This is a genomic window from Streptomyces sp. NPDC000983, from assembly GCF_040299205.1.
In the GTDB taxonomy this organism is placed as follows: domain Bacteria; phylum Actinomycetota; class Actinomycetes; order Streptomycetales; family Streptomycetaceae; genus Streptomyces.
In genome coordinates this window covers 110,692-165,632 of the sequence record NZ_JBEPBM010000016.1, presented here as the reverse complement: position 1 = coordinate 165,632, position 54,941 = coordinate 110,692, and the positions used below count along the sequence as shown (strand labels likewise).

Genomic DNA, 54,941 nt, shown 5'->3' with positions numbered 1-54,941 from the left:
GACAACGCGGCACGAGCGCGTGGAGGGCGACTCATCCATCGCTCGAGGACCTAGGACTACCGTCACGACACCGGTACCGGGGCCGACTGCCCGGCGGGCGGCTCTGCCGCGGCGGTGACGTGTCGTGTCCCCGGTGCCACGAGACGCACCCGCTGACGCAAGGGCGCCGGTCCCGGCGCGGTCGTACCAGCGTGAAGGGCACAGCGGATGGAAGACGCCGGCTTATTCCATGACGTCGCGTTCAGGGGGGATCAGCTCGGGTGGCACTGATACAGCGGGAGACCCAGCTCGATCGGCTCCGCACGGCCTTCGACCACTGCGACGACCAGCACGGCGGACAGGTCTGTCTGATCACGGGCGGGGTCGGCAGCGGCAAGACCGCGCTGCTGGAGGCCTTCGCCCGGGAGGTGACCGAGCGCTCCTCGCACCTGCTGCGCGCCGTCTGCTCACGCGCCGAACGTGACCTCCAGTTCGCGGTGATGGACCAGCTCATCGACAGCTCCGGCCTGGGGCGCGCCTCGATGCGCCAGGTCGCCACCGCCGTACGTCATCTCGCCCGCACCCCGCCGCCGGTGACGCCGCCCGCGGAGGCGGCGCGGTCCGGCGCCGCGGTGAGTGCCCCGCTGCCGGGGGCCGCCCGGACGGAGCGGCCCCTGCCGTCCGGTGTGCACGGCACCCTGGCATCCCTGCTCGACCTGGCAGGCCCGGCGCCCCTGGTGATCGCGATCGACGATGTGCACCACGCGGACCAGGCCTCGCTGCAGTGCCTGCTGTACGCGGTGCGCAGGCTGCGGCACAAGCGGATCATGGTGGTGCTCACCGAGTCCCCGGCGCTGCGCGCCTCCCATCCGCATTTCCGGGCCGAGTTGATGAGCCAGCCGTCCTTCGCCCGGATCGACCTGGGTCCGCTCACCGACGAGGCACTGGGCCGGCTCGCCGAGACCCATCCGGTCGCCGCGGCCCGTGGCCGGATCGCCCGCCGGGCGCCCGCGCTGACCGGCGGCAGCCCGCTGCTGATGGGGGCGCTGCTGGAGGACCCCGCGGCGGCCGGCACCGCGGAGCTGCCCCCAACTCCCTTACGGGGAACGGCTGGAGTCGATCCGACGGTGACCGGCAGTGACGGGCCCCTCGCCCAGGCCGTGCTCCGCTCCCTGTACCGGCACGAGCCCGAAGTCCGGGCCGCCGCACAGACCTTGGCGGTGCTCGGCCGCCCCACCCCGCCGCCGGTGCTGGCCCGCCTGCTGGCGCTCACTCCCGATCTGACCGCGCAGGCGGTGCAGTTGCTGGCGCAGTCCGGGCTGGTGGACGGCGACCGGATCCGGCGGCCCCTCGTCACCGCGGTGCTCGCGGACCTGTCGGCGGAGGAGCGGCGGCGGCTGCACCGGCGGGCGGCGGAGGTGCTGCACGAGTTCGGTGCCGAGCCCGAGGCCGTCGCCCGTCATCTGATCGGCGCCGAGTGGGCCGAGCCGGAGTGGGCGCAGCCCGCCCTGCACCGGGCGGCCGAGCAGGCCCTGGCGGCGGGTCGGCCCGACATCACCTGCGCCTGTCTGCTGCTGGCCCGGCGCGGGACCCCGGGCAACCCCGGTACGGCCGGATGGACGTCCGCCGACGGTCTGCTGCTGCGCTCGCGCTGGCAGCTGAACCCGCTCTCCGTCACCACCGACCTCGAAGCGCTCGTCGCGGTGGGCGAGGCGGGCGGGCACACACCGGCCTCGCTCACCGGCGTGCCGGCCCTGCTGTGGCAGGGCCGCAGCGACGCGGCCCGCTCCGTCCTCGCGGCCGTCGCCGAACTGACCGACCCCTCGCCGAAGGCTCGGGCGCGGCTGGCCGGGACCCGGCTGCTGCTGTCACTGGTCCGCCCCGACCACTGCCGGCAGGCCAGGACCGAGGCCCGCGCGGTCACGGAATCCGGTACCGCGACCTCGGTCAGCGGCCGTTATCTGGACGCGCTGCTGCTGCTCGCCGACACGCTGGCGCCGGAGGGGGAGGTAGGGGACGCGGCGGCGGGCGCCGAGTTGATGATCCCGCGCCATCTCGCCGACGACGGGGCGCTCGGGCTGCTGGCGGTCCTGCTGCTGGTGCTGGTGTACGCGGGCCGGCCGGGGCCGGCCCGGGAGTGGACGCGGATGCTGCTGGCCCGGCCGACGGTGGGGTACGCGCCGGGCTGGAAGGCGGTCCTGCACGCGATCCGTGCCGAGGCGGCGCTGCGGCTGGGTTCGCCGGAGGAGGCGCAGGAGCAGGCGCGTGCGGCGCTGACCGTGATCACTCCGCAGGCTTGGGGGGTGGCGGTGGCCGGGCCGCTGGGCACCCTGGTGGCGGCGGCGACCGAGGCGGGCCGGTTCGAGGACGCCGAGCGCTGGCTGGCCAGGCCGGTGCCCGCGGAGTCGTTCCGCACTCCGCTCGGACTGCACTACCTGGCCGCGCGCGCCCGCTACCAGCTGGCCATCGGATGGCGCCGGGCGGCGGCCGACGATCTGCGGTGGGTGCGCCGGGAGATGGCGGCCTGGCGGATGGACACCGCGGCCCTCGTGCCGTGGCGGCTCGACCTGGCGCGGGTGCAGATCGACCTCGGGCACCGGCAGGAGGCCGTACGGCTGCTGGAGGACCAGCTCGATCCCGCGCGCTCGGTGGACGACCGCACCCGGGGCGCGGCGCTGCGCCTGCTGGCCGGTCTGCTGCCGGAGCAGGGCCGTCAGCTGCTGGGGCGGGCGGTGAAGGTGCTGGAGTCCAGCGGGGACCGCGGTGAGCTGGCCCGTGCGTTGTCCGACCGGGCGCGGCTGCTGCGGCAGGGGCCGGCCGGTGACGAGGCGCCGCGCATCCTCTCCCGGCGCAGCCACTCCCGGGCGCCCGCCGAGGCACTCCTGTGCCCGGCCGAGTCCCGTCCAGCCCACCCGGAACGCGGCGAGCGCGGCGAACGCGCGGAGCGCTCCGAACAACCTTTACGCGCCCAGCACTTGGCGGACCCGGAAAGCACCGGCAGCGCTGAGGCAACCGCACGCGCGGAACGCCCGGACCGTGCCGAGCCGCTCCCCGGTGGTCTGAGCGAGGCCGAGAGCAGGGTCGCCGCGCTGGCCGCGCAGGGGCACACCAACCGGGAGATCTCCGGCAAGCTGTTCATCACGGTGAGCACCGTGGAGCAGCATCTGACGCGGATCTACCGGAAGTTGGACGTCAAGCAGCGCGCCGATCTGGCGACCCGGCTGGCGTCGGCGGGCGCGCCCGGCAAGTGACCGGGCCGTGGGTGTCAGGGTGAGGTGGACGCGGCGGTGGAGCGGAAGGCGTCGACGCTCTCCTTGACCGCCGCGGTCACCTCGGCGGGCCGTCCGTTGAGGTAGAAGTGGCCGCCGGGGAAGGACCGGAAGCGGAAGGTGCCGCTCGTCAGTTCCTGCCAGGCGCGGGCGTCGTCGAGGCTGACCCGGGAGTCGCTCTCGCCGGTCAGGACGGTGACGGGCGCGGACAGCGGGGCGGGGTCGGGGCTCTCCCGGTAGGTCTCCACGGCCCGGTAGTCGGCGCGCAGCGCGGGCAGCACCATCCGCAGCAGGTCCTCGTCGTCCAGGACGCCCGGTTCGGTGCCGCTCAGCGCGCGGATCTCGGCGATGATGCCGTCGTCGTCGCGCAGGTGGACGGTCTCCTCGCGGAACCGGTGCGGGGCGCGTCGTCCGGAGGCGATGACGCCGAGGAGTTCGCCGCCGCCCGACGCCTCCAGCCGGCGGGCGATCTCGTAGGCGAGGACGGCGCCCATGCTGTGCCCGAACAGCACGACGGGCCCGGCCGGCGCCGAGACGAGCGCCCGGTACACCTGTTCGGCGAGGTCGCGCAGTTCGGTCACCGGGGTCTCCCGGTGCCGGTCCAGGCGTCCCGGGTACTGCACGCACAGCACGTCCAGTTCCGGCGCCAGTGCGCGGGCCAGGGGCATGAAGTAGGGGGCGGAGCCGCCGGCGTGCGGGAGGGCGAGGAGCTTGACGGCGCCGGGCGCGGACGGCTTGTACCGGCGGAACCAGGTGTCGTACGGACCGGATGCCGACATGACGGGCGGTACCTCCAGCGATCGGGGTGAAGGGCCACACGGGCGGACGGTCCGCCGACGGCCACCTTACGAGCCGCCGCCCGCACGGCAGAAGCCCTTACCACCCCTACTCGGCGCCCCGGCGGATCACCGGGGCGCCGGGGCGCACGGGATCAGTCGAGCGCGTTCAGGACGTCCGCGAGGTCGACGAACTTGAAGCCGGTGGCGGTGCGGTCCTCGGAGCCGGGGGTGTCGTCGCCGTCCTGGACGACGAGCAGGCCGTTGGGGTAGCGGCGGCCCAGGGGCGCGTTGAGGGCGGCTGCCCCGTCGCACTCCTCGGAGCCGTCGAGGGTGGCGGAGGCGGCCGTGATCCGGAAGCCGCCCTCGTACTCGTTGTCGTCCTCGACCTCGCGGTCGTAGGCGGCGAAGGTGTTGTCGCCCTGGCTGGAGGCGAGGAGGTAGCCGTCGCCGCCGTCCTCGGGGACCAGGGTCAGGCCCTCGACGTCGGCGGAGATCCGGGTGCCGCCGTAGCCGGGGTCGGTGCCGGGGGTGCACTCCTCGGTGGCCTCGTCGTAGGTGCCGGGGACGCCGTACTCCCGGACCTTGTCGATGAGTCGGGGCTCGCCCTTGAGGTCGGCGGGGATGCGCCAGATGCCGATGTCCTCCTGGCCGGCGTAGAGGACTCCGTTGGCGGGGTCGACGACCATGCCCTCCACCTGGGGGAGTTCGCCGGGCTCCAGGCAGGGGGTCCAGGAGGTGCCGTCGGGCAGGGCGAAGGAGGAGGGCAGGTCGAGGGTGCGGATCTTGCGGTAGCCGACGGTGCCGGACCTGGTGGGCAGGATTTCCAGGAGGGCGACGCGGGTGGTCTCGCGCCGGCTGACCAGCGCGTACGAGCGGCCGGTCCTGCGGTCGGTCCAGGTGGCGAGGCCGTAGGCGGTGCGCTGGTCGTTGATCTCCTCCTGGCCGGTGGAGAAGACGGGTGCCACGGAGGGGTCGGTGACGTCGGTGAGGGGGCCGCCGGCGCGGTCGCGGTCGATGCGGTAGAAGCGCAGCCGGTCGTTGCCCCGGTCGCTGGTGACGGCGAGGTCGGCGCGGCCGGTGGACAGCTTCAGGCCGTGCACCAGGTCGACGTTGTTGAAGCGGCCCGGGGCGTCCTCGGAGGTCGGTCCGGCCGGTGCGGCGACGGACTGGACGAGCCGGGCGTCGAGGTCGTAGACGCGCAGGCCGCCCTCCTTGGCCGTGGCGACGACCAGGCTGCGGCCGGGGGCGGCGGCGTTGCGCCAGATCGCGGGGTCGTCGGCGTCGGAGTTGCCGCCGGCCTCGTCGTCGTACAGGGGGGCCGTCTCGGCGCGGGGGGTGAGCGTGGGCAGGTCGGACGACGCCTGCGCCGGGGCGGGCAGGGTCGCCGCGAGGGCCACCAGCGTGGCCGTCGCCACGAGGACGTGCGAACGGCGGGTACGGGGCTCGGACACGCTGACGCTCCTTGAGGTCATGATCGGATGCGTTCCGAAGCCTCTCGGGGGCGCGTGTCCACGAGGTGTCCGTAGCCCGCCGCCGGGTGGCCCTGGCATGAACGCTACATTTTTATGCGGCGAACTGCCCTGTCCCGCGCATCAGTTGACGGTCGCGCCCGAAACCTCTTCGGTGACACCGTTCAGCTCGGAGGCCGGGTCGGAGCCGTAGGGGCGGGTGAACGCCTCCATCCCGTGCCCGGACGGGTCGGGGAAGTACACGCCCCGGCCGCCGTCGTTGCGGTTGATCCGGCCCGGGTACCTGCCCTGCGGGTCGGCCTGGATGGGGACCCCCGCCGCGACGAGGCGGGCGAGGATCCCGTCGAACTCCTCCTCCGAGACGAGGAACGCGTAGTGCTGGACAGGGATGTCGGTGCCGACGGTCGCGAAGTCCAGGGTGACTCCGTTGGCGGTGACGACGGGCAGGAAGGGCCCGGCCGGCGTCCCGACCTCCAGGCCGAGGACGTCGGCGAGGAAACGGGCGGACCTCTCCCGGTCGCGGGAGAGAACGATGGTGTGGTTGAACTCGACTGACACGGTCAATGCCTCCACGGGCATCTCGCGGAACCTCCATGCCTCACCCGGCCGGTGACCGACACGCGATGCCGCGAGGGTCACTCTAGGGCCTGTCGTCGCGTCGGGCGGTCCCGTGCGGGGAGGCTGGCCTCCAGGTCGGCGAGGGCCTTTCTGGCCGCCACTATCCGGGCGAGGAGTTCCTTGTCGGCGGGCGGAGTGTCGTCCAGGCGTTCCCGCTCCAGTTCCCGGGCCTCCTCCAGCGAGCTGATCACCACCCCGATCAACACGTTGACCAGTACGAACGAGGCGATCAGCACATAGGAGCCGTAGTAGACGACGCTCCAGCGGGTCACCTCCAGGCCGGCGTGGACCGCGTCGCCGAGTCCGTCGAGGGTCATCAGCAGGAACAGGGTGAGGATGGCGCGCCCGATCGAGCCGTACTGCTGCGGGTCGTGTTGGCCGAAGAGGAGCCAGCCGATCATGGCGTAGACGTAGAGCAGGAGCGCGCCCACCAGCAGGAAGCTCACCGTGCCGGGCAGGCTGCGGCCCACCGCGACCATCACGATGCGCAGTTGGGGCAGGAAGCGGGCGGTGCGCAGCACCCGGGCCAGACGCAACAGCCGCAGCACGGTGGCGTTCTCGCGGACGACGGGCAGGAACGCGCAGGCCACGACGGCCAGATCGAACAGGTTCCACGGATCGCGGAAGAAGTCGCGGGGCCGGTCGGCGTGGGCGCAGACGCGCAGGGCGATCTCGACGGTGAAGGCGGCCAGGCAGACGTGCTCGGCGAGCCGCAGCATGTGGGCCTGGTCCGCCGCGAGTCCGCGGTAGGTCTCCAGGCCCAGCAGGGCGGCGTTGGCGAGGATCAGGGCGAGGACGGTGAGGGCGAACCAGCGGGCTTCTGTGATGTCGCGGGCCCACCGGGCGAGCGCCCGCCGGGCGGAGTTCTGCGGGTGGAGCGGGTGGTCGGTCATCGTGCTGAATCTGCTCCGCCGGGCGGGGCGGTATGCCGAGGGCACGCATGTGCGAGAGGGGGTGGGGAAGGCAGCCCGCGGAAGGGGTGGGGACGGGGAGGTCGGCCCCTGCGGGGGCGCGGCGCCGCGTCAGCGGGCGGCGGGGTGGAGCCGGTTCGCGAGCGCGTCGAGGGCGTCCAGGGCCGAGCCCAGCGCGCCCCGCTCCCCCTCGGTGAGGGACAGCAGCGCTTCCCGGACGTACCCGGCCTCCAGCTCGCGCACCTCGGCCAGCCGCCCGCGGGAGGCGGCCGTGAGGTGGAGGTGGGCGACCCGCTTGTCGGTGCCGTCCTGCCTGCGCTCCAGAAGTCCGCGCTCGGTCATCTGCGAGACCAGGGTGCTGACGTTGTTGGGCTTCATCAGCAGGGCCTCGGCCGCCTCGCGCACCGTGGCGCCCTCGCGCCGGGCGACGTACCGCAGCAGGGCGAGCTGTCCCTCGGGCAGCTTGGGGTGCGGATGGTCCGCGGCGACCCGGCGGTCCAGGGCACGGTGCAGCGCGAGCACCCGCTCAGCGAGCCCGGCGGCTACGCGGTCGAGGTCCCGGCCGGGGGCGCTGGAGGGGGTCATCCGTGCAATATAGGTATGTCATCATAGGTATGTCAAAAGACCTGTTCCCGAGTCTCCGGAGCCCGCTCGATGACACCGCCGCCCCGCGTCTCCTCCCGCCCCCGCACTCCGCGCCCGCCGGTCCCCCAGACCGCGCTCGGGGTCGGCGCGATCCTGTACGGGCCCCGCGGCCTGCTGCTGGGGCGGCACCGGCACGGCACCTGGGAGCTGCCGGGCGGCATGGTGGAGCCCGGGGAGTCGCTCCAGGAGACGGTGGTCCGCGAACTCGCGGAGGAGACCGGCCTGACGGCCCGCCCCGAGGACGTACGGCTCCTCGGCACCCTGATCGACCGGGTCGAGGACGTCGTACGGGTCACCGTCGCCGCCCGGGTCACCGCCTGGCACGGCGAGCCGGGCGACCGGCCCGGCGAGAAGGTCGGCGACTGGCGCTGGTACGCCCTGGACGCGCTGCCGCAGGGACTGTTCGTGTGCAGCGCCCAGGCCCTCACCGCCTGGCGCCCCGGCCTGCCGATCGACCACACCCCGGCCGCCTTCACGCCGTACGCGACGGACTGACCCGGGGGGCTCCCGCGGACCGCTCCGACCGGCTCCGCAACTCCGCGAGGCCCTGACCCGCGCGGTACGCGGCCCCCGCGGGCCGCTCCGACCGGCCCTGCAACCCTCTCGCAACCTCTCCCGTGGTGCCCTGGTCGATCCGGCCGGCGACGGTCCGGCGACCTCGATCCGGCTCCCCTGGGGATGGTTGGCATGTACGAGGAGATCCCACGCGTCGAACTGACGCCCGCTGCCGCGGATCTGGTGCGGCAACTGCACGCGGTGCACGGTCCGCTGATGTTCCATCAGTCCGGCGGCTGCTGCGACGGCAGCGCCCCCATGTGCTACCCGGCGGGCGAGTTCCGCACCGGCGGGTCGGACGTGCTGCTCGCGGAGCTGTACGTGGACGGGGTCGAGGCGCCGGTCTCCTTCTGGATGTCCCGCGGCCAGTTCGAGGCGTGGAGCCACACCCGGCTGATCGTCGACGTGGTCGAGGGCCGGGGCAGCGGCTTCTCGCTGGAGGCACCCGAGGGGGTGCGTTTTCTCATCCGTTCTCGCGTAGTGGGCGCATAGCAACCCCTGGGCCCGCCTCGTTCTGCTGCACTTCCTCCAGATCCCGGGACAGTTGACGAGCCAACAGGGGGAGCTGTGACAGATCGCCGGAAACGGTTCGCGGCAGGCAGAACGGCCCTGACGTTACTCACCGCGCTCGGCGCGCTGGCCGGTACCGCCCTGGTGGGGGCGGCGCCGGCCAGCGGCGTTCCCGACCCGGGCCGGATCGCGCCGGGTGTCGTCTACGAGGAGTTCGACATCCCCGTCGCCCGCGGCACCGCGCACGGTCATCTGCTCCGGGTGGACCTGCGCGATCCTCGGGTCACGCTGGATCTGCTGTACCCGGGGCGGGTGGCCGCGCGGGCGCCCGTGTCCCGGCTGGCCGACACGCAGGGTGCCGTCGCCGGGGTGAACGGCGACTTCTTCAACATCACCGAGACCCAGCATCCGGGCGTGGCGGCGACCGGCGCGAGTGTGGGACCGGCGGTCGCCGGCGGCCGCACGCTCAAGGCGGCGGTGCCCGAAGGACAGCGGTTCGGGCCCGCGCTGCCGCCCGGCACCGGCACCGAGGACGTCCTCGGGATGGGAGTGGACCGCAGGGCCCGGCTGGACGGCATGACGCTGGCCGGGTCCGTGCGCACGGCCACCGGGAAGCTGGAACTGGGCGGGCTCAACCAGTACGCGCTGCCGGAGAACTCCGTCGGGGCGTTCACCTCGGACTGGGGTTCCGTCTCCCGGGGCCGCGCGGTCTGCGGCACGGACACCGACCGGGGCGCGCCGTGCAGCACCGACACCCATGAGGTGACGATCCGGGACGGCCGGGTGGTGGCGTCCGCCGACACCCCCGGCAGCGGCGCCATCACGTCCGGGACCACCGTGCTGGTGGGCCGGGAGGCGGGCGCCCAGCAGCTGCGCAAGCTCGACCCCGGCCGGCAGGTGCAGGTGCGGCACCGGCTGGTGGCGGCCACCTCGAAGGTCGCCTACCGGTTCGCGGTCGGCGGGTACCCGGTGCTGGACGGCGGCCTGCCGCTGCCGGGACTGGACGACCGCACGGCGGCGGTACGGACCGCCGTGGGCGTCGGGGCGAACGGGAAACGGGTGCTGCTGTTCTCCCTGGACGGCGGACCGGCCTACCAGGGCATGACGATCGCCGAAGTCGCCGCCACCATGCGGACGTTGGGCGCCTCGCACGCCTTCAGTCTGGACGGCGGCGGTTCCTCGACCCTGGTCGCCCGCGCCCCGGGGGCCTCGGCGGTGACCGTGCGCAACCATCCCTCGGGCGGTGCGGAACGGGCCGTGCCGAACGGCATCGGGGTGTTCGTCAGACGCTGACGCGGCGCCTCGGCGGCCTCACGGCTTCAACCCGCTGACCAGGTCGGCGGTGGCCGTGAGGCCGCTGTGGATGGTGGGCGCGATGCTGGAACTGGCCATGTAGAAGCCGAGCAGCGCGCACACCAGGGCGTGGGAGACCTTCAGTCCCCCGCTGCGCAGGAAGATCACCGCAAGGATCAGGAGCAGCAGCACCACAGAGATGGAAATCGCCATCGTCAACCTCCTCCGCCACGCCGTCACGTCCGGTTCACGGCGTTCGGCCGCAAGTGTGGCGTAGCTGAGGGTTCGTCCGTGCGGCTGAGCCGTACTCCGAACGAGTGGTGTCACCCGCGGTCGTGGGCCTCCAGGAAGGCGCGCAGGCCGGGCAGGTCGTCGGTGTTGAGGTGGTCGACGTCGGCGGCGAGGAGTTCGGCCCACAGCGCGTCGCGTTCGATGCCGGGCAGGTCCGGGGTGGCCCAGAAGCGGACCCGCTGCCCGCGGGAGTGCGCCGCCTCCACGATCGTCCGCAGCTTCCGCCGTTCGGCGTCGGGGAAGGCTCCGGCGCCCCGCCAGGCGAAGTTGTTGGCCCAGTTGTCGCTGATGAGGGGGATGAAGGAGGCGGGCGCCGGGCCGCCGAGGTCGGCGAGCCGGCCGTCGTAGAAGGCGCGTCGCACGCGCTGGGCCTCCATCGGGGCGCGCGCGGCGCGGTCGCCGGAGATCACGGCGGTGACCGGGCCGGGGTGGACGCGGCCGTGGGCGTAGGTGGTGAACAGGCGCTTGTGGCGCCGGAGATGGCGGTCGAGTTCGGTGTACGTCGAGGCGCCCTCGGTCTTGATGTCGATGAGCAGTTGGAGGGGCCTGCGGTGGCCGCGGTACACGGAGCCGTGGTTGGCCCTGACCCGGGCGGCGAGCGGGTCGAGGTAGAGGGACTCCAGGGTGCGCGCGGGGTCGAGGTCCTCGGGGTCGTGGGCGACGAGGAGTTGGTCGCCGACGAGGTAGATGTCCGCCTCCAGGCTGCCGAAGCGGTGGTCGAGGGCGTCCAGCAGGGGGCGGGGGTGCTCGTAGTCGTTGTGGGCGTGGGCGCGCCACAGCGGGCGGGGGCGGTGTCTGTGTCCGGTGGCGTACGCGCCGCCGACCGGCGGGGCAAGTACGCCCGCGAGTGCGGCGCCGACGGCGGTGAGGGCTCCGCGACGAGTGACGAGCGCCATGTGCTGCCTCCCTGTGGGTCGTTTGCGAACCACAGGGAGTATGGGACGAGTTGGCCTTCGATGACCCTGTACATGCCAGGAGTTGGCCGGACTGCCTCCGCTCGTTCACTCCGTTCGCCCCGGCGCGCGCTCGCGCGCCCTGCCCTGGCACTCGTTCAAGCCGCCCGCGCACGCCGCTCGTTCTCGCCGCTCGTTCCCGGCGCGCGCAAGAGCCCGCCCCGGTCGGGGCGGGCTCTGACGGGTGAACTCCCGGGCGGGTCAGGGCGCCTGGAGGTCCACCAGTCCGGCCAGGGCCGCGCGGTGCGCGCCCGCGGTGCCGTAGGCGAGGGAGTCCGCCTTGGCGCGCTTCAGGTAGAGGTGGACCGGGTGCTCCCAGGTCATCCCGATGCCCGCGTGCAGTTGCAGCGCCTCCTCGGCGGCGTGCACGGCGACGGGCGCCGCGTACGCCTGGGCGACCGCGACCGCCACCTCGGCGTCCGCGTCGGCGGCCAGCGCGCCCGCCGCGTTGCGGGCGGCGGCCCGCAGGTTGACGACCTCCAGCCACAGCTGGGCCAGCCGGTGCTTGAGCGACTGGAAGCCGCCGACGGGCCGGTTGAACTGCTTGCGCTCCTTCAGGTAGCGCACGGTCTCGGTCAACGTCCATTCGGCGAGACCGAGTTGTTCCGAGGCGAGCAGTCCGGCCCCGGCCCGCAGGGCCCGCCGTACGGCGGGTGCGGCCTCGCCGAGCGGGCGGCCCGCCGCGCCGTCCAGCGTGACGGTGGCCACCGGCCGGGTGAGGTCCAGGGAGACCTGCGGGGTGACCGTCACGGCCTCCGCCTGCACGGCGTACAGCACACCGTCGTCCGCGGGCACCAGCAGGACGTCGGCGACGACCGCGTCGGCGATCCCGGTCAACTCCCCGTACAGCAGGTCGCCTTCCTGCCGTACGGCCTTGTGGGCGGCGCCGGGGGCGATGTTCAGGGCGACGGCGAGGGCGCCCACCCGGCGGCCCGAGGCCAGCTCGGCCAGCAGGTCGGCGCTGCCGCAGGCGAGCAGTGCCTCGGTGGCGACGACGGCACTGGTGAGGAACGGCACGGGGGCGACCGCGCGGCCCAACTCCTCCAGTACCACGGCGGCTTCGCGGTGCGTGGCGCCCTGACCGCCGTGCTCCTCGGGGACCAGCAGGCCGGCCAGGCCCATGCCGTCGGCCAGCGCCTTCCAGGCCGCCAGGTCGTGCGGGGCGTCGGACTCGGTGCGCGCGATGACGCCGGGGGCGTCGCAGTGGTCGGTGAGCAGGTCCCGGACGGCCGCGCGCAGCGCCTCTTCCTCCTCCGAGTACAGCAGATCGGGCTGTGTGGTCACCGGGCCAGGTCCTTCCATGCGACGTCCTTGTCGGTGCGCGGCTCCGCGGGCAGGCCCAGCACGCGCTCGGCGACGATGTTCAGCAGGACCTCGCTGGTCCCGCCCTCGATGCTGTTGCCCTTGGACCGCAGGTAGCGGTACCCGGCGTCCCGGCCGGTGAAGTCCACCAGCTCGGGGCGGCGCATGGTCCAGTCCCCGTACAGCAGGCCCTCCTCGCCGAGGAGTTCGACCTCCAGGCCGCTGATCTCCTGGTTGAGGCGGGCGAAGCCGAGTTTCATTCCGGCGCCCTCGGGGCCGGGCTGCCCGGCGACGAGCTGCTGGCGCAGGCGCTCCCCGGTGAGCCGGGCCACCTCGGCGTCCACCCACAACTTCAGGAGCCGCTGGTGGAGTTCATGGGTGCGCAGGTCGGGGCGTTCGCGCCAGGTACGGGCGACCGGTCCGATCATGCCGCCCTCGCGGGGCAGCCGCATGCCGCCGATGGCGACGCGCTCGTTGTTGAGGGTGGTCTGGGCGACCTTCCAGCCCGCGCCGACCGGGCCGAGACGGCGGCTGTCCGGGATCCGGACGTCGGTGAGGAACACCTCGTTGAACTCGGCCTCGCCGGTGATCTGGCGCAGCGGCCGCACCTCGACGCCGGGGTCGGTCATGTCGCAGAGGAAGTAGGTGATGCCCGCGTGCTTGGGCACGTCCGGGTCGGTGCGGGCGATGAGGATCGCCCAGCGGGCCACATGGGCGCTGGACGTCCACACCTTCTGGCCGTTGACGACCCAGTCGTCGCCGGCGCGTACGGCACGGGTGCCGAGCGCGGCCAGGTCGGACCCGGCGCCGGGCTCGCTGAAGAGCTGGCACCAGACCTCCTCGCCGGTCCACAGGGGCCGCAGGAAGCGCCGCTTCTGCTCGTCGGTGCCGAAGGCGAGGATCGTCGGGGCGGCCATGCCGAGGCCGATGCCGATCTTGCGGGGGTCGTTGTCCGGGGCGCCCGCCGCCTCCAACTCGGCGTCCACGACGACCTGGAGGGAGCGCGGGGCACCGAGGCCCCCGAGGCCCTGGGGGTAGTGGACCCAGGCGAGGCCCGCGTCGAAACGGGCCCGCAGGAAGTCGAGGCGGTCGGTCGTGGCGGGAGGGTGCGCGGCCAGGAACTCCTGGGTGAGTCGGCGCAGTTCGGTGGCGTCGGTCATGCCGCTCCCTCCGGGACGACCGCGACACGGCCGGTGGTGACGCCGTCGCCGACGCGCTGCACGGCCGCGGCGGCCTCGCCGAGCGGTACGCGCTCACTGATCAGCGGCTTGATCGCGCCGCGTGCGGCGAGTTCGGTGAGCTGCTCGTGGCAGTGCTGGACCAGCTTGGGGTTCTTGGTGTTGTACAGGCCCCAGTGCAGGCCGAGGATCGAGTAGTTCTTCACCAGCGCGTGGTTGAGCCCGGGGCTGGGGATGGTGCCGCTGGCGAAGCCGACGACCACGATGCGGCCCTCGAAGGCGACGGTCTTGGCGGACTGGGTGTAGGCGTCACCGCCCACGGGGTCGTAGATCACGTCGGCGCCCCGGCCGCCGGTGGCCTCCTTGACGGCGGCGACGACGTCCTCGGCGCGCCGGTCGATCACCACGTCGCAGCCCAGTTCGCGGGCGGTGGCGACCTTGTCGGCGCCGCCGACGACCCCGATGACGGTGGCCCCGGCCGCCTTGCCGAGCTGTACGGCGGCGCTGCCGACCCCGCCGGCGGCGGCGTGCACCAGCAGCGTCTCGCCGGCTTCGAGTCCGGCCCGCCGGTGCAGTCCGAACCAGCCGGTCTGGTAGCCGATGTGCAGGGCGGCGGCCTCGGCGTCGTCCAGGGAGTCGGGCGCGGGCAGCAGGGCGGCGGCGTCGGCCACGGCGTACTCGGCGAAGCCGCCGTGGGGCAGCGCGGGGTTGGCGATGACGCGGCGGCCGTCCTCGGTCTCGCCGCAGATCTCCACCCCGGGCGTGAACGGCAGCGGCGGCCTGACCTGGTAGTGGCCGCGGCACATCAGCACGTCGGGGAAGTTGATGTTGGCGGCACGCACCCTCAGCAGGACCTGGCCGGGGCCGGGCGTGGGCCGCTCGATCTCGGCCGGCCGCATCACCTCGCCCGGCTCGCCGTTCTCGTGCACTTGCCATGCCTGCATGCGGGGCCTCCAGGGACTGCGTCGTCTGACCGGGATCGCTTCGCATACTAAGCGGTCGCTTGCCGATCAGGGAACAGTCGCGCCGGTCACGGGTCCCGTTCGCACCCCCGGGGACGGGTCACACCTCCAGGTCGGGCCCGCCGCTCACGCCTCCCGATCCCGCCCCTTGGGGCGGGCCCGTACGTGCATCCGCTCCCCCTGCGGCCCGAACAGGCTCAGGAACTCGGCGGGGCCCTCCCCCGTGGACCCGAACCAGTGCGGCACCCGGGTGTCGAACTCGGCCGCCTCCCCGGCCGCCATCACCACGTCGTGCTCGCCCAGCACCACCCGCAGCCGCCCGGACAGCACGTACAGCCACTCGTAGCCCTCATGGGTACGCGGCTCCGGCTGCTCCCTGGACTGCGGCACCAGCACCTTGAACGCCTGGAGACCGCCGGGCTGCCGGGTCAGCGGCCAGAACGTACGGCCGTGGCGGGTCAGGGGTTCGGCCCGCACCCGGGGGTCGCCGACCGGGGGCGCCCCGACCAGCTCGTCCAGCGGCACCTGGTGGGCCTGCGCGATCGGCAGCAGCAGCTCAAGGCTCGGCTTGCGCAGACCGGACTCCAGCCGCGACAGGGTACTGACGGAGATGCCGGTCGTCTCGGACAGCGCCGCCAGGGTCACCTCGCGCTCCTTGCGGAGCCGTCGCAGCCGGGCGCCGACCTCGGCGAGAACGTCTTCGGTACTCATGGGGACATTGCAGAATCGGCAAAGACATTTGTCAATCCCGCGCCTGCGGGGCGACCGTGGCGACATGACCGATATCTATGAAGTGATCGTGATCGGCGGCGGCGCCGCCGGCCTGTCCGCCGCGCTCGTCCTGGGCCGCGCCCGCCGCCACACCCTGGTGGTCGACGCCGGTGAACCCCGCAACGCGCCCTCCGCCCATATGCAGGGCTATCTGTCCCGGGACGGCATGGCACCGGCGGAGTTCCTGGCGATCGGGCGCGAGGAGATCGCCCGGTACGGCGTCGACCTGGTCCGGGACCGGGCGGTGGACGTCACGAACGACTCCGGCTTCACCGTCCTACTGGACAGCGGCAGAGGCGTACGGGCCCGGCGCCTGGTGATCGCCACCGGCCTGAAGGACGAGCTGCCAAACGTGCCCGGACTCGCCGAGCGGTTCGGGCGGGACGTGCTGCACTGCCCCTACTGCCATGGCTGGGAGGTCCGCGACCAGGCGTTCGGCGTCCTCGCGACGAGCCCGCTGAGCGTGCACCAGGCGCTGATGGTGTCCCAGTGGTCCAAGGACGTCACCCTCTTCCTGCACGAGGTCGACGAGGCGGAGCTGTCCGACGACGACCTGCGCAGGCTCTCCCGCGCAGGCGTGCGGGTCGTGCCCGGCGCGGTCGCCGAGGTCCTGGTGGCGGACGACCGACTCACGGGCCTGCGCCTCGCGGACGGCACGGAGCACGCCCGTCAGACGATCTTCACGGCGCCCCGCGCCGTACCGCAGACGGACCTGCTCCAACGACTGGGCGCGGAACTGACGGAAACCCCCTTCGGCGCCTACCCGGTGGTCGACCCCACAGGCCTGACGACGGTGCCCGGAGTATGGACGGCAGGCAACGCGATGGGCTTCGCCGAACAGGTGATAAACGCCGCAGCCGCCGGCTACCGAGCCGCAGCCACGATCAACGCCGACCTCCTGATGACCGACCTGGACACCACCCTTTAAAACCGCGGGCAACCCCAACCGACCTCACCACAACCCCCCAGGGGTGCGGGCCCCTGACGACCGACCTCACCCACAACCCCCCAGGGGCGCGGGGAACTGCGCGACCAACCCCCACCCACCCGCACCCAAAGACCGACCCGAACGCACCCCCCAAGGGCACGGCCCCCCTGACAACCAACCTCACCACACCCCCCAGGGGCGCGGGGAACTGCGCGACCAACCCCCACCCACCCGCACCCGAAGAACGCCCCAGCCCTCCACATGAACATCAGCGAAGCGCGTTGCACCATGGGTGCATGCTGCTGACCCAGCTCGCCCAGGTCTCCCAGGAGGTCACCGCGACCTCCTCACGGTCCCGCAAGGTCACCCTGCTCGCGGAGCTGTTCCGCGACGCCTCGGCGTCGGACGTACCGATCGTCATCCCGTACCTGGCGGGCCGGTTGCCGCAGGGCCGCCTCGGCGTCGGCTGGAAGGTGCTGGGCCGCCCCGTCACCCCGGCCACCGACCCCACACTCACCGTGGGCGAGGTGGACGCCCGCCTCTCCGCGCTCGCGAAGGTGTCCGGCGCCGGCTCCCAGGCCGAACGAGCACGCCTGGTAAGCGAGTTGATGGGCACCGCCACCGCGGACGAACAACGGTTCCTGTTCGGCCTGATCACCGGCGAGGTACGGCAGGGCGCCCTGGACGCGGTGGCGGTGGAGGGCCTCGCGCAGGCGACCGGCGCCCCGGCGGCGGACGTACGGCGCGCGGTGATGCTGGCCGGCTCGCTGGGGACGGTGGCCGAGGCGCTCCTCGCCGACGGCCCCGCGGCACTGGAGCGGTTCCGGCTCACCGTGGGCCGACCGGTCCTGCCGATGCTGGCCCACAGCGCCTCCTCGGTGTCCGAGGCGGTCGACAAGCTCGGCACCTGCGCGGTGGAGGAGAAGCTCGACGGCATCCGCGTCCAGCTCCACCGCAACGGCGACACGGTACGGATCTACACCCGCACCCTCGACGACATCACCGACCGGCTCCCCGAACTCACCTCCACTGCAATGAAGTTGAGGGGAGAGCGCTTCATCCTGGACGGCGAGGTCATCGCCTTCGACGAGGAGGGACGCCCCCGCTCCTTCCAGGAGACCGCCGGCCGCGTCGGCAAGCGGGTGGACGTGGCGACGGCGGCGCGCACCGTACCGGTCTCCCCCGTCTTCTTCGACGTGCTCTCCGTCGACGACCGCGACCTCCTCGACCTGCCCCTCGCCGACCGGCACACGGAGCTGGCCCGTCTGGTCCCGGAGCCGATGCGGGTCCGGCGCACCCTGGTGACGGGACCCCAGGACGCCGGGAGTGCCGAGGAGTTCCTCGCCCGGACCCTGGACCGCGGCCACGAGGGCGTGGTGGTGAAGGCGCTGGACGCGCCCTACAGTGCCGGCCGGCGCGGCGCGGCCTGGCTGAAGGTCAAGCCGGTGCACACCCTCGACCTGGTCGTCCTGGCCGCCGAGTGGGGCCACGGGCGGCGCGCCGGGAAGCTCTCCAACCTCCACCTCGGCGCCCGCACCGCCGACGGCTCGTTCGCGATGCTGGGCAAGACCTTCAAGGGCCTCACGGACGCGACGCTGGCCTGGCAGACTCGGCGCCTGCGGGAGCTGGCGGTCGAGGAGGACGGCCACATGGTGACCGTACGGCCCGAACTCGTCGTCGAGATCGCCTACGACGGCCTGCAGCGGTCCACTCGCTATCCGGCCGGCGTCACCCTGCGGTTCGCGCGGGTGGTCCGCTACCGGGAGGACAAGCGCCCCGAGGAGGCGGACACCGTGGAGACCCTGCTCGCGGCCCATCCCGGGGTGCGGCCGTGAAGTACAGCGCGGGCCTGCTGCTGTTCCGGCGTGCGCCGGAAGGCGTGGAGGTGCTGCTGGGCCATATGGGTGGCCCCTTCTGGGCCGGGCGCGAGACGGGCGCGTGGGGCGTGCCGAAGGGCGAGTACGAACCGGAGTCGGAGACGGCCTGGGACGCGGCCCGGCGCGAGTTCCAGGAGGAGCTGGGCCTGCCGCCGCCCGACGGCGAGGCCGTGCCGCTCGGCGAGGTCCGCCAGTCGAACGGCAAGCTGGTCACCGTGTGGGCGATCGAGGCGGACCTGGACCCGGGCACGGTCACCCCGGGCACCTTCCGGATGGAGTGGCCGCCGAAGTCGGGGCGGACGGAGGAGTTCCCCGAGCTGGACCGGGTGGCCTGGTTCGGCCTGGACCGGGCGCACGAGGTGATCGTGTCGGCGCAGGGGGCGTTTCTGGACCGGCTGGCGGAGCACTCGGGCTGAGCCCCGCGTTGCGGGCGCGGTCGCCGCGCGGGAAGGTCGAAGCACATCTGCTCCCCGGGAGGACGGTCATGCCCATCGCAACGGTGAACCCGGCGAACGGCGAGACACTCAAGACGTACGAGGCCATGGGCGCCGAGGAGATCGAGCGCCGCCTCCAGCTCGCCGAGGCCACGTTCCGGACGTACCGGACCACGGCGTTCGCCGAGCGGGCCCGGCTGCTGAACCGGGCCGCCGACCTCCTGGACGAGGACCGGGAGGACATCGCCCGGGTGATGACCACCGAGATGGGCAAGCCGGTCCGGCAGGCCCGCGCCGAGGCCGCCAAGTGCGCCAAGGCGATGCGCTGGTACGCCGAGCACGCCGAGGAGCTGCTCGCGGACGAGGAGCCCGCCGCCGACGACGTGCGGGACTCCGGCGCCTCGCGGGTGCTGGTGCGCTACCGGCCGCTCGGCCCGGTGCTCGCGGTGATGCCGTGGAACTTCCCGCTGTGGCAGGTGGTGCGGTTCATGGCACCCGCCCTGATGGCCGGCAACGTGGGCCTGCTCAAGCACGCCTCCAACGTGCCGCAGACCGCGCTGTACCTGGAGGACCTGTGCCACAGGGCCGGCTTCCCCGAGGGCGCCTTCCAGACGCTGCTGATCGGTTCAGGACCGGTCGCGGACATCCTGCGCGACGAACGCGTCCGCGCGGCGACGCTCACGGGCAGTGAGCCGGCGGGCCGGGCCGTCGCCTCGATCTGCGGCGACATGGTGAAGAAGACGGTGCTGGAGCTGGGCGGCAGCGACCCGTACGTGGTCATGCCCTCCGCCGACGTCGACCGGGCCGCCGAGATCGCGGTCACCGCCCGGGTGCAGAACAACGGGCAGTCCTGCATCGCCGCCAAGCGGTTCATCGTGCACACGGACGTCTACGACGCCTTCGCCGAGCGGTTCGTGGCGGGCATGAAGGCGCTGAAGGTCGGCGACCCGATGGAGGAGGAGACCGAGGTGGGTCCGCTCGCCACCGAGCAGGGGCGGACCGACGTGGAGGAGCTGGTCGACGACGCGGTGCGCGGCGGCGCGGCCGTGCTGTGCGGCGGTCACCGGCTGCGCCGGCCGGAGCTGCCCGGCTGGTACTTCCCGCCGACCGTGCTCGCCGACGTCACCCGGGAGATGCGCATCCACCGCGAGGAGGCGTTCGGGCCGGTCGCCACGCTGTACCGGGCGGGTGACCTGGACGAGGCGGTGCTGATCGCCAACGACTCACCGTTCGGGCTCAGTTCGAACGTGTGGACGCGGGACGAGGCCGAGGCCGACCGGTTCGTTCGCGATCTGGACGCGGGCGGTGTGTTCGTGAACGGGATGACGGCGTCCCATCCGGCGTTCCCGTTCGGCGGGGCCAAGCGCTCGGGGTACGGGCGTGAGCTGTCCGGGCACGGAATCCGCGAGTTCTGCAACATCACCACGGTTTGGCACGGGGCGTGACCGTCACGCGGCTACCATCCCGTTTGTGAACCGCGAAGTGACTCTGCCTCTGATCGTCGACGACCGCGGGACCCTGCAGGTGGCTGCCGCCGATGTGAGCAAGTTGTTGCGCACCGTGGGCGCGCGGTGGCTGCACCTCGTCGAGGCCGGGGAACAGGGGCTCGACGAGGACACGGTGGCCGCGCTGACGATCGAACTCGCCAAGCTGGCCGACCGCATCGACGTCGCGTGCATCGCGCACAGCAGCGGCGGCACCTCGTAGCCGTCCCCTCCTCGCCGGACCTTCCCCGGGGCAGGTCCCGGCCCGTCGCCTCCCGTACGGAGTAGCTCCGCGCGAGATCACCGCCGCCCGGGGCGAGGGTGGACTAAACCACTCGTCGAGGCGGCGGGCACCGTGTTCGCCGTGGTGCCGGCCCGCCGGCCCCGACATCGGTTGACTGCTGGCGGCGCGAGGACGATGAGGCGGCATGACCGAAGAGACACTGACCGAGATCCTCCCCCCGGTCCGGCACTGGCCGATGCTCCGTCTGACCGGCGTCGCCTTCGACCCGTTGCTGACCGAGCTGATGCGGGAGGGCCCCGTCACCCGCGTCCAACTGCCCGACGGTGAGGGCTGGGCGTGGCTGGTCACCCGGTACGAGGACGTACGGATGGTGGCCGACGACCCCCGGTTCAGCCGGGCGGCGGTCAGGGACCGCCCGGTCACCCGGCTCGCCGCGCACTCCGTACCGGCCCGCGGCGCGGTCGGCTTCCTCGATCCGCCGGACCACACCCGGCTGCGCCGGTCGGTGGCGCCCGCGTTCACCTCCGAGGGCGTGGAGCGCCTCCGCGACCGGGCCCGCGGCATGCTGGAGGAACTGGTCGACGAACTCCTCCAGGACGGCCCGCCGGCGGACCTGACGGCGACGGTGCTCACCCCGTTCCCCACCGCGGTGATCTGCGAGCTGATGGGGGCACCGGCGGCCGACCACCACGTCCTGCACACCTGGAGCCGGCTGATCCTGTCCTCCGCGCACGGCGCCGACGTCGGCGCGAAGGCCCGCGCCGAGATGGGCGCCTACTTCGCCGCGCTCATTCGCCGCCGGGACGGCTCCGGCGGCGAGGACGTGTGCTCTCTGCTGGGCGCCGCCGTGGGCCGCGGCGAGGTGACGGTGGAGGAGGCCGTGGGCCTCGCGGTGCTGCTCCAGACCGGCGGCGAGGCGGTCACCCACAACAGCGGCCAGCTCTTCTACATCCTGCTGACCCGCCCGGACCTGGCGGGCCGGCTGCGGGCCGAGCCGGAGATCCGCCCGCAGGCCGTCGACGAGCTGCTCCGCTACATCCCGCACCGCAACGCGGTCGGCCTGTCCCGGATCGCGACGCAGGACGTGGGAGTGCGCGGAGTACGTATCCGCGCCGGGGACGCCGTCTACGTGTCCTACCTCGCCGCCAACCGGGACCCGGACGTCTTCCCGTACCCGGAGACGATCGACTTCTCCCGCACTCCCAACCCGCATGTCTCCTTCGGCTCCGGCCCACACCGCTGCCCCGCCGAGATGCTGACGCGACTGGTGTCCCAACTGCTGGTGGACACCCTTCTGGAGCGACTCCCCGGCCTCCGCCTCGCCGTGGACGCGGAAAAGGTCCCGTTCAGAAGGGGCACACCGACCCGCGGCCCCGAAACCCTGCCGGTGACGTGGTGAGCACCGGCAACCGTTCCCACCCAGGGGCGCGGGGAGCTGCGCGACCAGCCCCCACGCACCCGCGGCCCGCGTACTACCGAATGGACATCCCCGACAGCGTCCGAGCGATGACGAGCCGCTGGATCTCGCTCGTCCCCTCGAAGATCGTGTAGATCGCCGCGTCCCGATGCATCCGCTCCACCGGATACTCCCGCGTGTACCCGTTCCCGCCGAGGATCTGGATCGCCTGCCCGGTGACCTTCTTCGCGGTCTCGCTGGCGAACAGCTTCGACATCGAGCCCTCGGCCGCCGTGAACGGCTTGCCGTTGATGGCCATCCAGGACGCCCGCCACACCAGCAGCCGCGCCGCGTCGATGGACGTACGCATGTCGGCGAGCTGGAAGGCGACACCCTGGTTGTCAATGATGGGCCGGCCGAACTGCTCACGCGTCGTGGCGTACTCCAGCGCCACCTCGTACGCGGCCCGGGCGGTGCCCACGGCCATCGCGCCGACCGCCGGGCGGGACGCCTCGAACGTGGCCATGGCCGCGTTCTTCACCCGCTCGCCGCCGCCGGCCCTCGCCCGCTCGCGGGCCCGGGCCAGGCGCTCGTCCAGCTTCTCCTTGCCGCCGAGGAGACAGGAGCCGGGCACCCGTACGTTCTCCAGGACGACCTCGGCGGTGTGCGAGGCGCGGATGCCGTGCTTCTTGAACTTCTGGCCCTGGGACAGGCCTGGTGTGTTCGGCGGCACGATGAAGGAGGCGTGGCCCTTGGAGCCGAGTTCGGCGTCGACGACCGCGACGACGACGTGGACGTTGGCGATGCCGCCGTTGGTCGCCCAGGTCTTGGTGCCGTTGAGGACCCACTCGTCCTTGGCCTCGTCGTACACGGCGCGGGTGCGCATGGAGGCCACGTCGGAGCCGGCGTCGGGCTCGGAGGAGCAGAACGCGGCGACCTTGACATCGTTGGCGTCGCCGTACATCTGGGGGATCCAGGTGCCGATCTGCTCCTCGGTGCCGTTGGCGAGGACGCCCACGGCGGCGAGGCCGGTGCCGACGATGGACAGCGCGATGCCCGCGTCGCCCCAGAACAGTTCCTCCATGGCCATGGGGATGCCGAGACCGGTTGCGTCGAAGTACTGCTGGGCGTAGAAGTCCAGGGAGTAGATACCGACCTTCGCGGCCTCCTGGATGACCGGCCAGGGAGTCTCCTCACGCTCGTCCCATTCGGCGGCCGCGGGGCGGATGACGTCGGCGGCGAAACCGTGCAGCCAGTCGCGGACCTCCTTCTGTTCGTCGTTGAGCTCCATGGTGAACTCGGCCATGACTCCTCCAGCGGCGGCACACGTGCATGTTACTTGCGGTAACCAAAGTCTGTTACCGGTCGGTAGGGAATGTCAACTCCTGATGACCGGTCGGCAGCCCGTTCGATGTCGGCGTGGCGTTGAGTGTTAGTTTGCGCAGGCGTCACCGAAACAGCACGGGTGGGGAGAGCACATGGACACCACACAGCGGACCGAGCAGCAGAGGTCCGCGGACCGCCGCCGACGCGAGCTGCTGGAGGCCGCCGACCGGGTGGTGCTGCGCGACGGCCCGCAGGCCTCGATGAACGCGATCGCGGCGGAGGCCGGGATCACCAAGCCCATCCTCTACCGGCACTTCGGGGACAAGGGCGGGCTCTACGCGGCCCTCGCCACGCGCCACACGGACGCACTGCTGGACTCCCTGCGGGCCGCGCTCGACGCCCCGGCGGAGCGGCGCGAGCGGGTCGAGGCCACGCTCGACACCTACCTCACGGCGATCGAGCTGCGGCCGCAGGTGTACCGGTTCCTGATGCACCCCGCGGAGGGCGGCCAGAGCGGTGACCAGGGCTTCGACGTCGGCAAGCACTCCGCTCCCCTGCTGCGGCGGATGGGCGAGGAGCTGGCCCAGGTCATCGAGGAGCGGCTGGACCTGGGACCGGGCAGCCAGCAACTGGCCCGGGTCTGGGGCCACGGGATCGTCGGGATGATGCACGCGGCCGGAGACTGGTGGCTGGGCGAACGGCCCTGTTCCCGGGCGGAGTTGGTCCGCAGCCTCGCGGATCTGCTGTGGGGCCGGCTCGCCGCCGCGGGCGACAAGGTCGGCGGCCCGGGGTTCTGAGCGCCGACGTCACCCCGGCCGGTGCCAGGACGCCCTGCCCACCTGGCGCATCAGCCGCCGGTGGCGCCAACCCTCCACCCGGTCCGCGTACACCGTCCCCTCCACATGGTCACACTCATGCTGCAAGCACCTCGCGAAGAAGCCCGTCCCGTGCACCGTCACCGGCTCCCCCGTCACCGTGAACCCCTCGACCACGGCGTGGTCGTAACGTTCCGTCCCGGCCTCCAGACCGGGCAGGGACAGACAGCCCTCGGGGCCGCGCACCACCACCCCGTCGGCCGTCACCAGACGCGGGTTCACCACATGCCCCAGATGCCGTACGTCCTCGTCGTCCGGACAGTCGAAGACGAACACCCTGAGCGGCTCGCCGACTTGGGTGGCGGCCAGACCCACCCCCTGCGCCGCGTACATCGTCGCGAACATGTCCTCGACGAGCGTCGCCAGTTCGGGCCCGAAGTCGGTGACGTCCCGCGCGGGGGTGTGCAGCACGGGGTCCCCGAACAGGGTGAGAGGCCGGACTCGCCCACGGGTGCCCGGAATGGAGCCATGTCGCATGGCGCCAAGGTTACGGCGGGTTCGGGAGTGCGAATGTATCTCGATAGGCTGACCACCTACTACGTTCGGAGGATCGAGGACTGATGGCAGGCAACTCGGACCCGCTCACTCCGCGGGCCAAGATCGCCGTGACCGCGGGCAAGGCGGTCGCGGCGGCATCGCGCGCGGCGGGGCGCGGCAGCGGATCGGTGATCGGCGGCCGGGTGGCGCTGAAGCTCGACCCCGACCTCCTCGCACGGCTGGCGCAGAACCTGGACGTCGTCCTGGTGTCGGCGACCAACGGCAAGACCACGACGACCCGGCTGATCGCCGAGGCGCTGCGCGCCGCCGGACCGGTCGTCTCCAACGCGCTCGGCGCCAACATGCCCGCCGGGATCACCTCGGCGCTGGCCGGTGGCTCCGAGGCGCGGTACGGCGTGATCGAGGTCGACGAGAAGTACCTCGCCGGCGTCGCCCGGGACACCGACCCCAAGTGCATCGCGCTGCTCAACCTCTCCCGCGACCAGCTCGACCGCGCCGCGGAGACCCGCATGCTCGCCGAGAACTGGCGCGAGGGGCTCGCGGGGTCCAAGGCCGTGATCGTGGCCAACGCCGACGATCCCCTGGTGGTGTGGGCCGCGTCCTCCTCCGCCAACGTGATCTGGGTCGCCGCCGGGCAGATGTGGAAGGACGACGCCTGGTCCTGCCCGTCCTGCGGCGGTGTGATGCAGCGGCCGGGCGACGACTGGTTCTGCGGCGAGTGCGGCTTCCGCCGGCCGACGCCGAGCTGGGCCCTGTCCGGCGACCACGTGCTCGACCCGCACGGCTCCGCCTGGCCCATCCACCTCCAGCTGCCGGGCCGCGCCAACAAGGCCAACGCCGCCTCCTCGGCCGCCGTCGCCGCCGTGTTCGGGGTGCCGCCGCAGGTGGCCCTGGAGCGCATGTACCAGGTGCAGGCCGTGGCCGGCCGCTACGACGTCGTCCAGTTCCAGGAGCGCGACCTCAGGCTGCTGCTCGCGAAGAACCCGGCGGGCTGGCTCGAGACGTTCTCCCTGATCGACCCGCCGCCCACCCCGGTGATCCTCTCGGTGAACGCGCGCGGCGCCGACGGCACCGACACCTCCTGGCTGTGGGACGTCGACTACACGCGTCTGACCGGGCACCCGATCTGCGTCATCGGTGACCGCAAGCTGGACCTCGCGGTGCGTCTGGAGGTCGCGAACCAGCAGTTCCAGGTCTGCGAGAACCTCGACCAGGCGGTGCAGCTGTGCCCGCCCGGCCGGATCGAGGTCATCGCCAACTACACCGCCTTCCAGGACCTGCGCCGCCGCGTCGGCAACTGACGTACCCGTAAGGACAGTGACTTCATGAGCGACAACCAACTGCGGATCGTCTGGATCTACCCGGACCTGCTGAGCACCTACGGCGACCAGGGCAACGTCCTCGTCGTGGAGCGCCGGGCCCGGCAGCGCGGCCTGGACGTGGCGCGGCTCGACGTACGCAGCGACCAGCCGATCCCCACCTCCGGCGACATCTACCTGATCGGCGGCGGCGAGGACCGCCCGCAGCGGCTCGCGGCGGAGCGGCTGCGCCGGGACGGCGGTCTGCACCGGGCCGTGGGCAACGGCGCGATCGTCTTCTCGGTCTGCGCCGGCTACCAGATCCTCGGCCACGAGTTCATCAACGACCTCGGCCAGCGCGAGCCCGGCCTCGGCCTGCTGGACGTGGTCTCGGTGCGCGGCGAGGGCGAGCGGTGCGTCGGTGACGTGCTCGCCGACATCGACGCGCGGCTCGGTCTGCCCCCGCTGACCGGCTTCGAGAACCACCAGGGCGTCACCCACCTCGGCCCCACCGCCCGCCCCTTCGCCCAGGTCCGCCTCGGCAACGGCAACGGAACCGGCGACGGCACCGAGGGCGCGTACAACGACACCGTGTTCGGTACGTACATGCACGGGCCGGTGCTCGCCCGCAACCCGCTCATCGCCGACCTGCTGCTGAAGCTGGCGCTGGACGTGAACGCCCTGCCGCCGACCGACGACCGCTGGTACGAGGCGCTGCGCAACGAGCGGATCGCTTCGGCCCAGCAGCCCGCCTGACCTGCGGTTCCAGGGGTAATGAAGCGGCCTTCCAGCGCGCGGTGCGACCGTGTTCACCGGGCCCGCCTGACAGCACGTCCGCTCACATGTGCGGGCGCGTCCAGCAGGCGGACGCCCGGTACGGTACGACCCCCTCGCGCCGGTAGGGTGGCCGGGATCAAGCCGGACAGCGCGGTCCGGTCCCCGGCCCACGTTGAGAAGGTATTTCGGGCTATGCGCATTGGTGTCCTCACGTCCGGCGGCGACTGCCCCGGCCTGAACGCCGTCATCCGGTCCGTCGTGCACCGTGCCGTCGTCGACCACGGCGACGAGGTCATCGGTTTCCGGGACGGCTGGAAAGGCCTCCTGGAGTGCGACTACCTCAAGCTCGACCTCGACGCGGTGGGCGGCATCCTCGCCCGCGGCGGCACCATCCTCGGCTCCTCCCGGGTCCAGCCCTCGCATCTGCGGGACGGCGTGGCACGGGCCAAGGGGCATGTGGAGGAACTCGGGCTCGACGCGATCATCCCGATCGGCGGCGAGGGCACGCTGAAGGCGGCCCGGCTGCTGTCGGACGGCGGCCTGCCGATCGTCGGCGTGCCGAAGACCATCGACAACGACATCGCCGTCACCGACGTCACCTTCGGCTTCGACACGGCCGTCGGGGTCGCCACCGAGGCGCTCGACCGGCTCAAGACGACCGCCGAGTCCCACCAGCGGGTGCTGGTCGTGGAGGTCATGGGCCGGCACACCGGCTGGATCGCGCTGCACTCCGGCATGGCGGCCGGCGCGCACGCCATCGTGGTCCCCGAGCGCCCCTTCGACATCGAGGAGCTGGCCCGCAAGGTCGGCGAGCGGTTCGAGGCGGGCAAGCGGTTCGCGATCGTGGTGGCCGCCGAGGGCGCCAAGCCCGCGCCGGGCTCCATGGAGTTCGACGAGGGCGGCAAGGACGTCTACGGCCACGAGCGCTTCGCGGGCATCGCGCGCCAGCTCTCCATCGAGCTGGAGCACCGGCTCGGCAAGGAGGCCCGGCCGGTGATCCTCGGGCATGTGCAGCGCGGCGGCACGCCGACCGCGTACGACCGGGTCCTCGCCACGCGCTTCGGGTGGCACGCGGTGGAGGCCGTGCACCGCGGCGAGTTCGGCATGATGACGGCGCTGCGTGGCACGGACATCGTCATGGTGTCGCTGGCCGAGGCCGTCGAGACGCTGAAGACGGTCCCGGAGGACCGGTACGCCGAAGCGGAGTGCGTCCTGTAGCTCCACCCGGCCGCCGTCGCCGGCCGAGCTCGATCCCGCCCCCGGTCACGAGGCTGACCGGGGGCCGTTCTAATGTGGGGCCGGACAGACTTGCACAACCCCCACGAAACAGGAGCCGGCGGATGGATCACAGCGGGCACGGGACGATGGTGGATCTGCCGCCGTTCACGCTGGGCCGGGGGCTCCAGTGGTCGCCCGACCCCTTCTTCCTGGTCGCCTGTCTCCTCGGGCTCGGCCTGTACGTGTGGGGCGTGGTGCGGCTGCGGCGGCGCGGGGACTCCTGGCCGGTGGCGCGCACGGTCTCCTTCGTCGCCGGTGTGCTGACCATCGCGCTGATGATGTGCACCGGGCTGAACGACTACGGCATGGTCATGTTCAGCGTGCACATGGTGCAGCACATGGTGATCAGCATGCTGTCGCCGATCCTGCTCCTGCTCGGCGCGCCGATGACGCTGGCGCTGCGGGCGCTGCCGGTGGCGGGCCGGGGCCGCAAGGGGCCGCGCGAGCTGCTGCTGGCGCTGCTGCACAGCCGCTACATGCGGATCGTCACGCATCCGGCCTTCACGATCCCGCTGTTCATCGCGAGCCTGTACGCGCTGTACTTCACCCCGCTGTTCGACTTCCTGATGGGCTCGAGCGTCGGGCATGTGGCGATGATGGTGCACTTCCTCGCCGTGGGCGTGGTGTTCTTCTGGCCGATCATCGGCGTGGACCCGGGGCCGCACCGGCCCGGGTACCTGATGCGGATGCTGGAGCTGTTCGCGGGCATGCCGTTCCACGCGTTCTTCGGGATCGCGCTGATGATGGCGTCGGCCCCGATGGTGAAGTCGTTCGAGAACCCGCCGGCCTCGCTGGGCATCGACGCGCTCGCCGACCAGAACGCGGCCGGCGGTATCGCCTGGGCGTTCAGCGAGATCCCGTCCGTGCTGGTGCTGATCGCGCTGCTGTTCCAGTGGTACGGCTCCGAGCAGCGGCAGGCCAAGCGCAAGGACCGGGCCGCAGACCGGGACGGCGACAAGGAGCTGGAGGCGTACAACGCCTATCTGGCGTCCCTGAACGCCAACGGCGGCCGCTCGGTCTGAGCGGGCTCGCACTCCGCACGCCTGAACGTTTGTTCGACTTTTGGGGCCCTTCCCCTGCCCTGCGGGGCCCGCGGACCGGCCGGAGCCCGCGAAATCGGGCCCACGTTTCGCCGTCGGCACCGTACGGAGGCAGAACCGGGGCACCATGGAGGGAGACGGACCATGAGGAGGGTGTTGCGATGCCCGGTTCTACGGACGGATCCACTCGGACGATGGGGGTGCTCACCGTCGGCGGACTCGTCGCGGTGACCGCCTACACGGTGGCGCTCGGCAGTAACGGCTGGCTGTGGTTCGGCTGGGTCGTGCTCGGACTGATCACCTTCGCCATGGTGGTCACCCGGGGCTCGTGACGCTCAGGCGCCGGTGAGCCGGCGCGCGGAGTGGACGCCCGGCTGGTACTTCGGCAGCCGGGCGGTCACCTTCATCCCCGCTCCCACGGCGGTCTCGATGACGAGGCCGTGGTCGTCCCCGTAGACCTGCCGGAGCCGGTCGTCGACGTTGGACAGGCCGATGCCGCCGGACGGGCTGACCTCACCGGCGAGGATGCGGCGCAGCAGGACGGGGTCCATTCCGGCGCCGTCGTCCTCGATGACGACGAGGGCCTCGGCGCCGGCGTCCTGCGCCGTGATGCTGATCCGGCAGGTGCCGGTGGACGCGGCCCTGCCCTCCAGGCCGTGCTTGACCGCGTTCTCGACGAGCGGTTGCAGGCAGAGGAAGGGCAGCGCGACCGGGAGCACCTCGGGGGCTATCTGCAGGGTGACGGCGAGGCGGTCCCCGAAGCGGGCCCGGACCAGCGCCAGGTACTGGTCGATGGCGTGCAGTTCGTCGGCGAGGGTGGTGAAGTCGCCGTGCCTGCGGAACGAGTAGCGGGTGAAGTCGGCGAACTCCAGGAGCAGCTCGCGGGCGCGCTCGGGGTCGGTGCGGACGAACGAGGCGATCACGGCGAGCGAGTTGAAGATGAAATGCGGCGATATCTGCGCCCGCAGCGCCTTGATCTCGGCCTCGATCAACCGGGTGCGGGACTGGTCGAGGTCGGCCAGCTCCAGCTGGACGGAGACCCAGCGGGCGACCTCGCCGGCGGCCCGGACCAGCACCGCGGACTCGCGCGGGGCGCAGGCGACGAGCGTGCCGTGGACGCGGTCGTCGACGGTCAGCGGGGCGACGACCGCCCAGCGCAGCGGGCACTCGGGGGTGTCGCAGGTCAGCGGGAACGCCTCGCCGCGGCCGGAGTCCAGCGGTCCCGGCAGGCGTTCCATGATCTCGGCGCGGTGGTGGGCGCCCACTCCGTCCCAGGCCAGCACCCCCTTGCGGTCGGTCAGGCACAGGGCGTCGGTGCCGAGCAGGGAGCGCAGCCGGCGGGCCGAGCGGCGGGCGGTCTCCTCCGTCAGCCCGGCCCGCAGCGGGGGCGCGGCGAGGGCCGCGGTGTGCAGGGTCTCGAAGGTGGCGTGTTCGACGGGGGTGCCGAGTCCGCCCTGGCTCTCGGGGCGCGCGGTGCGGCGCCCCAGCCAGAAGCCCGCCGCCAGCAGCGGCAGCACGGCCACGCACAGTCCGGCGATGAATCCGCTCACGCCCTCACCTCTCCCCCGCCTTCACGCCTTCACCTGCGCCAGTTCCTCCGGGAGGTGGAACCGTGCCAGGATCGCCGCCGTCCCGGCCGGCACCCGGCCCGGGGTGGCCAGCGACACCAGGATCATCGTCAGGAAGCCCAGCGGCACCGACCAGAGCGCCGGCCAGGCCAGCAGGGCGTGCAGCGCGCCCGCGCCGGGGTAGCCGGCCATGGTCGCGGCGACCGCGAGCAGCGCGGAGCCGCCGCCCACCAGCATCCCCGCCGCGGCCCCCTGCGGGGTGAGCCGGCGCCACCAGATCCCCAGCACCAGCAGCGGGCAGAACGAGGACGCGGACACCGCGAAGGCGAGCCCCACCGCGTCGGCGACCGGCAGTCCGCCCACCAGGACGCTGGCCGCGAGCGGCACGGCCATCGCGATCAGCGTGCCGAGCCGGAAGTGCCGTACGCCCCGGGAGGGCAGGACGTCCTGGGTGAGGACGCCGGCTACGGCCATGGTCAGTCCGGAGGCGGTGGACAGGAACGCGGCGAAGGCTCCCCCGGCCACCAGCGCGCCCAGCAGGTCGCCGCCCAGGCCGCCGATCATGCGTTCGGGCAGCAGCAGGACGGCGGCGTCGGCGTGCCCGGTGAGGGTGAGTTCGGGCGCGTACAGGCGGCCGAGGGCGCCGTAGACCGGGGGGAGCAGGTAGAAGACGCCGATCAGGCCGAGGACGGCGACGGTGGTGCGGCGGGCGGCGACGCCGTGCGGGCTGGTGTAGAAGCGGACGACGACATGGGGCAGGCCCATGGTGCCGAGGAAGGTGGCGAGGATCAGCCCGTACGTGGCGTACAGCGGGCGTTCGCCGCGGCTCTCGGCCTGGGACGGGGACAGGCCGCCGTCGCCGAGGCGGGCGGGGTCGGGCACGGCGGCGCCCGGGGTGAAGGTCAGCCGGGTGCCGGCCTCGATGCGGTGGGTGCCGGCGGGGAGGCTCAGGCGTTCCTCCTCGTGGTCGCGGCCGTCGACGGTGCCGGTGACGGTGACCGTCAGGGGGTGCTCCAGTCGCAGGTCGAGGCGGTCGTCGACGCGGACGGCACGCTGCTCGCGGAAGGTGGCGGGCTCGTCGAAGGCGTGGTGCGGGGCGCCGTCGCGCTGCCAGGCGAGGACCAGGAACAGGGCCGGCACCAGCAGCGCGGTCAGCTTCAGCCAGTACTGGAACGCCTGGACGAAGGTGATGCTGCGCATGCCGCCCGCGGCGACGATGGCGACCACCACGACCGCCACGATCACCGCGCCGAGCGAGTCGGGCGCCCCGGTGAGCACGGTCAGCGTCAGTCCGGCGCCCTGGAGCTGGGGCAGCAGATAGAGCCAGCCGACGCCGACGACGAAGGCCCCGGCCAAGCGTCGAACCGCCTGGGAGGCGAGCCGGGCCTCGGCGAAGTCGGGGAGCGTGTAGGCGCCGGAGCGGCGCAGCGGGGCGGCCACGAAGAGGAGCAGGACGAGGTATCCGGCGGTGTAGCCGACCGGGTACCAGAGCATGTCGGGGCCCTGGACGAGGACGAGGCCGGCGATGCCGAGGAAGGAGGCGGCGGAGAGGTACTCGCCGCTGATGGCGGCGGCGTTCAGCCGCGGGCCGACGGTGCGGGAGGCGACGTAGAAGTCGGAGGTGGTGCGGGAGATGCGCAGGCCGAAGGCGCCGACGAAGACGGTGGCCAGGACGACGAGGGCGACGGCGGGGACGGCGTAGTTCTCGTTCACGGCCCCTCAGCGGTCCTGGTCCTCGACGAGGCGGACGAAGTCGCGCTCGTTGCGCTCGGCGCGCCGCACGTACCAGCGGGCGAGCACCACGAGCGGGGCGTACAGGCAGAAGCCGAGGACGGTCCACTCCAGGCGGTCGGAGTCGGGGATGGTGGCGAACAGCAGGGGCAGCGGCAGGATCAGCAGGCCGAGCACGGCCGCCACGGCGAGCGCGGCGCGCAGTTGGGAGCGCATCAGGGAGCGGACGTAGGTGTGGCCGAGGGTGGTCTGCTCGTCGATCTCGGTGCGCGGACGGTAGTAGCCGGAGGCGGGCCGGGTGCGGCGGGGCGGGCCGGTGACGACGACGCGGCGCTCGGCGGGGTCCTGGTGGGGCACCGTCAGGTTCTCCTCATCAGCAGGTCCCGCAGTTCGCGTGCGTGGCGCCTGCTGACCTGGAGCTCCTCGGCGCCGACGACGACGCTCACCGTGCCCGCGTCCAGGCGGAGTTCGCCGATGTGGCGCAGGGCGACGAGGTGGCGGCGGTGGATGCGGACGAAGCCGCGGGTGCGCCAGCGCTCCTCCAGGGTGGACAGGGGTATGCGGACGAGATGGCTGCCCCGGTCGGTGTGCAGCCGGGCGTAGTCGCCCTGCGCCTCGACATGGGTGATGTCCTCGACGGGCACGAAGCGGGTCACGCCGCCGAGTTCCACGGGTATCTGGTCGGGGTCGGGTTCGTGCACGGGGATGCGGGGGCCGGTGTCGACGAGTTCGGCGGCCCGGCGGACGGCCTCGGCGAGCCGCTCCTTGCGGACGGGTTTGAGGACGTAGTCGACGGCCTTGAGGTCGAAGGCCTGCACGGCGAAGTCCTCGTGCGCGGTGACGAACACGACCAGCGGCGGCTTGGCGAACCCGGTGAGCAGCCGGGCCAGGTCGAGGCCGTCGAGGCCGGGCATGTTGATGTCGAGGAAGACCACGTCGACCGCCTCGGGCCCGCCGGGCCCCGACTCCAGCGCGCGGTTGATGCGGCGCAGCGCCTCGGTGGCGTCCCCGGCTCCCTGCGCGCTGCCGATGCGCGGATCGGCGTTGAGGAGGTACAGCAGTTCCTCCAGCGAGGGGCGTTCGTCGTCGACAGCCAGGGCGCGCAGCATGAACGTGGAGTGTAGGAGCAATCCGTACGCCTGCACACGGGCCGGGCCCGGGGCCCGGGGGGTGTGTGCTGGATAGGGTGCCGCCATGAACAGCAGGCCCGCGCCGTTCGACGAGCTCGACCGGAAGATCATCACCGCTCTGATGGCGAACGCCAGGACGAGTTTCGCCGAGATCGGCGCGTGCGTGGGGCTGTCCTCCACGGCCGTGAAGCGGCGGGTGGACCGGCTGCGCGAGACCGGGGTGATCACCGGGTTCACGGCGACCGTGCAGCCGTCGGCGCTGGGCTGGCGGACCGAGGCGTACGTGGAGGTGTACTGCGAGGGCGCGGCGCCGCCGCGGCGGCTGGCGGAGGTGGTCCGCAACCATCCGGAGATCACCGCGGCGATGACGGTGACGGGCGGCGCGGACGCGCTGCTGCATGTGCGGGCGCGGGATGTGGAGCACTTCGAGGAGGTGCTGGAGCGCATTCGTACCGAGCCGTTCATCCGGAAGACGATCAGCGTGATGGTGCTGTCCCACCTCCTCCCGGAAAGTCCGGAAGCCGGAGCGAGCCAGCCCGCCCCGGAAGACGCAACAGACCTGCACCGAGAGGCGTGAGCACGCAGCATTCCTGCGTCAACACGCAGCTCTTGTTCCTTGTCGGGCGTATCGGTCACTTCCTACCTTGGTGTCAACCCTGTCCACACCGCAGGAAGCGGAGGAACCCCTCTGTGTCCGAAAGCCGTGTGCCGCGCCGGCGGCGCTTCCTCGTCTGCGAACCCAGACACTTCGCCGTGCAGTACGCGATCAACCCCTGGATGCATCCCGACATCCGGGTCGACGTCGACCTCGCCCAGGAGCAGTGGCGGTCGCTGGTCCACACCTACCGGGTGCACGGTCACACCGTCGACACGGTGGAACCGGTCCCCGGGCTGCCCGACATGGTCTTCGCCGCCAACAGCGCGGTCGTCGTGGACGGCCGGGTCTTCGGCTCGCTCTTCCACGCCCCCGAGCGCCGCCCCGAGTCCCTGCACTACGACACCTGGTTCAAGGCGTCCGGCTACGACGTCCACCGCCCGGAGTCGGTGTGCGAGGGCGAGGGCGACCTGGTCCCGACGGGCCGGTACGTCCTGGCCGGCACCGGGTTCCGCACCACCCGGGAGGCCCATCACGAGGTGCAGGAGTTCTTCGGCGTCCCGGTGATCGGCCTGACCCTGGTGGACCCGTACTTCTACCACCTGGACACCGCGCTGTTCGTGCTCGGCGAGGGTGCGGCGGAGAACATCGCCTACTACCCGGACGCCTTCTCGCCGGGCAGCCGCGAGGTGCTGCGCCGCCTGTACCCGGACGCGGTGGAGGCCACCCGCGAGGACGCGATGGCCTTCGGCCTCAACTCCGTCTGCGACGGCCTGCACGTCTTCATGTCACCGGACGCGACCGCGCTCGCCGGCCGGCTGGCCGACCGCGGCTACGTCCCCGTCCCCGTCGACCTGTCCGAGCTGCGCAAGGCCGGCGGCGGCGTCAAGTGCTGCACCCAGGAGATCCGCTGATGACCGCACCCGCGCAAACCCGTTCGTCCGCCGACCTGATCCGTGCCGAGGAGCCCGTCCTCGCGCACAACTACCACCCCCTGCCGGTCGTCGTCGCGCGCGCCGAGGGCACCTGGGTCGAGGACGTGGAGGGCCGCCGCTACCTCGACATGCTGGCCGGCTACTCGGCGCTGAACTTCGGCCACCGCCACCCCGGTCTGGTCGAGGCCGCCCACCACCAGCTGGACCGCCTCACCCTCACCTCCCGCGCCTTCCACAACGACCGGCTCGCCGAGTTCGCCGAACGGCTCGCCGCCCTGACCGGCCTGGACATGGTGCTGCCCATGAACACCGGCGCCGAGGCGGTGGAGAGCGCCGTCAAGGTGGCCCGCAAGTGGGCGTACGAGGTCAAGGGCGTCCCCGCCGACCGGGCCACGATCGTGGTCGCCGCGGACAACTTCCACGGCCGTACGACGACCATCGTCAGCTTCTCCACCGACGAGTCCGCCCGCGGCGGCTTCGGACCCTTCACCCCGGGCTTCCGGGTCGTGCCGTACAACGACCTGGCCGCGCTGGAGGAGGCCGTCGACGAGACGACGGCGGCCGTGCTCATCGAGCCGATCCAGGGCGAGGCGGGCGTGGTCATCCCCGACGACGGCTATCTGGCCGGGGTGCGGGAGCTGACCCGGCGCACGGGCTGCCTGTTCGTCGCGGACGAGATCCAGTCGGGGCTCGGCCGCACCGGGCGCACGCTGGCCGTGGAGCACGAGTCGGTCGTCCCGGACCTGCTGCTGCTCGGCAAGGCGCTGGGCGGCGGGATCGTGCCGGTCTCCGCCGTCGTGGGGCGGCGGGAGGTGCTCGGGGTCCTCCGGCCGGGTGAACACGGTTCGACCTTCGGCGGCAACCCGCTGGCCGCAGCCGTCGGCACGGCCGTGGTGGAGCTGCTGGAGACCGGTGAGTTCCAGCGCCGGGCCGCCGAGTTGGGCGTCGGGCTGCGGGACGGCCTGGCCCGACTGGTCGGCCGGGGCGTCGTCGGCTTCCGCGCCCGCGGCCTGTGGGCGGGCGTCGACATCGACCCGGCCGTGGGCACCGGACGGGAGATCAGCGAGCGGCTGATGGCGGAAGGCGTGCTGGTCAAGGACACCCACGGGTCCACCGTCCGGCTGGCCCCGCCGCTGACGATCACCGCCGAGGAGCTGGCGGGCGCGCTGGGCGCGCTGGAGAAGGTGCTGGCCCGGGGCTGAGGCCGCGCGGTGGCCGACTCGGCGCCGCGCTGCCAGGGTGAACACTGGGATCAGAGGTGGTAGACCACTGACACAGACCATCCTCAGCGACTCTCAGCGACGAAGAGGTCGGCCGTGGGCACACACCAGGAGCAGACCGGCGAGCGGCATCGGTTCGATGTGGCCGATGCCGTACCGGTGCTGCTCGACGCCCAGGGGCTGGTGACCTGCTGGACCGGCCAGGCCCAGCGGCTGCTGGAGCACCGGGCGGCCGAGGTGGTGGGCCTGCCGGCGGCCGGGCTGCTGATGCCCGAGGACGCGGCCCGCGTGCCCGAACTGGCCGAACGCTGTCGCCGCCACGGCGGCTGGGCGGGGCTGCTGACCGCCCGGCACGCCGACGGGCGGCCCGTGCGGGTGATGGTGCGGGTCGTCGCCGCGCCCGAGCCCGACGGGCCGGCGCGCTGGCTGGCACTGCTGTCGGAGATGGAGCGGGCACCCGGCTGGGACATGAGCCGCACGGTGCTGGAGCAGATGGTCAACCGGTCGCCGGTCGGCATAGCGATCGTCGACACCGATCTGCGGTTCGTGTGGTCCAACGCGGCCCTGGAGGAGTTCGGCGGCGGAGAGCCCTTCGAACGGCTCGGGCAGCGCCTCGCGGACATCCAGCCCGGCCTGGACGCCTCGGCCGCCGAGGAGCAGATGCGGCGGGTGCTGGAGACCGGGGAGCCGGTCATCGGGTACGAGCACCTCGGCCGTGTGCGCTCGGCACCGCACCGGGAGACCGCGCACATGATGTCGTTCACCCGGCTGGAGGACGCCCGGGGCAGGGCGATGGGCGTGTACTACACGGTCGTCGACGTCAGTGACCGGCACCGGGCCCGCCGACGGCTGGCCCTGCTGGACCGGGCGGGCCGGCACATCGGGCGCACCCTGGACGTCGTACAGACCGCGCAGGAGCTGGCGGACGTGGCGGTGCCGGGCTTCGCCGACCTGGTCGGGGTGGATCTGCTGGGCTCGGTGCTGCACGGCGCGGAGCCCTCGCCGGGCCCGCCGGCCGACGCGGCGACGGTGGAGCTGCGCCGGGCCGGACACCGCTCGGAGAACGAGGACGAGGCGGTCGGCATCGGGGCGACGGCCGCCTACCCGGCCGGGTCGCCGCCGATCCGCGCGCTGACCGACGGCCGGTCCTGGCGCGCCGAGCGGCTCGACCCGCTCGCCCGGGAGTGGGCCACCGACGTGCTGGGCCGCGAGGCCACGCTCCGGGAGCTGGGGCTGCACAGCGCGATGATCGTGCCGGTCCGGGCGCGGGGCGTCACCCTGGGCATCACGACCTTCTTCCGGCGCAGCCGCAAGGAACCCTTCGACGAGGACGACCTGCGGCTCGCCGAGGACCTGGTCTCCCGGGCCGCGGTCTGCGTGGACAACGCCCGCCGCTACACCCGCGAGCGGGACGCGGCGCTGGTGCTCCAGCGCAGCCTCCTGCCGCACCGGCTGTCCGAGCAGGACGCGGTGGAGGTCGCCGCCTGCTACCGGCCCGCCGACGAACTGACGGGCCTGGGCGGCGACTGGTACGACGTGGTGCCGCTGTCCGGGGCCCGGGTGGCGCTGGTGGTGGGCGAGGTGCCCGGGCACGGCATCGACGCCGCCGCCTCCATGGGCCGGCTGCGCACCGCCGTACGGACGCTGGCCGCGTTGGACCTGCGGCCCGAGGAGGTCCTCGCCCACCTCGACGACCTGGTGGGACGCTCGGCCCGGGACGAGGGCGGACCGGACTACGTCACGGGTGCCGAGGGCGCCGGCAGCATGCAGGCGGTGGGCGCCGGGTGCGTGTACGCGGTGTACGACCCGGTCGACGGGCAGTGCACCATGGCCGCGGCCGGGCATCCCGCCCCGGCCGTGGTGCTGCCCGACGGCGAGGCGACCTTCGTGCAGCTGCCGCAGGGTCCGCCGCTCGGGGTGGGCGGTCCGCCCTTCGAGTCGGTGGAGCTGGTGCTGGCCGAGGGCAGCGTCCTCGCCCTGTACACCGACGGCCTGCTGGCCCGCGGGGACGCCGGCGCCGACGACCCCCACCGGCTGCGTCCGGCGCTGGAGCGGCGGGCCCCCTCGCTCGCGCTGCACTCCCGGGCCGTCGTCGACGCGCTGGTGCCGACCCGGCCGGACGACGACGTGGTCCTGCTGATGGCCCGCACCCGGCTGCTCGGGGCGGACCAGGTGGCGGACTGGGACCTGCCGAGCGACCCCGCGGTGGTCGCCGACGCCCGTAAGAACGCCTCCCGGCAGCTGACCGAGTGGGGTCTGGAGCATCTGGCCTTCACCACCGAACTCGTCGTCAGCGAACTGGTCACCAACGCCATCCGGTACGCGTCCGGACCGATCCGGCTGCGGCTGATCAGGGAGCGCTCGCTGATCTGCGAGGTCCTCGACGGCGGTGCCTCCGCACCGCATCTGCGCCACCCCCGGGTCACCGACGAGGGCGGGCGGGGGCTGCTGCTGGTGTCCCAGTTCAGCCAGCGGTGGGGCACCCGCTTCGCACCCGAGGGAAAGATCATCTGGGCCGAGCAGTCGCTCACGGACCCGATGGAGTGAGCGGCTGGACCAGCGCTGTGCGGACGCGGGGCAGGACCGGGAAGGTCCCGGTGGTGAGGCAGGAGCCATGAACGACACGGAGATCGACTACGCGGCGGTCTTCCAGGCCCTGCCCGGCATGGTGGCCCTGCTGACCCCCGGCCTGGTCTACGCGGACGTCAACGAGGAGTTCCTGCACATGACCGGCCGCCGCCGCGAGGACCTGGTCGGCCGGTACCTGTTCGACGTCTTCCCCGACAACCCCAACGACCCCTCGGCGACCGGCATGCGCAATCTGGCCGCCTCCCTCAAGCGCGTGCTGGCCACCGGCGAGCGGGACGTGATGGCCCTGCAGCGCTACGACGTGCAGTCCGTGGAGCGGCCGGGCCACTGGGAGGAGCGGTACTGGAGCCCGGTCAACGCCCCGGTCCTCGGCCCCGACGGGAAGGTCGTGCTGCTGGTCCACCGGGTCGAGGAGGTCACGGCGCTGATCCGGGCCCGGGGCGGCCCCTCCGGCAGCCGCGACCGGGTCCTGGAGGCGGAGCTGTACACCAGGTCCCGGGAACTGCAGGAGCTCAACGACCGGCTGCGCCAGGCCCACGCCCGTGAGCGGGAGGTCGCGCTGGCCCTCCAGGAGGCGATGCTGCCCGCCCGCCGCGAGGTCCGCCACCAGGCCGTGGCGGTGCGCTACCGGCCGGCGGTCGGCGCGCTGAACGTGTGCGGCGACTGGTACGACATGGTGGACCTGGTGGGCGGCGACCGGCTCGCGGTGTCCGTCGGGGACGTGGTCGGTCACGGCCTCGGGGCCGCCTGTGTCATGGGCCAGCTGCGCAGCGCGCTCACCGCCGCCTCGCGGGTCGCGGCCGGACCCGCCCAGGCCCTGGACGCCCTCGGCCGGTACGCGCACGTCGTCGTGGGCGCGGAATCGGCCACCGCCGTCACCACGTTCATCGACTTCGACCGCCGCACCATCGCCTACAGCAGCGCGGGCCATCTGCCGCCGGTGCTGCTGCACGCCGACGGCCGGGTGGAGTTCCTCGACCGGGCCACCGACCCGCCGCTGGACGCCCGCCCCGACCCGATGCCCAGACCCGAGGCCGAGACCGGGTTCGACGAGGGCGCCACCCTGGTGCTGTACACCGACGGCCTGGTCGAGCGAAGACGGGAGGACATCCACGACAGCCTGGCCCGGCTCGCCGACTCCCTGGTCCACCACCGCCGTCTGGACCCCGAGTCCCTCGCCGACGCGGTCCTGACGGACCTGCTCCCGCAGGGCGGTGCCACCGACGACACCGCACTGGTGGTGGTGCGTCTCTGACGGAGTGTGAGGACCCGGTCGGGATCGTCGAAAGGTCTGCGCCACTCCCCCCGGGCCCGGTTCCGGCCACCCCTGCCTGCCCCTACACTGGCACCCCCACAACACCCCGGTTGACCTGCCGGAACACGGCGCTCGGCCTGACCCGCCGGAGTAGAGGAGCGACTCCTTGTTCTACTACCTGCTCAAGTACGTGTTGCTGGGGCCGTTGTTGAGACTGGTCTTCCGGCCCCGCATCGAGGGCCTGGACCATGTGCCGTCGTCCGGGGCGGCGATCGTCGCGGGCAACCACCTGTCGTTCTCTGACCACTTCCTGATGCCCGCGATCCTCAAGCGCCGCATCACCTTCCTGGCCAAGGCCGAGTACTTCACCGGCCCCGGCCTCAAGGGCCGTCTGACGGCGTTCTTCTTCCGCAGCGTCGGGCAGATCCCGGTCGACCGCTCCGGCAAGGAGGCCGGCCAGGCCGCGATCCGCGAGGGCCTCGGCGTCCTCGGCAAGGACGAACTGCTGGGCATCTACCCGGAGGGCACCCGCTCCCACGACGGCCGCCTGTACAAGGGCAAGGTCGGCGTCGCCGTGATGGCGCTGAAGGCGGGGGTGCCGGTGATCCCGTGCGCGATGATCGGCACCTTCGAGGCGCAGCCGCCGGGGAAGGTCATCCCCCACATCCACCCCGTGCAGATCCGCTTCGGCGAGCCCCTCGACTTCTCCCGCTACGCGGGCATGGAGAACGAGAAGGCGGTCCTGCGCGCCATCACCGACGAGATCATGTACTCCATCCTGTCCCTCTCCGGCCAGGAGTACGTCGACGAGTACGCGGCGGTGGTCAAGGCGACGGAGGCGGGCGAGGCCAAGGAGCGCCGCTTCCCGCGGATGCCGCTCGGCTGACCGGGGCGGGGCGTCGCCAGTTCCGGTCAGGGGGTGAGCGCCGCCAGTGCCTCGTCCAGGAGCCGGCGCAGCACCCTCGCGTCCGGTGCGACGGCGGTCACCAGTGCGGCGGGCCCGGGCAGCGGGACCAGTACGGCGGTCCCGGTGAGCGGGCGGGCGGTCACCGGTTCGTCGGCGAACTCCGGTCGCGCGACGATGAGTTGCCCGATCGCTCGGTGTCCGGCGAGTCCGGCGGGGCCGTCCCAGCCGCCCGGGGCGCCGGGTCCGCAGGCCAGCTCCTGGTCCAGCACCGTCCGCCCGGCGATCCTCATGGCCAGCCGGCTGGTGAGCCGTCCGGGCTCCTCCCCCACCCGTCCGAGCACCTGCTCCTCGCGCAGCACGAGCCGGGCCCCCGGGGCCAGTTCGACACGGGTGGCGACCCGCAGGTCGCTGCCGCCGGCGCAGATCAACTGCTCGGGCAGCCAGTGCAGTTCGGCGCCGTCGGCGACGGTGAGCCGTACGTCGTAGCGGGCCTCGTCCTTGGTCTGGCCCGGCAGGGCGATGGTCGCGGCGGCGGAACCGACGTGCAGGCGGGCGCCCTCGGCGACCTCGGCCTCGACGGCGAACCGGTCGCCGCCGAGGGGGCCGCTCATGGCGCCGACCAGGATGACGCGCGCCTCGGTACCGCTCGCCCGGGTGCGGCGCGGCGCGAGCGGCCCCTCGCCCTCCAGCACCGGCAGCGCGGTGCCGCCCCGGCCGTCGGCCCGGGCGCCGATGCGGGCGGTGGCACGGACGCCGGCGGTGATCACGCGGACCAAGCGGCGAGTCGGCCGCGCACCCAGTCGGCGACCTCGCGGACCCCGTCCTCGCCGCGCAACGACTGGAAGACCACCGGCAGTTCGGCGCGCTGCGCCTTGGCGTCGGCCGCCATCCGGGCGAGGTCGGAGCCGACGTGGGGGGCGAGGTCGGTCTTGTTGACGACCAGGAGGTCGGCGGTGGTGACGCCGGGTCCGCCCTTGCGCGGGATGTCGTCGCCGCCCGCGACGTCGATCACGAAGATCTGCGCGTCGACGAGCCCCTTGGAGAAGGTGGCGGTGAGGTTGTCGCCGCCGGACTCCACCAGGATGAGGTGGAGCGGCCCGGTCTCGTCCTCCAGGTCCTCCACGGCTTCGAGGTTGGCGGAGATGTCGTCCCTGATCGCGGTGTGCGGACAGGCGCCGGTCTCCACGGCGGTGATCCGCTCGGGCGGCAGCACGGCCTCGCGGAGCAGGAACTCGGCGTCCTCACGGGTGTAGATGTCGTTGGTGACGACGGCGAGGGACAACTCGTCGCGCAGGGCCCGGCACAGGGCGGCGACGGTGGCGGTCTTCCCGGACCCCACCGGGCCGCCGAGCCCGATCCGCAGGGCTCGGCGGGAGCCGTCGGGGCGGTGGGCGTCGGCGCCGACCGCGGCCGGTCCGTCGTGGGAGTGGTCGAGGTGCATGTACGGCTCCGTTTCTCGGGGTTGGGGGTGTCCGGGGTCGGGGGGGCGCGGTGGTCAGGACGCGAACAGCCGCACGGGCCAGGAGGCGTGGACCTCCGCGCCGATCTCCAGCAGCGGCGCGGAGCCGGCGGGCAGCGCGTCGACGCCTTCGTGGAGCGCGGTGCGGGCGGCCGTGACCGCCGACTCGGCCACCACGTCCAGTTCGGGCGCCAGCCGGGCCAGGACGGCCGTGGCCCGGAACGGGTCCAGGCTCAGCAGCCGTACGGTCGCGGACGCGGGCCCGCTGACGCTCTCGTACACCGCGCAGTACGCGGCGTCCGCCGGTCCGAGGCCGGCCGCCCGGGCGGTCAGGCCCAGCACCACCGGCTGATGGGCGCCCTTAGGGAACTCCCCTGCGAGGGCTTCGAGTTCGGGCGAGGGCCAGGTGGCGCGGGCGGCCCGGAGCAGTTGCCGGCCGAGTCGGCGCGCGGCGACCCGGAGGGCGGGTGACGGAGTCCGGGCGTCCGCGGCCGCGTCCAGTTCGGCCGGGTCCATGCCGAGCGCGGCGGCTGCGGCGAACGCCGCCGCCACCCGCCCGACGGTGTTGAGCCGACCGCGGCAGAACTCCTCCAGGCTCGCCGCCCCGGTGACCCGCCCGGCCTTGACGGCCTCCTCCGCGCCGCCGGAGTGCGCGTGCCCTCCGGCGGGAAACCGTCCGTCGGCCAGGACGAGCAGTGCTGCCCTGGACATCAGAAGAGGAAGTACCGCTGAGCCATGGGCAGTTCAGCGGCGGGAGCTGCCTCGACCAGCTCCCCGTCGATGTGTACGGCGAAACTGTCGGGGTTGACCCGCACCTCGGGCCGGGCGTCGTTCTCGCGCATGTCGGCCTTGGTGACCCCGCGGGTGGAGTCGATCGGCACGAACCGCTTGCCGAGCCCGAGCCGCTCCGGCAGCCCGTCCTCGATGGCCAGCGGCGCCACGAAGTTCAGGGAGTTCGACGCCGGGCCGCGTCCGATCGCGCCGAACATCGGGCGCGGGAGGATCGGCTGGGGCGTGGGGATGGAGGCGTTGGCGTCGCCCATCTGCGCGTAGGCGATCTGGCCGCCCTTGAGGACGAGGTGGGGCTTGACCCCGAAGAACGCGGGCTCCCACAGCACCAGGTCGGCGAGCTTCCCGGTCTCCACCGAGCCGACCTGAGAGGCGATGCCCTGGGCGAGGGCCGGGTTGATCGTGTACTTGGCGACGTAGCGCCGGACCCGGTGGTTGTCGGCGCGGCCGTCGCCCGGCAGCGCCCCGCGCCGGCGCTTCATGACGTGCGCGGTCTGCCAGGTCCGCAGGACGACCTCGCCGACGCGTCCCATGGCCTGCGAGTCGGAGGAGATGATCGAGATGGCGCCGAGGTCGTGCAGGATGTCCTCGGCGCCGATGGTCGAGGGCCGGATGCGGGACTCGGCGAAGGCCAGGTCCTCGGGGACCGCCGGGTTGAGGTGGTGGCAGACCATCAGCATGTCGAGGTGTTCCTCGGCGGTGTTGACGGTGAACGGCCGGGTCGGGTTGGTGGAGCTGGGCAGCACATGCGCCTCGGAGACCACGGTCATGATGTCCGGCGCGTGCCCGCCGCCCGCACCCTCGGTGTGGTAGGCGTGGATGCCCCGGCCGCCGATGGCGGCGAGCGTGTCGCCCACGAATCCGGCCTCGTTGAGGGTGTCCGTGTGGATGGCGACCTGGATGCCGGTCCGGTCGGCGACGGTCAGCGAGGCGTCGATGACGGCGGGGGTGGAGCCCCAGTCCTCGTGCAGCTTCAGCGCCATCGCGCCGCCGCGGATCTGCGAGAGCATCGCCTCGTGCGAGACGGTGTTGCCCTTGCCGAGGAAGCCGATGTTGAGGGGGTACGCCTCCATCGCCTCCAGCATCCGCGCCAGGTGCCACGGCCCGGGTGTCACGGTGGTCGCCTTGGAGCCCTCGGCGGGGCCGGTGCCGCCGCCGACCAGGGTGGTGATCCCGGAGGCCAGGGCCTCGTCGGCGATCTGCGGGCAGATGAAGTGGACGTGGGCGTCGATGGCGCCGGCGGTGAGGATGCGCCCGTTGCCCGCGATGATCTCGGTCTCGGGGCCGATGACCAGGTCCGGGTGGACCCCGTCCATGGTGTCGGGGTTGCCGGCCTTGCCGATTCCGGTGATCCGGCCGTCCCGTATGCCGACGTCGGCCTTGACGACGCCCCAGTGGTCGATGACCACCACTCCGGTGACGACGGTGTCCGGGGTGCCGTCTGCGCGCGTAGCGCGCGACTGGCCCATGGACTCCCGGATGACCTTGCCGCCGCCGAAGACGGCCTCGTCCCCGGCGAGTCCGGGGCCGCCGCAGCGGTCCTCCTCGATCTCGACGAGCAGGTCGGTGTCGGCGAGCCGGATGCGGTCGCCGGTCGTCGGGCCGAACAGGTCGGCGTAGGCGGCACGCGAGATCTCAGGCATCGAGGGCACCTCCGGTCTCCCCGCGCAGTCCGGGCACGACGCGGGCGCCGGCCAGCGGGACGAGTTCGACGTCGACGGGGATTCCGGGCTCGAAGCGCACGGCGGTGCCGGCGGCGATGTTGAGCCGCCGGCCGCGGGCGGCGGCGCGGTCGAACTCCAGTCCGGGGTTGGCCTCGGCGAAGTGGTAGTGGGAGCCGACCTGGACGGGGCGGTCGGCGGCGTTGAGCACGGTCAGCCGGGTGATCTCACGGCCTTCGTTGTACACAATGGGCCCGTCCGCGAAGAGGACCTCTCCGGGAATCATCGACAGCCCCCTCAGACGATCGGGTCGTGGACGGTGACGAGCTTGGTGCCGTCGGGGAAGGTGGCCTCGACCTGGACGTCGTGGATCATCTCCGGGATGCCCTCCATGACGTCGTCGCGGGTGAGCAGCTTGCGTCCGGAGGCCATGAGCTCGGCGACCGTGCGGCCGTCGCGCGCGCCTTCGAGGATGTGCGAGGTGATGAGGGCGACCGCCTCGGGGTGATTGAGCCTCACCCCGCGGGCCCGGCGCTTCTCGGCGACGTCGGCCGCCACATGGATCAGCAGCCTCTCCTGCTCGTGCGGGGTCAGTTGCACGTCTCACCTCACAGTCCTCGCTCCGGACCGTGCGGGGCCCGGCGGCCGCGGCCACGGGCAAAGTGCCTGGTGGCGTGGAGGGAGGCTAGTTGGAGCGGGTTTCGTGCACGTTAACCGTGCCGTGACCGGAACGGGGCGCCTCCGGCCCCTCCGCGAGCCTTCGCAGGGGCCGGGCGCGGCGAGGCGGGCGAGCAGGGCGCCCCGGGGCGGGAACTGACGTTCGGTCACCCCTCACCGGCGCGCGCGCCGCGCGGGTCGTACGGTCGGCGCGGCGCGGCTCGCGCCACGCTTCCCCCGCGCTCGGACAGTTGACGCAGGTGAGCGGTGTCCGGCCGTCGGGGCGCGGCGCCGGGGCGTCCGGGCCGAAGCCGAAACGGACCAAACGGGGTACCCCCTTTCAGCGTAGGGGCGGCTCCTTTTGTCGACCCGTCAGAGTTGCGCGAAGTACGTGGTCTCACCACCTCATGGAGCGTTCCGTCCCTGGTCCGGGCATCCTCAGCCACCTCGACGATCATTCGAACGGAGCACCGTCCACCCGAACGGGTGAGTGGTGACTAACACCACAAATCCCCGGTTCCATTGGGATTTTCGGACATCGGTGAGCCAAGATCCCTGACTGACGACAAGCCCCCGCCACCGCGGCGGGGCGGTCCGGGCGGACGCCGAGTCCTGCCGCCGCCCGGATGACCGGTCGACAGGAGTGGATCGGCAGGAGTGGAGGACCCGAGCACGACGGGTCGCCGGCGCGGAGGTTCGCGTCGAGCAGCCCTTGGGGTGAAGCCGCATCGCGGCCGGGCAACTTCGCCAGCCCGAATCCGACAGGTCATCCTTCACAGGCGGCTGACGAAGGGTTGCGCATGACTGCGCTCAATCGTGTCCCGTCGCTGATGGTCCGGGCCGGTACGGCCTCGGCCCTCACCATCGCCGCCATGGGCGGCTCGATCGTGGCCCCCGGCCTCTCCGCCGAAGCGGAGGCGGCCACCCCGGCGACGAAGGCACTCCAGGTCGCGGCCTCCAAGAAGGGCTCCCCGTACAAGTGGGGCGCCACCGGACCGCACCGCTTCGACTGCTCCGGGCTCACGCTGTACGCGTTCAAGAAGGCGGGCAAGAAGCTGCCCCGCACCGCGGCCCAGCAGTACAACAAGACCCGCCACATCTCCGCGGGCAGCCGCAAGGCGGGTGACCTCGTGTTCTTCCACTCGGGGTCGAACATCTACCACGTCGGCATCTACGCCGGGAAGGGCAAGCTCTGGCACTCCCCGAAGACCGGTGACGTGGTGAGGCTGCAGAAGATCTGGACCAGGAGCGTCTGGTACGGCCGGGTGAGCTGACCCGGCGCCCCGAGGGGCGGCGGCGTCCCTGACTCGCCGCCGCCCCGACGGGGCCTCAGAACGCCGCCTCCAGCAGCAGGACGGCGCCGAGGACCGTCAGCGCGGTGCCGGTGACGCCCTCGACGAGCCGGGCGGCCCGCGGCCTGCGCAGCCACCGGCCGAGGCGGTCCACGAGCAGGGCGACGGCCGGGAACCACAGCAGGGCCAGCACCACCACGATCAGCGCCAGCAGGAGCGTGCGGGGCAGCACCGGGGCACCCGCGGGCACGAACTGGGGCAGCAGGCTGAGGAACGTGATCGGCGCCTTGGGGTTGAGGGCGTTGGTGACGAACCCCTGCCGCAGCGGACGCGCGGCACCGGCCGCCTGCGCGGGCGCTTCCCCTGGCACTTCCCCGGCCTCTGCGCTCCGGGGTCGGCGCAGCCCGAGCAGGGTGCGCGCGCCGAGGTACAGCACATAGCCGCCGCCCAGCACCTGGAGCGTGCGGAACAGGGCCGGAACCGCGGTCAGCACGGCGGCGACGCCGGCGACCGCCAGCGCCGTGTGCAGGAGCAGTCCGCCCGCGATGCCGAGCGCGCAGGCGATCCCGGCCCGGCGCGAGACCAGGGCGTTGCGTACGACGACGGTGAAGTCGGCCCCGGGCATGGCGACCATGCCAGCGGCGACCCCGGTGAAGGCGAGCAGCTGTGCGTCCATGGGACCAGCCTGCCGCCGTACGGGCTTCAGCAGGTATTTCGAATAGCCTGGGTCTGCCTTAAGCATTGCTTTGGGCTGTCGCTCCTTCCAGGCAGGTGTCCCGGCATGTACGACCCCACGCGGCTGGCGGCGCTGGTCGCGGTCGCCGAGTCCGGTTCGATCACCCGGGCCGCCGAGCGGCTCGGCTACACCCCGCCGGCGCTCTCCCAGCAGCTGGCCAAGCTGGAGCGGGAGGCGGGCACGGCGCTGCTCGTCCGGCACCATCGCGGGGCCCGGCTCACCGGGGCGGGCGAGCTGCTGGTGGCGCGGGCCCGCCGGGTGCTCGACGAGCTGGAGCGGGCCCGGCACGAGCTGGCCCGGCTCACCGGTCTGACCGGGGGCACACTGCGGCTGGGCACCTTCCAGACCGCCGGTGTCCATCTGCTGCCGCCGGTGCTCAGCGCCTTCCGCCGCGCCCACCCGGACGTGGAGCTGACCGTCACGAACCATGAACCGCCCGGCGGGGTCGCCGCGGTGGCCGCCGGTGAGATCGATCTGGCGCTGACGCACACCTACGAGCCCGCGGAGCCGGTGCCGGTGCCCTCGTCGGTGGTCCTGGAACCGGTGCTGGTGGAGGAGCTGGTCCTGGTGACCGCGCCGGGCCATGTGCTGGCCGAAAAGACCTCGCGGCTGCCGCTGAGCGAGCTGGCCGGGCAGCCGTTGATCAGCATGGCGCCGGACCATCCGGCCCGGCGGGGCGTGGAGGAGGTGTTGGCCCGGGCGGGGGCCACGCCGTCGGTGCTGGTGGAGACCCCGGTGTACGCGCTGGTGTGCGCTCTGGTCAGCGCGGGGCTGGGGGTCGGGGTGGTGCCGGAGATGGTGGCGCGGACCGCCGTCACCCCGGTGGGGACGCGGGCGCTGGAGGGGGGAGGACTGCGCCGTACGATCTCGGTCGCCCGGCGCTCGGGCGGCACGACACCCGCCGTGGACGCGTTCGGGGCGTTGCTGCGGGGCGCGTTCGCTAAGGCTCCTGGTGGACCGCGGTGGTGACCTGTTGGGCCGGTACGGTCCAGGGGAGTTCGATGGAGACCGTCTTGCCGCCCTCCCGGGTCGGCCTGACTCTGAGCCGGCCGCCGCACTCGGCGGTCAGCCAGCGGATGATCACCAGTCCGCGGCCGTTGTCCTGCTGCACGGCGGCCGGCAGGCGTTTGGGGAAGCGGGGGTGGCTGTCGGTGACCCCGATGCGCAGTTGTTCGTCCTGGTGCAGCTCGATGTCGACCGTGAAGGTGGGTGACTGCCCCAGGGTGTGCTGCACGGCGTTGGTGGCCAGTTCGGAGACGATGAGCCGGATGGTGTCGGCCGCGTCCGTGTCGGAGGGCAGCCCCCATTCCGCGAGGGTGCCGAGCACGTAGCCGCGGGCGGCGGAGACCGAGGCGGGATCGCTCGGCAGAGTGACGGATGCTTCCAGATGGTCTGCCATGGCGACGTCGTCCCTTTCCCACGGGACCGTAGTCCGACACGGAGCGGATGGTTCGAGTACGGTCCCGGACTGGTGCTTCTTCGCCAGACTGCCATTACCGCGCCGGTCACGGTGGCGATCCACCAAGATATGCATATATCTATCGCTCGAAGCGGTGAACTCTGCTACTCGAGACCGTATTTGGGCGGCCCGGTTGGAGTAAGGAGGACCGTATGCAGCACGGTCCCGCGGTGCGCCGCCGCAAGCTCGGCGCCGAATTGCGCGCGTTGCGCAGCGGCGCCGGTCTCACCAGCGGTGAGGCGGCCCGGATGGTCGGCTGGCACCAGTCGAAGGTGAGCCGGATCGAAACCGGCGCCAGCGGCGTGAAACCGGCCGATGTGCGGTTACTGCTGGACGCCTACGCCGTGGGTGACACCCGACTGCGGGAGTTGCTGCTGGTGCTGGCGGGGGCCGACGACGATGTCGGCCGGCATCACTGGTGGCACGCCTACCGCGGTGTACTGCCGCCCGCCTACCGGGACTTCATCAGTCTGGAGTCCCAGGCCAGCGCGATGCGCACGCTGGAGACCTCGGTGGTGCCCGGGCTGTTGCAGACCCGCGAGTACGCGCAGGCCGTGACCCGGGTCGCGGTGGGCGGCCTGGACGAGGCCGACGAACGGCTCGACGCGCTGGTCGAGGTGCGCCTCGCCCGGCAGGACGTGCTGCGCGGGGAGCCTCCGCTGGAGTTGAGCGCCGTGCTGGACGAGGCCGTGCTGCGCCGCAGGATCGGCGGACCGGGGGTGATGACCCGTCAGCTGTGGCGGCTGGTGGAGGCGGGGCGGCTGCCACAAGTGCGTTTGCAGGTGCTGCCGTTCACCGCCGGGGCGCACATCGGCATCACGGGCCCTTTCGTTGTCTTCTCATTTTCGCGCACTTCTGATCTGGATGTGGTTGTTCTCGACCAGTTGACGAGTAGCCTCTACCTCGAACGGAAAGAAGACCTCCAGGCGTACACGGAGGCCTTCACCACCCTTCAGATCCACGCCCTTTCGCCCGAGGAATCGTTGGATTACATCGCCGGGATAGCTGACGGCGCGTAAGGAGGCACCATGTCTGCACTGCCTCGGAACGTACCTTCCAGTACCGATCTGCAATCCGTGCGCTGGCTGCGCAGCAGCTACAGCACGGGCGCCAACAACTGCGTGGAGACGGCCCGGCCGCGCTCCGGCCCCGGGGCCGGACTGCTCGCCGTGCGCGACTCCAAGGACCCGGCCGGGCCCGCGCTGCTCTTCTCCCCCGAGAGCTGGGCGGACTTCACGGCCACCTACCGGTCCTAGCGGTTCCAGCAACAGCCGATCAGTACTGACCAGTTCCGACTAGCTCAGATCACTTCCGATCAGTTCCGTAGCCGCGGTGGCAGGGCCGTGTGACGCCGACTCATGGTCGTGTCCCGCCGATGATCCGTACAGCGCGTTCGATCTGCTCGTCCGTGAGATCGGCCCGGGCGGTCAGCCTGAGCCGTGAGATGCCGTCGGGCACGGAAGGAGGACGGAAACAGCCCACGACGAGGCCCGCCGCCCGGCAGTCGGCCGCCCAGCGCACCGCCTCCTCCGGGGAGGGTGCGCGCACCGAGACGACCGCTGCGTCCGGACGTACCGCCTGATGGCCCTCGGCCGTCAGGCGGGCGTGCAGTTCGGCGGCGACCGCGCGCGCCCGGGCCGCCCGCTCCGGCTCCCGGCCCAGCAGCCTGAGCGCCGCGAGCGCGGCACCGGTCGCGGCGGGCGCCAGACCGGTGTCGAAGATGAACGTCCGTGCCGCGTTGACCAGATGGTCGATGACCCGGGCCGGGCCCAGGACGGCTCCGCCCTGGCTGCCCAGCGACTTGGAGAGCGTCACCGTGACGACCACGTCGTCGGCGCCCGCCAGCCCCGCCGCGTGCGCGGCACCCCGGCCGCCGTCACCGAGCACGCCCAGGCCGTGCGCGTCGTCCACCACGACTCCGGCCCCGTGCTCCCGGCAGGCCGCGGCGAGCCCGGCCAGCGGGGCGGCGTCGCCGTCGACCGAGAAGACGGTGTCGGAGACCGCGATGGCCGGCCCGTCGTGGGTCTGGAGCGCCTTGCGCACCGCGTCCGGTTCGGCGTGCGCGACCACCTGGGTGGTGCCCCGGGCCAGTCGGCAGCCGTCGATGAGCGAGGCGTGGTTGCCGGCGTCGGACACGATCAGCGCGCCGTGCGGTCCGAGCGCGGTGACCGCGGCGAGGTTGGCCGCGTAACCGGAGGAGAAGACGAGTGCCGCCTCGAAGCCGCAGAAGGCGGCCAGCTCGCGTTCCAGCTCGCCGTGCAGCTCCGTCGTACCGGTGACGAGACGGGAGCCGGTCGCGCCGCCGCCCCAGGTCCGCGCCGCGCGCGCTGCGCCCTCGACGACCTCCGGATGGTGGGCCAGACCGAGGTAGTCGTTGCTCGCGAGGTCCAGCAGCGGCGAGTCGGCGGGGCGGGGACGCAGCGTCCGTACGAGTCCGGCGCGGCGGCGCTGCGCCGCCTGCTCGTCGATCCAGCCGAACGCCATGGGTCCTCCGGGGATTTTGTAGGCAGCGCACAGACACTAGCGGGACGACCAGGCACCCGAGGTGTGGCAATACCCACACCTCGAAGCGCCGGAGTTGTACGAACTCTCCTTGGCCAGGAACCGCTCCGTAGGACAGGATCAGCTCTCATGGACCTGCTGAACACGCTGGTGGACAAGGGACTGCGGCGCGAGCTGCCGACCCGCGAGGAAGCCCTGGCCGTCCTCGCGACGTCCGACGACGACCTGCTCGATGTGGTGGCCGCGGCCGGCAAGGTGCGCCGGCACTGGTTCGGCCGTCGGGTGAAACTGAACTACCTCGTCAACCTCAAGTCCGGCTTGTGCCCGGAGGACTGCTCCTACTGCTCGCAGCGGCTCGGCTCGACCGCCGGGATCCTGAAGTACACCTGGCTCAAGCCCGACGAGGCGTCGCAGGCGGCCGCCGCGGGCCTCGCGGGCGGCGCCAAGCGGGTCTGTCTGGTGGCCAGCGGACGCGGTCCCACCGACCGCGACGTGGACCGGGTCTCCGACACCATCAAGGCGATCAAGGACCAGAACGAGGGCGTCGAGGTGTGCGCCTGTCTCGGGCTGCTCTCCGACGGGCAGGCCGAGCGGCTGCGGGAGGCGGGCGCGGACGCCTACAACCACAACCTCAACACCTCCGAGGCCACCTACGGCGACATCACCACCACGCACACCTACGCCGACCGCGTCGACACCGTGCAGAAGGCGCACGGGGCCGGTCTCTCCGCGTGCTCCGGTCTCATCGCCGGCATGGGCGAGAGCGACGAGGACCTGGTGGACGTCGTCTACTCGCTGCGCGAGCTGGACCCCGACTCGGTGCCGGTCAACTTCCTGATCCCGTTCGAGGGCACCCCGCTGGCCAAGGAGTGGCACCTGACCCCGCAGCGCTGTCTGCGGATCCTGGCGATGGTGCGGTTCGTCTGCCCGGACGTCGAGGTGCGCATCGCGGGCGGCCGTGAGGTCCACCTGCGCACGATGCAGCCGCTCGCCCTGAACCTCGCCAACTCCATCTTCCTCGGCGACTACCTCACCAGTGAGGGCCAGGCGGGCAAGGCCGACCTGGAGATGATCGCCGACGCCGGGTTCGAGGTGGAGGGCGCCGACCAGGTGACGCTGCCGGACCACCGCGCGGGCGGCGGCTGCGGCTCCCACGCCGACACCGGGTGCGGTTCGCACGAGGGTGCCGGAGGCTGCGGCTCCCACGCCGACGGGGGCTGCGGGTCGCACGAGGGAGGCGGGGTCTGCGGTTCCGCGCCGACGGCGGCGGCCGAGCAGTCCGAGCCCGGAGAGGTCCGCAGCGACCTGGTCGCCGTGCGCCGTCGCGGCGCCGGAACGGACCTCGCGCCCAATGCCTGACCTGAGCGTGCCCGAGCTGCTCGACCTCGACCGCAGGCATGTGTGGCACCCCTACGGCCCGATGCCGGGCCGGCAGGAGCCGCTGGTCGTGGAGTCGGCGAGCGGGGTCCGGCTGCGGCTGGCGGACGGCTCGGGCGAGCTGGTCGACGGGATGGCGTCCTGGTGGTCGGCCATCCACGGCTACAACCACCCGGTGCTCAACGAGGCGGCGCGCGAACAGCTCGGCCGGATGAGCCATGTGATGTTCGGCGGGCTCACGCACGAGCCCGCCGTACGGCTCGCGAAGCTCCTTGTCGACATGTCGCCGGACGGGCTGGAGCACGTGTTCCTCGCCGACTCGGGGTCGGTGTCGGTCGAGGTCGCGGTGAAGATGTGCCTGCAGTACTGGCGCTCGCTGGGGCGCCCCGGCAAGCAGCGGCTGCTGACCTGGCGGGGCGGCTACCACGGGGACACCTGGCAGCCGATGTCGGTGTGCGACCCCGAGGGCGGGATGCACGAGCTGTGGACCGGCGTCCTCCAGCGCCAGGTCTTCGCCGGCCCGCCTCCGGCCGAGTACGACGAGGCGTACGCCGAGGAGCTGCGGGAGCTGATCGGACGGCACGCGGACGAACTGGCCGCGGTGATCGTGGAGCCGGTGGTGCAGGGCGCGGGCGGGATGCGGTTCCACTCCCCCGCCTATCTGCGGGTGCTGCGCGAGGCGTGTGACGCGCACGACGTGCTGCTGGTCTTCGACGAGATCGCGACCGGGTTCGGGCGCACGGGCGCGCTGTTCGCGGCGGAGCACGCCGCGGTGACACCGGATGTGATGTGTCTGGGCAAGGCGCTGACCGGCGGTTACCTGACGATGGCGGCGACCTTGTGCACCGCGCGGGTGGCCGACGGGATCTCGCGGGGCGAGGTACCGGTGCTCGCCCACGGGCCGACGTTCATGGGCAACCCGCTGGCCGCCGCGGTGGCCTGCGCCTCGATCGAGCTGCTGCTGGGCCAGGACTGGCTCGCGGAGGTCAAGCGGATCGAGGCAGGGCTGCGCGAGGGCCTCGCCCCGGCCCTGGACCTGCCCGGTGTGTCGGACGTGCGGGTGCTGGGGGCCATCGGGGTGGTCCAGCTGGACCATCCGGTGGACATGGCGGCGGCCACCGCGGCCGCGGTGCGCGAGGGCGTGTGGGTACGGCCGTTCCGCGACCTGGTCTATGTGATGCCGCCGTACGTCACGAACGACGCTGACCTGGCACGGATCACGCGCGCGGTGTGCGCCGCGGTGCGGGAGGGCTGACATGACGGTTGTGGTGATCACGGGCACCGGTACGGAGATCGGCAAGACGGTCACGACCGCCGCCGTCGCGGCCACGGCGCTCGCGGCCGGCCGCACGGTGGCGGTGCTGAAGGCCGCGCAGACCGGGGTACGGCCGGACGAGCGCGGGGACGCCGACGAGTGCGCGCGGCTGGCGGGCGCGGTGACCACCGCCGAACTGGCCCGCTATCCCGAGCCGTTGGCCCCGGGTACGGCGGCCCGCCGGTCGGGGCTGGCGCCGGTGCGCCCGGCGGCGATCGCGGAGGCCGCGGCGAAGCTGGCGACCGAGCACGATCTGGTGCTGGTGGAGGGCGCGGGCGGGCTGCTGGTCCGCTTCGACGACGAGGGCGGCACCCTCGCCGACGCGGCCGCGCTGCTGGCGGCGCCGGTCCTGGTGGTGGCCTCGGCCGGCCTGGGCACGCTGAACTTCACCGAGCTGACGGCCCATGAACTGCGGTCCCGGCGGCTGGAGATGCTCGGCGTGGTGATCGGCAGCTGGCCCGAGGCGCCCGATCTGGCCTCGCGGTGCAATGTGACGGACCTGCCGGAGGTGGCGGGCGCACCCCTGCTGGGCGCCCTCCCGGCCGGGGCGGGCACCCTGCCGCCGGCCGACTTCCGCTCCCTCGCGCCGGGTTGGCTGGCCGCGGAGCTGGGTGGGAACTGGGACGGTACGGCCTTCCGGGAGCGCGAGGCGGGCTGAGCCCACACCTTCCCGGCGCCGCCCCTGGTGCCACCGCACACTGATGTGCCGGCCGAGCACGGAGTCGACGAACAGGTGCGCGACTCCGTCGCCCGGGCCGGCCTCGGCGGCGCACAGCGGGGGTGCGCGGCCCGTATCGGGGGGACAATCGGGGTATCGCCCGTGC

54 protein-coding genes, 1 pseudogene and 1 riboswitch are annotated in these 54,941 nt (G+C 72.8%); of the genes and pseudogenes, 29 read left to right on the top strand and 26 right to left on the bottom strand.

All coding sequences use genetic code 11. The features are described from left to right. The first annotated feature begins 260 nt into the window (after nucleotides 1-260). The gene (locus tag ABT296_RS20415; RefSeq protein ID WP_351929218.1) at nucleotides 261-3,230 is read left to right on the top strand and encodes a helix-turn-helix transcriptional regulator; all 2,970 of its coding nucleotides are present in this window, start codon (nucleotides 261-263) and stop codon (nucleotides 3,228-3,230) included. A gap of 14 nt (nucleotides 3,231-3,244) precedes the next feature. Here ABT296_RS20415 and ABT296_RS20410 read toward each other — a convergent pair whose 3' ends face one another. The 5 genes from ABT296_RS20410 to ABT296_RS20390 all read right to left on the bottom strand — a co-directional run bounded on the left by ABT296_RS20410 (nucleotide 3,245) and on the right by ABT296_RS20390 (nucleotide 7,610). Beyond that, a complete protein-coding gene (locus tag ABT296_RS20410; protein ID WP_351929216.1) occupies nucleotides 3,245-4,027 on the bottom strand; it encodes a thioesterase II family protein in 783 nt (260 codons plus the stop codon). Between the two features lie 152 nt (nucleotides 4,028-4,179). Further along, nucleotides 4,180-5,499 carry a phytase gene (locus ABT296_RS20405; protein WP_502977290.1) on the bottom strand — a complete coding sequence of 440 codons (1,320 nt, stop codon included), beginning with the start codon at nucleotides 5,497-5,499 and terminating at the stop codon, nucleotides 4,180-4,182. 120 nt (nucleotides 5,500-5,619) lie between these two features. After that, nucleotides 5,620-6,054: a VOC family protein gene (locus ABT296_RS20400; protein ID WP_351929214.1), complete on the bottom strand. Its 435-nt coding sequence runs from the start codon at nucleotides 6,052-6,054 to the stop codon at nucleotides 5,620-5,622. A gap of 77 nt (nucleotides 6,055-6,131) precedes the next feature. Further along, nucleotides 6,132-7,007: an ion transporter gene (locus ABT296_RS20395; protein ID WP_351929212.1), complete on the bottom strand. Its 876-nt coding sequence runs from the start codon at nucleotides 7,005-7,007 to the stop codon at nucleotides 6,132-6,134. A 129-nt stretch (nucleotides 7,008-7,136) separates the two neighbouring features. Beyond that, nucleotides 7,137-7,610: a MarR family winged helix-turn-helix transcriptional regulator gene (locus ABT296_RS20390; protein ID WP_351929210.1), complete on the bottom strand. Its 474-nt coding sequence runs from the start codon at nucleotides 7,608-7,610 to the stop codon at nucleotides 7,137-7,139. A gap of 72 nt (nucleotides 7,611-7,682) precedes the next feature. Here ABT296_RS20390 and ABT296_RS20385 point away from each other — a divergent pair. The 3 genes and pseudogenes from ABT296_RS20385 to ABT296_RS20375 all read left to right on the top strand — a co-directional run. Continuing rightward, nucleotides 7,683-8,165, top strand: a pseudogene (locus ABT296_RS20385) (NUDIX domain-containing protein); the annotation flags it as partial. Nucleotides 8,166-8,357: 192 nt separating this feature from the next. Continuing rightward, the gene (locus ABT296_RS20380) at nucleotides 8,358-8,717 is read left to right on the top strand and encodes a DUF779 domain-containing protein (protein ID WP_351929208.1); all 360 of its coding nucleotides are present in this window, start codon (nucleotides 8,358-8,360) and stop codon (nucleotides 8,715-8,717) included. Between the two features lie 75 nt (nucleotides 8,718-8,792). After that, nucleotides 8,793-10,028 carry a phosphodiester glycosidase family protein gene (locus ABT296_RS20375; protein WP_351929206.1) on the top strand — a complete coding sequence of 412 codons (1,236 nt, stop codon included), beginning with the start codon at nucleotides 8,793-8,795 and terminating at the stop codon, nucleotides 10,026-10,028. An 18-nt stretch (nucleotides 10,029-10,046) separates the two neighbouring features. On the opposite strand, the gene ABT296_RS20370 is transcribed toward ABT296_RS20375, so the two are convergent. The 6 genes from ABT296_RS20370 to ABT296_RS20345 all read right to left on the bottom strand — a co-directional run bounded on the left by ABT296_RS20370 (nucleotide 10,047) and on the right by ABT296_RS20345 (nucleotide 15,425). After that, nucleotides 10,047-10,241, bottom strand: a complete 195-nt coding sequence (locus tag ABT296_RS20370) for a hypothetical protein (RefSeq protein WP_351929204.1) — start codon at nucleotides 10,239-10,241, stop codon at nucleotides 10,047-10,049. Nucleotides 10,242-10,351: 110 nt separating this feature from the next. Next, the gene (locus tag ABT296_RS20365; RefSeq protein WP_351929202.1) at nucleotides 10,352-11,215 is read right to left on the bottom strand and encodes a phosphatidylinositol-specific phospholipase C/glycerophosphodiester phosphodiesterase family protein; all 864 of its coding nucleotides are present in this window, start codon (nucleotides 11,213-11,215) and stop codon (nucleotides 10,352-10,354) included. Between the two features lie 258 nt (nucleotides 11,216-11,473). After that, complete coding sequence (locus ABT296_RS20360; RefSeq protein WP_351929200.1) at nucleotides 11,474-12,574, bottom strand: acyl-CoA dehydrogenase family protein; 1,101 nt, start codon at nucleotides 12,572-12,574, stop codon at nucleotides 11,474-11,476. Continuing rightward, entirely contained in the window at nucleotides 12,553-13,734 is a 1,182-nt protein-coding gene (locus ABT296_RS20355; protein ID WP_351929198.1) for an acyl-CoA dehydrogenase family protein, read from the bottom strand. The genes ABT296_RS20360 and ABT296_RS20355 overlap by 22 nt, the downstream gene beginning before the upstream one ends. Then, entirely contained in the window at nucleotides 13,731-14,696 is a 966-nt protein-coding gene (locus ABT296_RS20350; protein WP_351929196.1) for an NADPH:quinone oxidoreductase family protein, read from the bottom strand. The genes ABT296_RS20355 and ABT296_RS20350 overlap by 4 nt, the downstream gene beginning before the upstream one ends. 144 nt (nucleotides 14,697-14,840) lie before the next feature. Beyond that, nucleotides 14,841-15,425, bottom strand: coding sequence for an XRE family transcriptional regulator (locus ABT296_RS20345; protein WP_351929194.1), 585 nt, complete (start codon nucleotides 15,423-15,425; stop codon nucleotides 14,841-14,843). A 64-nt stretch (nucleotides 15,426-15,489) separates the two neighbouring features. On the opposite strand from ABT296_RS20345, the gene ABT296_RS20340 reads away from it, so the two are divergent. From ABT296_RS20340 to ABT296_RS20315, 6 genes are all read left to right on the top strand, one after another. Then, entirely contained in the window at nucleotides 15,490-16,413 is a 924-nt protein-coding gene (locus ABT296_RS20340) for an NAD(P)/FAD-dependent oxidoreductase (protein WP_351929192.1), read from the top strand. 296 nt (nucleotides 16,414-16,709) lie between these two features. Next, complete coding sequence (locus ABT296_RS20335; RefSeq protein ID WP_351929190.1) at nucleotides 16,710-18,248, top strand: ATP-dependent DNA ligase; 1,539 nt, start codon at nucleotides 16,710-16,712, stop codon at nucleotides 18,246-18,248. Continuing rightward, nucleotides 18,245-18,706, top strand: coding sequence for an NUDIX hydrolase (locus ABT296_RS20330; RefSeq protein ID WP_351929188.1), 462 nt, complete (start codon nucleotides 18,245-18,247; stop codon nucleotides 18,704-18,706). The genes ABT296_RS20335 and ABT296_RS20330 overlap by 4 nt, the downstream gene beginning before the upstream one ends. Nucleotides 18,707-18,774: 68 nt before the next feature. Further along, nucleotides 18,775-20,169, top strand: a complete 1,395-nt coding sequence (locus ABT296_RS20325; protein ID WP_351929186.1) for an NADP-dependent succinic semialdehyde dehydrogenase — start codon at nucleotides 18,775-18,777, stop codon at nucleotides 20,167-20,169. A 25-nt stretch (nucleotides 20,170-20,194) separates the two neighbouring features. Beyond that, nucleotides 20,195-20,431, top strand: a complete 237-nt coding sequence (locus ABT296_RS20320) for a DUF6213 family protein (protein ID WP_351929184.1) — start codon at nucleotides 20,195-20,197, stop codon at nucleotides 20,429-20,431. Nucleotides 20,432-20,636: 205 nt separating this feature from the next. Then, the gene (locus tag ABT296_RS20315; protein ID WP_351929182.1) at nucleotides 20,637-21,851 is read left to right on the top strand and encodes a cytochrome P450; all 1,215 of its coding nucleotides are present in this window, start codon (nucleotides 20,637-20,639) and stop codon (nucleotides 21,849-21,851) included. A 73-nt stretch (nucleotides 21,852-21,924) separates the two neighbouring features. On the opposite strand, the gene ABT296_RS20310 is transcribed toward ABT296_RS20315, so the two are convergent. Next, nucleotides 21,925-23,154, bottom strand: a complete 1,230-nt coding sequence (locus ABT296_RS20310) for an acyl-CoA dehydrogenase family protein (RefSeq protein WP_351929180.1) — start codon at nucleotides 23,152-23,154, stop codon at nucleotides 21,925-21,927. A 172-nt stretch (nucleotides 23,155-23,326) separates the two neighbouring features. On the opposite strand from ABT296_RS20310, the gene ABT296_RS20305 reads away from it, so the two are divergent. After that, complete coding sequence (locus ABT296_RS20305; protein WP_351929178.1) at nucleotides 23,327-23,971, top strand: TetR/AcrR family transcriptional regulator; 645 nt, start codon at nucleotides 23,327-23,329, stop codon at nucleotides 23,969-23,971. A 9-nt stretch (nucleotides 23,972-23,980) separates the two neighbouring features. Here ABT296_RS20305 and def read toward each other — a convergent pair whose 3' ends face one another. Next, nucleotides 23,981-24,526 carry a peptide deformylase gene (def, locus tag ABT296_RS20300; RefSeq protein ID WP_351929176.1) on the bottom strand — a complete coding sequence of 182 codons (546 nt, stop codon included), beginning with the start codon at nucleotides 24,524-24,526 and terminating at the stop codon, nucleotides 23,981-23,983. A gap of 83 nt (nucleotides 24,527-24,609) precedes the next feature. On the opposite strand from def, the gene ABT296_RS20295 reads away from it, so the two are divergent. From ABT296_RS20295 to ABT296_RS20275, 5 genes are all read left to right on the top strand, one after another. Beyond that, nucleotides 24,610-25,848 carry a MurT ligase domain-containing protein gene (locus tag ABT296_RS20295; protein WP_351929174.1) on the top strand — a complete coding sequence of 413 codons (1,239 nt, stop codon included), beginning with the start codon at nucleotides 24,610-24,612 and terminating at the stop codon, nucleotides 25,846-25,848. 24 nt (nucleotides 25,849-25,872) lie between these two features. Further along, nucleotides 25,873-26,601, top strand: coding sequence for a type 1 glutamine amidotransferase (locus ABT296_RS20290; RefSeq protein ID WP_351929172.1), 729 nt, complete (start codon nucleotides 25,873-25,875; stop codon nucleotides 26,599-26,601). A 213-nt stretch (nucleotides 26,602-26,814) separates the two neighbouring features. Then, on the top strand, nucleotides 26,815-27,840 hold the full coding sequence (locus ABT296_RS20285; RefSeq protein ID WP_351929170.1) for a 6-phosphofructokinase: 1,026 nt from the start codon (nucleotides 26,815-26,817) through the stop codon (nucleotides 27,838-27,840). A gap of 122 nt (nucleotides 27,841-27,962) precedes the next feature. Then, entirely contained in the window at nucleotides 27,963-28,922 is a 960-nt protein-coding gene (locus tag ABT296_RS20280; RefSeq protein WP_351929169.1) for a cytochrome c oxidase assembly protein, read from the top strand. A 212-nt stretch (nucleotides 28,923-29,134) separates the two neighbouring features. Beyond that, nucleotides 29,135-29,272 (top strand): hypothetical protein, encoded by a 138-nt coding sequence (locus tag ABT296_RS20275; protein WP_351929243.1) that lies wholly within the window; start codon nucleotides 29,135-29,137, stop codon nucleotides 29,270-29,272. A 3-nt stretch (nucleotides 29,273-29,275) separates the two neighbouring features. On the opposite strand, the gene ABT296_RS20270 is transcribed toward ABT296_RS20275, so the two are convergent. The 4 genes from ABT296_RS20270 to ABT296_RS20255 are packed head-to-tail and all read right to left on the bottom strand — an operon-like array spanning nucleotide 29,276 to nucleotide 33,348. Next, nucleotides 29,276-30,490 carry a sensor histidine kinase gene (locus tag ABT296_RS20270; protein ID WP_351929167.1) on the bottom strand — a complete coding sequence of 405 codons (1,215 nt, stop codon included), beginning with the start codon at nucleotides 30,488-30,490 and terminating at the stop codon, nucleotides 29,276-29,278. A gap of 21 nt (nucleotides 30,491-30,511) precedes the next feature. Then, nucleotides 30,512-32,221, bottom strand: coding sequence for a sodium/solute symporter (locus ABT296_RS20265; RefSeq protein WP_351929165.1), 1,710 nt, complete (start codon nucleotides 32,219-32,221; stop codon nucleotides 30,512-30,514). A gap of 6 nt (nucleotides 32,222-32,227) precedes the next feature. Beyond that, the gene (locus ABT296_RS20260) at nucleotides 32,228-32,596 is read right to left on the bottom strand and encodes a hypothetical protein (protein ID WP_351929163.1); all 369 of its coding nucleotides are present in this window, start codon (nucleotides 32,594-32,596) and stop codon (nucleotides 32,228-32,230) included. A 2-nt stretch (nucleotides 32,597-32,598) separates the two neighbouring features. Further along, entirely contained in the window at nucleotides 32,599-33,348 is a 750-nt protein-coding gene (locus ABT296_RS20255) for a LytR/AlgR family response regulator transcription factor (RefSeq protein WP_351929161.1), read from the bottom strand. Nucleotides 33,349-33,433: 85 nt separating this feature from the next. Between ABT296_RS20255 and ABT296_RS20250 the strand changes: the two genes are divergently transcribed. The 6 genes from ABT296_RS20250 (at nucleotide 33,434) to ABT296_RS20225 (ending at nucleotide 40,849) form a co-directional block, all read left to right on the top strand. Continuing rightward, nucleotides 33,434-33,946 carry an Lrp/AsnC family transcriptional regulator gene (locus ABT296_RS20250; protein WP_351929159.1) on the top strand — a complete coding sequence of 171 codons (513 nt, stop codon included), beginning with the start codon at nucleotides 33,434-33,436 and terminating at the stop codon, nucleotides 33,944-33,946. 113 nt (nucleotides 33,947-34,059) lie between these two features. Beyond that, complete coding sequence (gene ddaH / locus ABT296_RS20245) at nucleotides 34,060-34,878, top strand: dimethylargininase (RefSeq protein ID WP_351929157.1); 819 nt, start codon at nucleotides 34,060-34,062, stop codon at nucleotides 34,876-34,878. Next, complete coding sequence (rocD, locus tag ABT296_RS20240; RefSeq protein ID WP_351929155.1) at nucleotides 34,878-36,101, top strand: ornithine--oxo-acid transaminase; 1,224 nt, start codon at nucleotides 34,878-34,880, stop codon at nucleotides 36,099-36,101. Before ddaH ends, rocD begins: the two co-directional genes overlap by 1 nt. A 114-nt stretch (nucleotides 36,102-36,215) precedes the next feature. Beyond that, nucleotides 36,216-38,666 carry a SpoIIE family protein phosphatase gene (locus ABT296_RS20235; protein ID WP_351929153.1) on the top strand — a complete coding sequence of 817 codons (2,451 nt, stop codon included), beginning with the start codon at nucleotides 36,216-36,218 and terminating at the stop codon, nucleotides 38,664-38,666. A gap of 67 nt (nucleotides 38,667-38,733) precedes the next feature. Further along, nucleotides 38,734-39,963, top strand: a complete 1,230-nt coding sequence (locus ABT296_RS20230) for a PP2C family protein-serine/threonine phosphatase (RefSeq protein WP_351929151.1) — start codon at nucleotides 38,734-38,736, stop codon at nucleotides 39,961-39,963. Nucleotides 39,964-40,129: 166 nt separating this feature from the next. Further along, nucleotides 40,130-40,849: a lysophospholipid acyltransferase family protein gene (locus ABT296_RS20225; protein ID WP_351929149.1), complete on the top strand. Its 720-nt coding sequence runs from the start codon at nucleotides 40,130-40,132 to the stop codon at nucleotides 40,847-40,849. 26 nt (nucleotides 40,850-40,875) lie between these two features. On the opposite strand, the gene ABT296_RS20220 is transcribed toward ABT296_RS20225, so the two are convergent. From ABT296_RS20220 to ABT296_RS20195, 6 genes are read right to left on the bottom strand one after another with little or no spacing between them, the layout of a single operon-like run. Further along, on the bottom strand, nucleotides 40,876-41,637 hold the full coding sequence (locus tag ABT296_RS20220) for an urease accessory protein UreD (protein ID WP_351929239.1): 762 nt from the start codon (nucleotides 41,635-41,637) through the stop codon (nucleotides 40,876-40,878). Further along, nucleotides 41,634-42,311, bottom strand: coding sequence for an urease accessory protein UreG (gene ureG, locus ABT296_RS20215; RefSeq protein ID WP_351929147.1), 678 nt, complete (start codon nucleotides 42,309-42,311; stop codon nucleotides 41,634-41,636). Before ureG ends, ABT296_RS20220 begins: the two co-directional genes overlap by 4 nt. Before the next feature lie 54 nt (nucleotides 42,312-42,365). Then, the gene (locus ABT296_RS20210; RefSeq protein WP_351929145.1) at nucleotides 42,366-43,040 is read right to left on the bottom strand and encodes an urease accessory protein UreF; all 675 of its coding nucleotides are present in this window, start codon (nucleotides 43,038-43,040) and stop codon (nucleotides 42,366-42,368) included. After that, nucleotides 43,040-44,761 (bottom strand): urease subunit alpha, encoded by a 1,722-nt coding sequence (locus tag ABT296_RS20205; protein ID WP_351929143.1) that lies wholly within the window; start codon nucleotides 44,759-44,761, stop codon nucleotides 43,040-43,042. The genes ABT296_RS20210 and ABT296_RS20205 overlap by 1 nt, the downstream gene beginning before the upstream one ends. Further along, a complete protein-coding gene (locus ABT296_RS20200; RefSeq protein ID WP_351929141.1) occupies nucleotides 44,754-45,065 on the bottom strand; it encodes an urease subunit beta in 312 nt (103 codons plus the stop codon). The genes ABT296_RS20205 and ABT296_RS20200 overlap by 8 nt, the downstream gene beginning before the upstream one ends. Nucleotides 45,066-45,076: 11 nt before the next feature. After that, the gene (locus ABT296_RS20195) at nucleotides 45,077-45,379 is read right to left on the bottom strand and encodes an urease subunit gamma (RefSeq protein WP_351929139.1); all 303 of its coding nucleotides are present in this window, start codon (nucleotides 45,377-45,379) and stop codon (nucleotides 45,077-45,079) included. 728 nt (nucleotides 45,380-46,107) lie between these two features. Beyond that, a riboswitch (cyclic di-AMP (ydaO/yuaA leader) is annotated at nucleotides 46,108-46,233 on the top strand. Nucleotides 46,234-46,236: 3 nt separating this feature from the next. Between ABT296_RS20195 and ABT296_RS20190 the strand changes: the two genes are divergently transcribed. After that, nucleotides 46,237-46,710 carry a C40 family peptidase gene (locus tag ABT296_RS20190; RefSeq protein ID WP_351929137.1) on the top strand — a complete coding sequence of 158 codons (474 nt, stop codon included), beginning with the start codon at nucleotides 46,237-46,239 and terminating at the stop codon, nucleotides 46,708-46,710. 55 nt (nucleotides 46,711-46,765) lie between these two features. On the opposite strand, the gene ABT296_RS20185 is transcribed toward ABT296_RS20190, so the two are convergent. Then, nucleotides 46,766-47,404 (bottom strand): LysE family translocator, encoded by a 639-nt coding sequence (locus tag ABT296_RS20185; RefSeq protein ID WP_351929135.1) that lies wholly within the window; start codon nucleotides 47,402-47,404, stop codon nucleotides 46,766-46,768. A gap of 105 nt (nucleotides 47,405-47,509) precedes the next feature. Here ABT296_RS20185 and ABT296_RS20180 point away from each other — a divergent pair, with 105 nt between their 5' ends. Continuing rightward, a complete protein-coding gene (locus ABT296_RS20180; protein WP_351929133.1) occupies nucleotides 47,510-48,433 on the top strand; it encodes a LysR family transcriptional regulator in 924 nt (307 codons plus the stop codon). On the opposite strand, the gene ABT296_RS20175 is transcribed toward ABT296_RS20180, so the two are convergent. Then, nucleotides 48,405-48,863, bottom strand: coding sequence for an ATP-binding protein (locus ABT296_RS20175; RefSeq protein ID WP_351929131.1), 459 nt, complete (start codon nucleotides 48,861-48,863; stop codon nucleotides 48,405-48,407). The genes ABT296_RS20180 and ABT296_RS20175 overlap by 29 nt on opposite strands. A 212-nt stretch (nucleotides 48,864-49,075) precedes the next feature. Between ABT296_RS20175 and ABT296_RS20170 the strand changes: the two genes are divergently transcribed. Together ABT296_RS20170 and ABT296_RS20165 are read left to right on the top strand one after the other, a co-directional pair. Then, nucleotides 49,076-49,942, top strand: coding sequence for a helix-turn-helix domain-containing protein (locus ABT296_RS20170; RefSeq protein WP_351929129.1), 867 nt, complete (start codon nucleotides 49,076-49,078; stop codon nucleotides 49,940-49,942). 9 nt (nucleotides 49,943-49,951) lie between these two features. Further along, a complete protein-coding gene (locus ABT296_RS20165) occupies nucleotides 49,952-50,179 on the top strand; it encodes a DUF397 domain-containing protein (RefSeq protein ID WP_351929127.1) in 228 nt (75 codons plus the stop codon). A gap of 100 nt (nucleotides 50,180-50,279) precedes the next feature. Here ABT296_RS20165 and ABT296_RS20160 read toward each other — a convergent pair whose 3' ends face one another. After that, nucleotides 50,280-51,407 carry an 8-amino-7-oxononanoate synthase gene (locus ABT296_RS20160; protein ID WP_351929125.1) on the bottom strand — a complete coding sequence of 376 codons (1,128 nt, stop codon included), beginning with the start codon at nucleotides 51,405-51,407 and terminating at the stop codon, nucleotides 50,280-50,282. A 147-nt stretch (nucleotides 51,408-51,554) separates the two neighbouring features. On the opposite strand from ABT296_RS20160, the gene bioB reads away from it, so the two are divergent. The 3 genes from bioB to bioD are packed head-to-tail and all read left to right on the top strand — an operon-like array spanning nucleotide 51,555 to nucleotide 54,775. Further along, a complete protein-coding gene (gene bioB / locus ABT296_RS20155; protein WP_351929123.1) occupies nucleotides 51,555-52,784 on the top strand; it encodes a biotin synthase BioB in 1,230 nt (409 codons plus the stop codon). Further along, complete coding sequence (locus ABT296_RS20150) at nucleotides 52,777-54,057, top strand: adenosylmethionine--8-amino-7-oxononanoate transaminase (protein ID WP_351929121.1); 1,281 nt, start codon at nucleotides 52,777-52,779, stop codon at nucleotides 54,055-54,057. The genes bioB and ABT296_RS20150 overlap by 8 nt, the downstream gene beginning before the upstream one ends. Nucleotide 54,058: 1 nt before the next feature. Continuing rightward, complete coding sequence (gene bioD / locus ABT296_RS20145) at nucleotides 54,059-54,775, top strand: dethiobiotin synthase (protein WP_351929119.1); 717 nt, start codon at nucleotides 54,059-54,061, stop codon at nucleotides 54,773-54,775. The last annotated feature ends 166 nt before the right edge of the window (nucleotides 54,776-54,941 follow it).

Coding starts and splice junctions, on each gene's coding strand:
- ABT296_RS20340 (WP_351929192.1), top strand. CDS start 15,490: ATGACCGATATCTATGAAGTGATCGTGATCGGCGGCGGCGCCGCCGGC.
- ABT296_RS20175 (WP_351929131.1), bottom strand. CDS start 48,863: ATGGCAGACCATCTGGAAGCATCCGTCACTCTGCCGAGCGATCCCGCC.
- ABT296_RS20335 (WP_351929190.1), top strand. CDS start 16,710: ATGCTGCTGACCCAGCTCGCCCAGGTCTCCCAGGAGGTCACCGCGACC.
- ABT296_RS20210 (WP_351929145.1), bottom strand. CDS start 43,040: ATGTCCAGGGCAGCACTGCTCGTCCTGGCCGACGGACGGTTTCCCGCC.
- ABT296_RS20310 (WP_351929180.1), bottom strand. CDS start 23,154: ATGGCCGAGTTCACCATGGAGCTCAACGACGAACAGAAGGAGGTCCGC.
- ABT296_RS20345 (WP_351929194.1), bottom strand. CDS start 15,425: ATGAGTACCGAAGACGTTCTCGCCGAGGTCGGCGCCCGGCTGCGACGG.
- ABT296_RS20280 (WP_351929169.1), top strand. CDS start 27,963: ATGGATCACAGCGGGCACGGGACGATGGTGGATCTGCCGCCGTTCACG.
- def (WP_351929176.1), bottom strand. CDS start 24,526: ATGCGACATGGCTCCATTCCGGGCACCCGTGGGCGAGTCCGGCCTCTC.
- ABT296_RS20325 (WP_351929186.1), top strand. CDS start 18,775: ATGCCCATCGCAACGGTGAACCCGGCGAACGGCGAGACACTCAAGACG.
- ABT296_RS20315 (WP_351929182.1), top strand. CDS start 20,637: ATGACCGAAGAGACACTGACCGAGATCCTCCCCCCGGTCCGGCACTGG.
- ABT296_RS20295 (WP_351929174.1), top strand. CDS start 24,610: ATGGCAGGCAACTCGGACCCGCTCACTCCGCGGGCCAAGATCGCCGTG.
- ABT296_RS20395 (WP_351929212.1), bottom strand. CDS start 7,007: ATGACCGACCACCCGCTCCACCCGCAGAACTCCGCCCGGCGGGCGCTC.
- ABT296_RS20150 (WP_351929121.1), top strand. CDS start 52,777: ATGCCTGACCTGAGCGTGCCCGAGCTGCTCGACCTCGACCGCAGGCAT.
- ABT296_RS20350 (WP_351929196.1), bottom strand. CDS start 14,696: ATGCAGGCATGGCAAGTGCACGAGAACGGCGAGCCGGGCGAGGTGATG.
- ABT296_RS20165 (WP_351929127.1), top strand. CDS start 49,952: ATGTCTGCACTGCCTCGGAACGTACCTTCCAGTACCGATCTGCAATCC.
- ABT296_RS20355 (WP_351929198.1), bottom strand. CDS start 13,734: ATGACCGACGCCACCGAACTGCGCCGACTCACCCAGGAGTTCCTGGCC.
- ABT296_RS20305 (WP_351929178.1), top strand. CDS start 23,327: ATGGACACCACACAGCGGACCGAGCAGCAGAGGTCCGCGGACCGCCGC.
- bioD (WP_351929119.1), top strand. CDS start 54,059: ATGACGGTTGTGGTGATCACGGGCACCGGTACGGAGATCGGCAAGACG.
- ABT296_RS20170 (WP_351929129.1), top strand. CDS start 49,076: ATGCAGCACGGTCCCGCGGTGCGCCGCCGCAAGCTCGGCGCCGAATTG.
- ABT296_RS20250 (WP_351929159.1), top strand. CDS start 33,434: ATGAACAGCAGGCCCGCGCCGTTCGACGAGCTCGACCGGAAGATCATC.
- ABT296_RS20405 (WP_502977290.1), bottom strand. CDS start 5,499: ATGACCTCAAGGAGCGTCAGCGTGTCCGAGCCCCGTACCCGCCGTTCG.
- ABT296_RS20360 (WP_351929200.1), bottom strand. CDS start 12,574: ATGGAAGGACCTGGCCCGGTGACCACACAGCCCGATCTGCTGTACTCG.
- ABT296_RS20160 (WP_351929125.1), bottom strand. CDS start 51,407: ATGGCGTTCGGCTGGATCGACGAGCAGGCGGCGCAGCGCCGCCGCGCC.
- bioB (WP_351929123.1), top strand. CDS start 51,555: ATGGACCTGCTGAACACGCTGGTGGACAAGGGACTGCGGCGCGAGCTG.
- ABT296_RS20275 (WP_351929243.1), top strand. CDS start 29,135: ATGGGGGTGCTCACCGTCGGCGGACTCGTCGCGGTGACCGCCTACACG.
- ABT296_RS20285 (WP_351929170.1), top strand. CDS start 26,815: ATGCGCATTGGTGTCCTCACGTCCGGCGGCGACTGCCCCGGCCTGAAC.
- ABT296_RS20390 (WP_351929210.1), bottom strand. CDS start 7,610: ATGACCCCCTCCAGCGCCCCCGGCCGGGACCTCGACCGCGTAGCCGCC.
- ABT296_RS20230 (WP_351929151.1), top strand. CDS start 38,734: ATGAACGACACGGAGATCGACTACGCGGCGGTCTTCCAGGCCCTGCCC.
- ABT296_RS20205 (WP_351929143.1), bottom strand. CDS start 44,761: ATGCCTGAGATCTCGCGTGCCGCCTACGCCGACCTGTTCGGCCCGACG.
- ABT296_RS20180 (WP_351929133.1), top strand. CDS start 47,510: ATGTACGACCCCACGCGGCTGGCGGCGCTGGTCGCGGTCGCCGAGTCC.
- ABT296_RS20200 (WP_351929141.1), bottom strand. CDS start 45,065: ATGATTCCCGGAGAGGTCCTCTTCGCGGACGGGCCCATTGTGTACAAC.
- ABT296_RS20365 (WP_351929202.1), bottom strand. CDS start 11,215: ATGGCGCTCGTCACTCGTCGCGGAGCCCTCACCGCCGTCGGCGCCGCA.
- ABT296_RS20255 (WP_351929161.1), bottom strand. CDS start 33,348: ATGCTGCGCGCCCTGGCTGTCGACGACGAACGCCCCTCGCTGGAGGAA.
- ABT296_RS20290 (WP_351929172.1), top strand. CDS start 25,873: ATGAGCGACAACCAACTGCGGATCGTCTGGATCTACCCGGACCTGCTG.
- ABT296_RS20410 (WP_351929216.1), bottom strand. CDS start 4,027: ATGTCGGCATCCGGTCCGTACGACACCTGGTTCCGCCGGTACAAGCCG.
- ABT296_RS20190 (WP_351929137.1), top strand. CDS start 46,237: ATGACTGCGCTCAATCGTGTCCCGTCGCTGATGGTCCGGGCCGGTACG.
- rocD (WP_351929155.1), top strand. CDS start 34,878: ATGACCGCACCCGCGCAAACCCGTTCGTCCGCCGACCTGATCCGTGCC.
- ABT296_RS20380 (WP_351929208.1), top strand. CDS start 8,358: ATGTACGAGGAGATCCCACGCGTCGAACTGACGCCCGCTGCCGCGGAT.
- ABT296_RS20370 (WP_351929204.1), bottom strand. CDS start 10,241: ATGGCGATTTCCATCTCTGTGGTGCTGCTGCTCCTGATCCTTGCGGTG.
- ureG (WP_351929147.1), bottom strand. CDS start 42,311: ATGCACCTCGACCACTCCCACGACGGACCGGCCGCGGTCGGCGCCGAC.
- ABT296_RS20185 (WP_351929135.1), bottom strand. CDS start 47,404: ATGGACGCACAGCTGCTCGCCTTCACCGGGGTCGCCGCTGGCATGGTC.